This is a genomic window from Ramlibacter aquaticus (assembly GCF_015159745.1).
In the GTDB taxonomy this organism is placed as follows: Bacteria; Pseudomonadota; Gammaproteobacteria; order Burkholderiales; family Burkholderiaceae_C; genus Ramlibacter; species Ramlibacter aquaticus.
The window spans coordinates 1-54,686 of record NZ_JADDOJ010000002.1 but is presented as its reverse complement, the minus strand read 5'-3'; the positions used below and the strand labels follow the sequence as shown (position 1 = coordinate 54,686).

Annotated in this window: 55 protein-coding genes (1 of these 55 running past the window's edge); 33 read left to right on the top strand and 22 right to left on the bottom strand. The window is 69.7% G+C overall.

Annotation, left to right across the window (positions count from 1 at the left end; all coding sequences use genetic code 11):
- Positions 1-5,103: the 3' portion of a hemagglutinin repeat-containing protein gene (locus IM725_RS00880; protein ID WP_193778671.1), read on the top strand. It extends 2,925 nt beyond the left edge of the window; 5,103 of the gene's 8,028 nt are visible here — the last part of the coding sequence; its start codon lies off the left edge, out of view; its stop codon occupies positions 5,101-5,103.
- A gap of 607 nt (positions 5,104-5,710) precedes the next feature.
- Here IM725_RS00880 and IM725_RS00875 read toward each other — a convergent pair.
- Positions 5,711-6,079 carry a dihydroneopterin aldolase gene (locus IM725_RS00875; RefSeq protein WP_193778670.1) on the bottom strand — a complete coding sequence of 123 codons (369 nt, stop codon included), beginning with the start codon at positions 6,077-6,079 and terminating at the stop codon, positions 5,711-5,713.
- Positions 6,076-6,852 carry an SDR family oxidoreductase gene (locus tag IM725_RS00870; RefSeq protein ID WP_193778669.1) on the bottom strand — a complete coding sequence of 259 codons (777 nt, stop codon included), beginning with the start codon at positions 6,850-6,852 and terminating at the stop codon, positions 6,076-6,078. The genes IM725_RS00875 and IM725_RS00870 overlap by 4 nt, the downstream gene beginning before the upstream one ends.
- Before the next feature lie 112 nt (positions 6,853-6,964).
- On the opposite strand from IM725_RS00870, the gene IM725_RS00865 reads away from it, so the two are divergent.
- The 3 genes from IM725_RS00865 to IM725_RS00855 are packed head-to-tail and all read left to right on the top strand — an operon-like array spanning position 6,965 to position 9,134.
- The gene (locus IM725_RS00865; RefSeq protein ID WP_193778726.1) at positions 6,965-7,963 is read left to right on the top strand and encodes a class I SAM-dependent methyltransferase; all 999 of its coding nucleotides are present in this window, start codon (positions 6,965-6,967) and stop codon (positions 7,961-7,963) included.
- 50 nt (positions 7,964-8,013) lie between these two features.
- Complete coding sequence (locus IM725_RS00860; protein ID WP_193778668.1) at positions 8,014-8,208, top strand: DUF2905 domain-containing protein; 195 nt, start codon at positions 8,014-8,016, stop codon at positions 8,206-8,208.
- 2 nt (positions 8,209-8,210) lie between these two features.
- Complete coding sequence (locus IM725_RS00855; RefSeq protein WP_193778667.1) at positions 8,211-9,134, top strand: ROK family protein; 924 nt, start codon at positions 8,211-8,213, stop codon at positions 9,132-9,134.
- A 22-nt stretch (positions 9,135-9,156) separates the two neighbouring features.
- On the opposite strand, the gene IM725_RS00850 is transcribed toward IM725_RS00855, so the two are convergent.
- From IM725_RS00850 to IM725_RS00840, 3 genes are all read right to left on the bottom strand, one after another.
- Entirely contained in the window at positions 9,157-10,407 is a 1,251-nt protein-coding gene (locus tag IM725_RS00850; RefSeq protein WP_193778666.1) for a multifunctional CCA addition/repair protein, read from the bottom strand.
- 28 nt (positions 10,408-10,435) lie between these two features.
- The gene (locus IM725_RS00845) at positions 10,436-11,119 is read right to left on the bottom strand and encodes a glutathione S-transferase family protein (protein ID WP_193778665.1); all 684 of its coding nucleotides are present in this window, start codon (positions 11,117-11,119) and stop codon (positions 10,436-10,438) included.
- Between the two features lie 103 nt (positions 11,120-11,222).
- Positions 11,223-13,217 (bottom strand): lytic transglycosylase domain-containing protein, encoded by a 1,995-nt coding sequence (locus IM725_RS00840; RefSeq protein WP_193778664.1) that lies wholly within the window; start codon positions 13,215-13,217, stop codon positions 11,223-11,225.
- Between the two features lie 21 nt (positions 13,218-13,238).
- On the opposite strand from IM725_RS00840, the gene IM725_RS00835 reads away from it, so the two are divergent.
- On the top strand, positions 13,239-13,814 hold the full coding sequence (locus IM725_RS00835; protein ID WP_193778725.1) for a 5-formyltetrahydrofolate cyclo-ligase: 576 nt from the start codon (positions 13,239-13,241) through the stop codon (positions 13,812-13,814).
- Positions 13,815-13,832: 18 nt separating this feature from the next.
- Here IM725_RS00835 and IM725_RS00830 read toward each other — a convergent pair whose 3' ends face one another.
- Entirely contained in the window at positions 13,833-14,816 is a 984-nt protein-coding gene (locus IM725_RS00830) for a LysR substrate-binding domain-containing protein (protein ID WP_193778663.1), read from the bottom strand.
- Positions 14,817-14,933: 117 nt separating this feature from the next.
- On the opposite strand from IM725_RS00830, the gene IM725_RS00825 reads away from it, so the two are divergent.
- The 5 genes from IM725_RS00825 (at position 14,934) to glmU (ending at position 19,061) form a co-directional block, all read left to right on the top strand.
- Complete coding sequence (locus IM725_RS00825) at positions 14,934-15,404, top strand: DUF2917 domain-containing protein (protein WP_193778662.1); 471 nt, start codon at positions 14,934-14,936, stop codon at positions 15,402-15,404.
- A gap of 31 nt (positions 15,405-15,435) precedes the next feature.
- A complete protein-coding gene (locus tag IM725_RS00820) occupies positions 15,436-16,035 on the top strand; it encodes a TetR/AcrR family transcriptional regulator (RefSeq protein WP_193778661.1) in 600 nt (199 codons plus the stop codon).
- Positions 16,036-16,125: 90 nt separating this feature from the next.
- Positions 16,126-17,115, top strand: a complete 990-nt coding sequence (locus IM725_RS00815) for an MBL fold metallo-hydrolase (RefSeq protein WP_193778660.1) — start codon at positions 16,126-16,128, stop codon at positions 17,113-17,115.
- A gap of 103 nt (positions 17,116-17,218) precedes the next feature.
- Positions 17,219-17,632, top strand: coding sequence for a hypothetical protein (locus IM725_RS00810; protein WP_193778659.1), 414 nt, complete (start codon positions 17,219-17,221; stop codon positions 17,630-17,632).
- 28 nt (positions 17,633-17,660) lie between these two features.
- Complete coding sequence (glmU, locus tag IM725_RS00805; RefSeq protein ID WP_193778658.1) at positions 17,661-19,061, top strand: bifunctional UDP-N-acetylglucosamine diphosphorylase/glucosamine-1-phosphate N-acetyltransferase GlmU; 1,401 nt, start codon at positions 17,661-17,663, stop codon at positions 19,059-19,061.
- Between the two features lie 93 nt (positions 19,062-19,154).
- Here the strand turns inward: glmU and IM725_RS00800 are convergent, their stop codons facing one another.
- Entirely contained in the window at positions 19,155-19,646 is a 492-nt protein-coding gene (locus IM725_RS00800; protein WP_193778657.1) for an Lrp/AsnC family transcriptional regulator, read from the bottom strand.
- A 140-nt stretch (positions 19,647-19,786) separates the two neighbouring features.
- Between IM725_RS00800 and glmS the strand changes: the two genes are divergently transcribed.
- Positions 19,787-21,637 (top strand): glutamine--fructose-6-phosphate transaminase (isomerizing), encoded by a 1,851-nt coding sequence (glmS, locus tag IM725_RS00795; protein WP_193778656.1) that lies wholly within the window; start codon positions 19,787-19,789, stop codon positions 21,635-21,637.
- 452 nt (positions 21,638-22,089) lie between these two features.
- Here glmS and IM725_RS00790 read toward each other — a convergent pair whose 3' ends face one another.
- Positions 22,090-22,947, bottom strand: coding sequence for a GIY-YIG nuclease family protein (locus IM725_RS00790; RefSeq protein ID WP_193778655.1), 858 nt, complete (start codon positions 22,945-22,947; stop codon positions 22,090-22,092).
- 76 nt (positions 22,948-23,023) lie between these two features.
- Here IM725_RS00790 and IM725_RS00785 point away from each other — a divergent pair, with 76 nt between their 5' ends.
- Complete coding sequence (locus IM725_RS00785) at positions 23,024-23,317, top strand: hypothetical protein (RefSeq protein WP_193778654.1); 294 nt, start codon at positions 23,024-23,026, stop codon at positions 23,315-23,317.
- Here IM725_RS00785 and IM725_RS20235 read toward each other — a convergent pair.
- Together IM725_RS20235 and IM725_RS00775 are read right to left on the bottom strand one after the other, a co-directional pair.
- Positions 23,306-23,698, bottom strand: coding sequence for a zinc ribbon domain-containing protein (locus tag IM725_RS20235; RefSeq protein ID WP_227753474.1), 393 nt, complete (start codon positions 23,696-23,698; stop codon positions 23,306-23,308). The genes IM725_RS00785 and IM725_RS20235 overlap by 12 nt on opposite strands.
- A 149-nt stretch (positions 23,699-23,847) precedes the next feature.
- A complete protein-coding gene (locus IM725_RS00775) occupies positions 23,848-25,245 on the bottom strand; it encodes an aminotransferase-like domain-containing protein (protein WP_193778653.1) in 1,398 nt (465 codons plus the stop codon).
- 394 nt (positions 25,246-25,639) lie between these two features.
- On the opposite strand from IM725_RS00775, the gene IM725_RS00770 reads away from it, so the two are divergent.
- From IM725_RS00770 to IM725_RS00720, 11 genes are all read left to right on the top strand, one after another.
- Positions 25,640-26,122, top strand: coding sequence for an MSMEG_0572/Sll0783 family nitrogen starvation response protein (locus IM725_RS00770; RefSeq protein ID WP_193778652.1), 483 nt, complete (start codon positions 25,640-25,642; stop codon positions 26,120-26,122).
- 18 nt (positions 26,123-26,140) lie between these two features.
- On the top strand, positions 26,141-27,190 hold the full coding sequence (locus IM725_RS00765; protein WP_193778651.1) for a Nit6803 family nitrilase: 1,050 nt from the start codon (positions 26,141-26,143) through the stop codon (positions 27,188-27,190).
- The gene (locus IM725_RS00760; RefSeq protein ID WP_193778724.1) at positions 27,153-28,232 is read left to right on the top strand and encodes an MSMEG_0568 family radical SAM protein; all 1,080 of its coding nucleotides are present in this window, start codon (positions 27,153-27,155) and stop codon (positions 28,230-28,232) included. Before IM725_RS00765 ends, IM725_RS00760 begins: the two co-directional genes overlap by 38 nt.
- Before the next feature lie 3 nt (positions 28,233-28,235).
- The gene (locus IM725_RS00755; protein ID WP_193778650.1) at positions 28,236-28,808 is read left to right on the top strand and encodes an MSMEG_0567/Sll0786 family nitrogen starvation N-acetyltransferase; all 573 of its coding nucleotides are present in this window, start codon (positions 28,236-28,238) and stop codon (positions 28,806-28,808) included.
- A complete protein-coding gene (locus IM725_RS00750) occupies positions 28,805-29,824 on the top strand; it encodes a sll0787 family AIR synthase-like protein (RefSeq protein WP_193778649.1) in 1,020 nt (339 codons plus the stop codon). Before IM725_RS00755 ends, IM725_RS00750 begins: the two co-directional genes overlap by 4 nt.
- Positions 29,814-31,022 (top strand): MSMEG_0565 family glycosyltransferase, encoded by a 1,209-nt coding sequence (locus IM725_RS00745; protein ID WP_193778648.1) that lies wholly within the window; start codon positions 29,814-29,816, stop codon positions 31,020-31,022. Before IM725_RS00750 ends, IM725_RS00745 begins: the two co-directional genes overlap by 11 nt.
- A 24-nt stretch (positions 31,023-31,046) precedes the next feature.
- The gene (locus IM725_RS00740; RefSeq protein WP_193778647.1) at positions 31,047-31,328 is read left to right on the top strand and encodes an MSMEG_0570 family nitrogen starvation response protein; all 282 of its coding nucleotides are present in this window, start codon (positions 31,047-31,049) and stop codon (positions 31,326-31,328) included.
- 46 nt (positions 31,329-31,374) lie between these two features.
- Positions 31,375-32,661: an MSMEG_0569 family flavin-dependent oxidoreductase gene (locus tag IM725_RS00735; RefSeq protein ID WP_193778646.1), complete on the top strand. Its 1,287-nt coding sequence runs from the start codon at positions 31,375-31,377 to the stop codon at positions 32,659-32,661.
- A 48-nt stretch (positions 32,662-32,709) separates the two neighbouring features.
- A complete protein-coding gene (locus IM725_RS00730) occupies positions 32,710-33,177 on the top strand; it encodes a nuclear transport factor 2 family protein (RefSeq protein WP_193778645.1) in 468 nt (155 codons plus the stop codon).
- A gap of 118 nt (positions 33,178-33,295) precedes the next feature.
- Positions 33,296-34,093: a PIG-L deacetylase family protein gene (locus IM725_RS00725; protein WP_193778644.1), complete on the top strand. Its 798-nt coding sequence runs from the start codon at positions 33,296-33,298 to the stop codon at positions 34,091-34,093.
- Between the two features lie 206 nt (positions 34,094-34,299).
- Positions 34,300-34,662 carry a hypothetical protein gene (locus IM725_RS00720; protein ID WP_193778643.1) on the top strand — a complete coding sequence of 121 codons (363 nt, stop codon included), beginning with the start codon at positions 34,300-34,302 and terminating at the stop codon, positions 34,660-34,662.
- A gap of 39 nt (positions 34,663-34,701) precedes the next feature.
- Here the strand turns inward: IM725_RS00720 and IM725_RS00715 are convergent, their stop codons facing one another.
- From IM725_RS00715 to IM725_RS00695, 5 genes are read right to left on the bottom strand one after another with little or no spacing between them, the layout of a single operon-like run.
- Positions 34,702-35,877 (bottom strand): MFS transporter, encoded by a 1,176-nt coding sequence (locus IM725_RS00715; RefSeq protein ID WP_193778642.1) that lies wholly within the window; start codon positions 35,875-35,877, stop codon positions 34,702-34,704.
- Positions 35,874-36,686, bottom strand: a complete 813-nt coding sequence (locus tag IM725_RS00710; RefSeq protein WP_193778641.1) for a GNAT family N-acetyltransferase — start codon at positions 36,684-36,686, stop codon at positions 35,874-35,876. Before IM725_RS00710 ends, IM725_RS00715 begins: the two co-directional genes overlap by 4 nt.
- 5 nt (positions 36,687-36,691) lie before the next feature.
- On the bottom strand, positions 36,692-37,792 hold the full coding sequence (locus tag IM725_RS00705) for an ATP-grasp domain-containing protein (protein ID WP_193778640.1): 1,101 nt from the start codon (positions 37,790-37,792) through the stop codon (positions 36,692-36,694).
- Positions 37,792-38,757 (bottom strand): methyltransferase, encoded by a 966-nt coding sequence (locus IM725_RS00700; RefSeq protein ID WP_193778639.1) that lies wholly within the window; start codon positions 38,755-38,757, stop codon positions 37,792-37,794. The genes IM725_RS00705 and IM725_RS00700 overlap by 1 nt, the downstream gene beginning before the upstream one ends.
- Entirely contained in the window at positions 38,757-39,665 is a 909-nt protein-coding gene (locus IM725_RS00695) for an iron-containing redox enzyme family protein (protein WP_193778638.1), read from the bottom strand. Before IM725_RS00695 ends, IM725_RS00700 begins: the two co-directional genes overlap by 1 nt.
- Before the next feature lie 239 nt (positions 39,666-39,904).
- On the opposite strand from IM725_RS00695, the gene IM725_RS00690 reads away from it, so the two are divergent.
- Positions 39,905-41,137, top strand: a complete 1,233-nt coding sequence (locus tag IM725_RS00690; RefSeq protein WP_193778637.1) for an ABC transporter substrate-binding protein — start codon at positions 39,905-39,907, stop codon at positions 41,135-41,137.
- Between the two features lie 51 nt (positions 41,138-41,188).
- On the opposite strand, the gene IM725_RS00685 is transcribed toward IM725_RS00690, so the two are convergent.
- Genes IM725_RS00685 through IM725_RS00675 form a run of 3 tightly spaced genes read right to left on the bottom strand, consistent with a single transcriptional unit; the run spans position 41,189 to position 44,263 of the window.
- Positions 41,189-42,001: an alpha/beta fold hydrolase gene (locus tag IM725_RS00685; RefSeq protein WP_193778636.1), complete on the bottom strand. Its 813-nt coding sequence runs from the start codon at positions 41,999-42,001 to the stop codon at positions 41,189-41,191.
- A gap of 35 nt (positions 42,002-42,036) precedes the next feature.
- Positions 42,037-43,557 carry an aldehyde dehydrogenase gene (locus IM725_RS00680; RefSeq protein ID WP_193778635.1) on the bottom strand — a complete coding sequence of 507 codons (1,521 nt, stop codon included), beginning with the start codon at positions 43,555-43,557 and terminating at the stop codon, positions 42,037-42,039.
- A 25-nt stretch (positions 43,558-43,582) separates the two neighbouring features.
- Complete coding sequence (locus tag IM725_RS00675; protein WP_193778634.1) at positions 43,583-44,263, bottom strand: GntR family transcriptional regulator; 681 nt, start codon at positions 44,261-44,263, stop codon at positions 43,583-43,585.
- Between the two features lie 185 nt (positions 44,264-44,448).
- Here IM725_RS00675 and IM725_RS00670 point away from each other — a divergent pair, with 185 nt between their 5' ends.
- The 7 genes from IM725_RS00670 to IM725_RS00640 all read left to right on the top strand — a co-directional run bounded on the left by IM725_RS00670 (position 44,449) and on the right by IM725_RS00640 (position 50,523).
- Complete coding sequence (locus IM725_RS00670; RefSeq protein WP_193778633.1) at positions 44,449-45,690, top strand: ABC transporter substrate-binding protein; 1,242 nt, start codon at positions 44,449-44,451, stop codon at positions 45,688-45,690.
- Positions 45,691-45,706: 16 nt separating this feature from the next.
- On the top strand, positions 45,707-46,567 hold the full coding sequence (locus IM725_RS00665; protein WP_193778632.1) for a branched-chain amino acid ABC transporter permease: 861 nt from the start codon (positions 45,707-45,709) through the stop codon (positions 46,565-46,567).
- The gene (locus IM725_RS00660; protein WP_193778631.1) at positions 46,564-47,502 is read left to right on the top strand and encodes a branched-chain amino acid ABC transporter permease; all 939 of its coding nucleotides are present in this window, start codon (positions 46,564-46,566) and stop codon (positions 47,500-47,502) included. Before IM725_RS00665 ends, IM725_RS00660 begins: the two co-directional genes overlap by 4 nt.
- Positions 47,499-48,248 (top strand): ABC transporter ATP-binding protein, encoded by a 750-nt coding sequence (locus IM725_RS00655; RefSeq protein WP_193778630.1) that lies wholly within the window; start codon positions 47,499-47,501, stop codon positions 48,246-48,248. Before IM725_RS00660 ends, IM725_RS00655 begins: the two co-directional genes overlap by 4 nt.
- Positions 48,238-48,954, top strand: coding sequence for an ABC transporter ATP-binding protein (locus tag IM725_RS00650; protein WP_407692490.1), 717 nt, complete (start codon positions 48,238-48,240; stop codon positions 48,952-48,954). Before IM725_RS00655 ends, IM725_RS00650 begins: the two co-directional genes overlap by 11 nt.
- A 6-nt stretch (positions 48,955-48,960) precedes the next feature.
- Positions 48,961-49,770 carry an alpha/beta fold hydrolase gene (locus tag IM725_RS00645; protein ID WP_193778629.1) on the top strand — a complete coding sequence of 270 codons (810 nt, stop codon included), beginning with the start codon at positions 48,961-48,963 and terminating at the stop codon, positions 49,768-49,770.
- 171 nt (positions 49,771-49,941) lie between these two features.
- Positions 49,942-50,523, top strand: a complete 582-nt coding sequence (locus IM725_RS00640; protein ID WP_193778628.1) for a hypothetical protein — start codon at positions 49,942-49,944, stop codon at positions 50,521-50,523.
- Between the two features lie 16 nt (positions 50,524-50,539).
- Here IM725_RS00640 and IM725_RS00635 read toward each other — a convergent pair whose 3' ends face one another.
- The 3 genes from IM725_RS00635 to IM725_RS00625 are packed head-to-tail and all read right to left on the bottom strand — an operon-like array spanning position 50,540 to position 52,804.
- Positions 50,540-51,679 carry an NAD(P)/FAD-dependent oxidoreductase gene (locus IM725_RS00635; protein WP_193778627.1) on the bottom strand — a complete coding sequence of 380 codons (1,140 nt, stop codon included), beginning with the start codon at positions 51,677-51,679 and terminating at the stop codon, positions 50,540-50,542.
- Complete coding sequence (locus tag IM725_RS00630) at positions 51,676-52,353, bottom strand: cupin domain-containing protein (RefSeq protein WP_193778626.1); 678 nt, start codon at positions 52,351-52,353, stop codon at positions 51,676-51,678. Before IM725_RS00630 ends, IM725_RS00635 begins: the two co-directional genes overlap by 4 nt.
- Before the next feature lie 40 nt (positions 52,354-52,393).
- The gene (locus tag IM725_RS00625; RefSeq protein ID WP_193778625.1) at positions 52,394-52,804 is read right to left on the bottom strand and encodes a nuclear transport factor 2 family protein; all 411 of its coding nucleotides are present in this window, start codon (positions 52,802-52,804) and stop codon (positions 52,394-52,396) included.
- A 233-nt stretch (positions 52,805-53,037) separates the two neighbouring features.
- On the opposite strand from IM725_RS00625, the gene IM725_RS00620 reads away from it, so the two are divergent.
- Positions 53,038-53,394: a hypothetical protein gene (locus tag IM725_RS00620; protein ID WP_193778624.1), complete on the top strand. Its 357-nt coding sequence runs from the start codon at positions 53,038-53,040 to the stop codon at positions 53,392-53,394.
- 30 nt (positions 53,395-53,424) lie between these two features.
- On the opposite strand, the gene IM725_RS00615 is transcribed toward IM725_RS00620, so the two are convergent.
- Positions 53,425-54,144: a LytR/AlgR family response regulator transcription factor gene (locus IM725_RS00615; protein ID WP_193778623.1), complete on the bottom strand. Its 720-nt coding sequence runs from the start codon at positions 54,142-54,144 to the stop codon at positions 53,425-53,427.
- 118 nt (positions 54,145-54,262) lie between these two features.
- Here IM725_RS00615 and IM725_RS00610 point away from each other — a divergent pair, with 118 nt between their 5' ends.
- Positions 54,263-54,667: a hypothetical protein gene (locus IM725_RS00610; protein WP_193778622.1), complete on the top strand. Its 405-nt coding sequence runs from the start codon at positions 54,263-54,265 to the stop codon at positions 54,665-54,667.
- Positions 54,668-54,686: the final 19 nt, after the last annotated feature.

Here is a 54,686-nt window from a genome sequence, read left to right as displayed (position 1 = left end):
AGCCAGGTACTGGGCGATTTGAACATCAGTCTGTCGGGAACCACGGGGCAGACCAACACTCCCGACGCGACGGGCATCGGCGGGGTGTATATCGACCCGCCCCACGGTGGCCTGTACAACAGCGATTACCTCTACACGACCTATACCGGATCTGCGTTGCAGAACACGGTGCAGACCATCAGCCCCATGGCCCGCATTGCTGCAGGCGGGAACCTGGCGGTGATGGCCGGAACGCTGCAGAACTATTGGAGTCAGGTCGCCAGCGGTGGGAGCGTGGACCTGAGCGGCGTCAACGTGGACCAGGAGAGTTGGCGCGGCGCTCCGTCGCCGCGGATACAGGTCAGCTACAGCGGCGACTACGTCTACCGGACGTACCGGGGTTGGATCTGGACCCAGACCTTCTGCAACTCGGGCTGCGACGCGCCGGGCGACAACCGAAGTTACAACCGGAACCTGTACGAATCCAGCTTGACCGCGAATAGCGCTGTGCTGGGAACCGGTGCCACGATCCACAACGGCGCTGCTTCGACGGGCATCAGCGCGCCGTCGGCGCCCACCGTCAACGTGGTGCCGCCTGTGCTGCCAGACAACGGGCTCTACAAGCCAACCCAGGACGCCCGCGCGCACTACCTGATACAGACCAACCCCCGCTTCGCGGGTGGTCAGCCCTCTTTGAGTTCGGACTACTTGGTCGCGGCCTTGGGCCTCGACGCCGACGCTTTGCAGAAACGCATTGGGGATGGCTCCTACGAACAGCGACTGGTCAATGAACAGATCCACCAACTCACCGGGCGCCAGTTCGTGGGCGACTATTCCTCGGTCGACGAGGAGTACCTGGCCCTGATGCACAGCGCTGTGACGGTCGCCAGGGAATTGGACCTGCGCCCAGGTGTGGCCCTGACTGCCGAACAGGTCCGCTCGTTGACCAGCGACATCGTCTGGCTGGTCGCCCAGACTGTGACCCTTCCCGACGGGACGACGACCACCGCCTTGGTCCCTCAGGTCTACCTGAGCCGCCTGAGTCAAGCGAGCCTGAGGCGTGATGGGGCACTGATTGCGGCCAACACCATCCATCTGAACGATCTCCAGGGTCTCAGCAACGGCGGCAGCATCGAGGCTAGGACGGACCTGACACTGACATCGCAGGCCGACCTGAGTACGACCGGCGGATCCTTGACAGCCGGCCGCCAGATGATTTTGTACGCAGGCCGTGACATCAATCTCGAAAGTGCATCTGTCAGGGCACGGTCACTGTTCATGGAGGCTGGTAACAACCTCAACCTGCTCACGATGACCCGCACTGGCGCTTCATCTTCGGGGACAAAGACCACGATGGACCGGCAGGCGGGCATCGAGGTCACGGACGCCGCGTCCATCAAGACAGGCGCAGACCTGAACCAGCAAGGGGCCAAGCTTTCGGTAGGGGGCGACCTGGCGATAGAGGCGGGGGGCAACTGGAACCTCGGTACCGTGCAGACGCGGGAAGCCAAATCTTCCAATCGCTACGGCGGCTCCGGCACCAGCGACTTCACGCAGAACACCGGCAGCACAGTCAGTGTCGGTGGCAATGCCGCCGTGATCGTGGCAGGTGACCTCAACGTCGCCGGAAGCAGTGTCCAGTTGGGCAACCAGGACAACAATCGCGCCCTCGTGGCTGTGGGTGGAAGCGTCAACCTTGCCGCGGCCAAGGATGTCGCGCTGATGAACAGCAGCTGGGACACGGCGGGTACTGTGGCGAGTCAGGGTAAAACGTCCCGCCATGAGGAGACGCTCAGAGGCGCCAGTCTCAGTGCCGGGGGCGCTCTGGGCGTCTTCGCCGACAAGGATGTCCGCCTGACAGCATCCGAAATCAGCGCAAGCGGTTCCACCACAGTCGCTGCGGGCGGAAGCATCCTCGTCGGCGCAGGGCACGAGCACAGCCTGAGCAGCTATGACGAACAGTTTTCGCGCAGCGGCATCGTGAGCTCTCGCAGCGGCGTGGAACGCCGTGCGTCCGAGCATCTTGACGCGGTCGGCTCGACCATCGGCGGATCGACGGTGAACTTGCATGCCAACAAGGACGTCACCCTGCAAGGCTCGAATGTGGTGAGCGATCGGGGGACGACCATTTCCGCGGGGGGTGACGTCAGCATCCTGGCTGTCAACAGCCAGACGAGCGAATCCGGTTACAGGCAGGTCCACGAGTCAGGCCTGATGAGCAACGGCGGCCTCAGTGTCACAGTCGGCACCCGCGATCAGTCGCAGGCCCAGCAGTCGCAGAGCACGACCTCGACAGCCAGCACGGTGGGTGCGATCCAGGGCAATGTCAGCATCACGGCCGGCCAGCAGTATCTCCAGGTTGGCAGCGACATCCTGAGCGCCAGGGGCAATGTCGACATCCAGGCCAGACAGGTGCAGATCCTGGAAGCCAGGGAGCGTCAGAGCCAGACCAGCGAGACGCATTTCAGCCAGAGCGGGGTCACGGTGGGCTTGACTGCGCCGGCCATCACGGCCTTGCAGAGCGCCAGCAACGTGGCGAAGGCCGTGGGCCAGACCCATGACGGGCGAATGAAGGCCTTGGGCTCGGCAGTGGCCGCGTCGCATCTGAGTTCGGCGGTGATCGACACGCAAAAGGCCAGGGACGCTGGTGACAAGACGGGCGGTATAGGCATCAGCATCAGCGTGGGCTCGTCGCACAGCAGCAGCCAAAGCAGCAGCCAGAGTGACACCGCACGCGCATCGACCGTGGCGGCCGGCGGCGACGTTCGCATCGAAGCGACGGGTGGGGGGCGGGACAGCAATCTGCTGGTCCAGGGCAGTGAGATCACCGCTGGCGCTGATGTGAGCCTGAAGGCGGACAACCAAATCCAACTGCAGGCTTCAAGGAACACCAGCGCCAATTCGAACCAGAGCTCATCGAGTGGGGCCAGCCTCGGGCTCGGGTTCAACCTGGGTGGGCCATCCACAGCCTTCAGCGTGACTGCCAGCGCGAACCGCTCCAGTGAAAACGGCGCCGGCTCCGACATGAGCTACGGAAACGCCCATGTGCAAGCGGGACGTGCAGTCAGTCTGCAAAGCGGAGGCGACGCCACCCTGAAGGGAGCGTCCATCTCCGCCAACCAGGTCATCGCGAATGTCGGCGGCAAGCTGGAGATCGAGAGCTTGCAGGACAGGTCTGCCTATCGGGACAGCGGGCGAAGCAGCGGATTCGCGGTCACTGTCCCGATCGGTCCAGGCACCGCTGGCGCCAGCGTGAGTGCGGGCAAGGTCAACATCGACAGCCACTATGAGTCCGTCGTCGAACAGAGCGGCATCCGTGCGGGAGATGGCGGATTCCAAATTAAGGCGCAGGGTGGGACGGGATTGGTGGGCGGCGCCATCACATCCACTCAGTCGGCGATAGACCATGGGCTCAATCGCCTCGAGACGCCGGGAATTGTCACCCGCGACCTCCAGAACACGGCTGAATACAAGGCAGACAGCACACAGGCGACCCTGGGCGTGGGCAGCAGCTTGGGCAGCAGCTCTGCGGGGATCGGGCACGCGAGCGGCCAAGCGTCGAGCGTGACTCTGGCGGCAATCACCGGTATCGCCGGCAACAAGAGCGCCCGATCGGGCGACGCAGAGACCGGCATCAAGCCCATCTTCGACCCGTCTACGGTGCGCCGGGACGTGGAGGCGCAGGCCAACATCACGGCTGCGTTCGGCCAGCAGGCCGCCAAAGCGATTGGCGATTACGCCCAGGCGAAGCTCAATGACGCGGCGGCGGCCGAAGCCGCGGGGCGCATGTACCGGTTGCGGGCGGGTCAGGCACTCGCGCAGGGGCGAACGCAAGAGGCGGCGGCTTTGCAGGCCCAGGCTGACACGTTGCAACAGCAGGCGCAAGACCTGCGGGACGCCTGGGGTGATACGGGCAGTGTCCGCATCGCCTTGCACGGGATCGCCGGCGCGCTCACCGCGGGGGCCGCAGGTGCGGCCGGTGCAGCCACCAGCACAGTGCTGGCGCCGCAAGTTGCCGAACTCGCCGACCAGGCCGGGCTACCGAAGGAGTTGAAGCAGGCGTTGGTGCAGGGAGCTTCAGCCCTGGCTGGGGCTGGTCTTGCGGGTGCTGGCGGCGCTGCGGCAGCAGTCAATGAAGCTGACAACAATTATCTGTACCACTTTAGAGGAAGGATCATTGCGCGCGACCGGGTCGATAACGACAAGATCATCAACCTGAGCGGCAGGGACCTGAGCACCCTGGCTGACCTCAATCCGGGGGTTCGCCCCGACTGGGATCCCGTGACCCAGCGGAGTGTGCCAGCCGTGGTCGAGGACCGTAGCGCCTTGAGCATGACAAGCAGCACCATCCAAGACCTTAGGAATCCGAATGACAGAGAGGTCATCCGCAAGGAGAGTGACATGGGCTATGTGAATATCGACGGGCAGGCGAGGGTGTTCATCCAGACGGGCATGGACAACTCCCCTAAGGATGCTGGTGTGAGCGCGCAGCTGCTGTCAAAGACGTTGGGGGTCAATGCGGGCTACATCAACAACGGTACGGAAGGTATCGGGGGCGACGTGGGCGAGTACCTGCCCAACTTCCTCACCAAGAAGGACGTCCTCAATGAATACACCTACAGGACGCTGGATGCCCAGGGGCCGACGCTGATCATCACGCACAGTGCTGGCAATGAAGATGCGCGAAAGGCCTTGCAGGTCGGGGCGCTGTACGGACACAGCTACGAGAACCTGAGCTTTTTTTCTGTAGGTTCGCCAGTGTCCAGCAGCGTGCTGGAGAAAAGCGTGACGCGGGCGGGTGCGAGCTACCTGGGGCAGGTCAATGATTGGCGGGATCCGGTGACGTATAGCAGGACGGCGGGATCTGTTGTTGTCGGGACTATCGTGGCAGGTTCGAGTTATGGCGCAGTGCAAGGTTGCGCTGCTGGCTCATTTGCTGGACCTCTGGGATGCCTTTTTATGGGAGCTGCAGGTGGCTTTGTCGGGGCGGCTCCCGGAGTTGGCGCTGGCCTGTTGGGTTTCTTCGGACTACAGAATTATCACCCTTTCAAGCAGTACGTGGAAAAGGCGCAGTCGAAGTCAGTCATGTTCGACTGGGTCAAGAACCACCCTGCCGGCAAGTGAGTCCTGAACCTGAACTGCAACATGGGCATGCCGGGTGAAAGTAGTCATCGATACGGCATCTTCTTCGCCGGTTCACCATGACTCAACGATCAGCCCAGAAGCGCTCACTACTGTTTTTGGTGTGAACGGATCATCCAGAGTGGCGATTTTCCGCTGAGCGAGGGGTTATCCGGCAAAGAGAGTGACATGGGCGACTTGAACATCGAAGGGCAGGCGAGGGTGTTCGTTCAAACGAGCATGGAAACGCTCCCAAGGACACTGGTGCGAGTGCACAGTTTTTGTCCAAGGCACTGGGGGTCAATGCTGGCTACATCAACAACCGGACGGAAGGCCTCGGGGGTGACGTGGGGCCAGTGCGTTCAAGCAGTGGGAGGCTTTGTCAGGGCGTCGATGGGCTCAAGGAAAAATCAGATTCCATGTGCGGGTGCTTTTGCCAAGAGATCGAGCTTTGCGATTGAAGTTTGTGACACGCCAGGATCTCGATGCAGATGAGCAAGGACAAGCTTCTCGGGGAGCAGAGAGCCTTGCCAAGATGTGCTCAGGCTTTTGGGCGCCTACGTAGGCGTTCCAAGAACGATTCAGAAGCCGTAGCCCCCGCAACCGGCGATCACCAATGCCCCGCCTCTATCCGTATCGCCACTTCGCAATCCTCGAAGATCTCCAGCTTGGCGATCTTCACGCGCGCGCCCACCACGCCGGGCAGTTGCATCAGCCGGTTGGCGAGCTTGCCGATCAGCGTCTCCAGCAGGTTGACGTGCTCGGCCGTGCATTCCTCGATGATGATGCGCCGCACCTTGCGGTAGTCCAGCACGTTGCGGATGTCGTCGTCGTTGGGCATCAGCGGCTGGGTGCCGAGGTTCAGCTCGGCGTCGACCTGGATCGGCTGGGGCGCCTTGCGCTCTTCCTCCAGGATGCCCAGGCTGGCGTTGAAGCGCAGCCCGCTGAGGGTGAGGATCTGGGTGCCGGCTGGGGTCATGGCTTGTCCATCATCGAAAAGTCACGCTCGAACTTCATCAGGTGCTGGCCGCCGTCGACCAGCAGCGTGGTGCCGGTCAGCGAGCCGTTGTCCAGGGCGAAGCGCACGGCCGCGACCACGTCGCCCGCCGTGGAGGAGCGCCCCAGCGGCGACAGCCGGTGCAGCGCCTCGAACTGCTCGGGCGTGAGGTACTCGCTGGTGAGCGTGAGGCCGGGCGCCACGCCCACCACGCGCAGCCGCGGGGCCAGCGCCTGCGCCAGCACGGTGTTGGCCGCCTCCAGCGCGGCCTTGGACAGCGTGTAGCTGAGGAAGTCGGGGTTCAGGTTCCAGAGCTTCTGGTCCAGCAGGTTGACCACCGCGCCACGGGCTTCGCGCTGCGCCAGGTGGGCATGCAGCGCGCGCGCCAGCAGGATGGGCGCGCCCGTGTTGATGCGCAGGTGCTCGGCCATGGCCGCGTAGCCGAAGCTGGACGCATCGTCGTGCACGAAGCGTGAGGCGCTGTTGACCACCGCATCCAGCTGGCCGTAGCGGCGCAGCACCGCGGGCACCAGCGCGCTGGCTTCGGCCTCGTCGCCCAGCTCCGCCGGAAAGGTCTCGCAGGCCACGCCCGCCAGCGCGCTGCACTCGGCGGCGGTCTGCGCGGCCTCGGCGGCCGAGCCACGGTAGTGCAGGGCGACCCGCCAGCCGGCGCCGGCCAGGCCGAGCGCGATCTCGCGGCCCAGGCGCCGGGCGGCGCCGGTGACCAGCACGCAGCGGGGGGACGGGGCTTGCATCGCGGACAATCCGGGGGTGAACAGGGAAGACGCCAGTGTAACGAGGGGGCTCACGGCCCTCATCCAGGCCCAGGTGCAACGCGCGGGGGGCTGGTTGCCCTTCGACCGCTTCATGGCCCTCGCGCTCTATGCGCCCGGGCTGGGCTACTACGCCCACGGCTCGCGCAAGTTCGGCAGCCTGCCGGCCTCGGGCAGCGATTTCGTCACCGCGCCCGAGCTCAGTCCCTTGTTCGGCCGCGCCCTGGCCGCGCAGCTGGGCGAGGCGCTGGCGCAGACCGGCACGCAGGAACTCTGGGAATTCGGCGCCGGCTCCGGCGCCCTGGCCCAGCAGCTGATCGAGGCGCTGGGCGACCGGGTGGCCCGCTACACCATCGTCGACCTCTCGGGCACGCTGCGCGAGCGGCAGCAGGCGCGGCTGGCCGCCTTCGGCGCGCGCGTGCAGTGGGTGCAGGAACTGCCCGAGGCCATGGAGGGCGTGGTGGTGGGCAACGAAGTCCTGGACGCCATGCCGGTGAAGCTGCTGCAGCGCCGGGGCGGTGCCTGGTTCGAGCGGGGCGTGGTGGTGGCGGGCGAGGGCTTCGCCTGGCGCGACAGGCCGACCGACCTGCGCCCGCCGATCGAGGTCGAGGACAGCCACGATTACCTCACCGAGATCCACCCCCAGGCCCAGGCCTTCATCCGCACGCTGGCCGACCGGCTCTCGCGCGGCGCGGCCTTCTTCATCGACTATGGCTTCCCCGAGCGGGAGTACTGGCACCCGCAGCGCCACATGGGCACGTTGATGTGCCACCGCGGCCACATGGCCGATCCCGACCCGCTCCAGCAGGTGGGCGAGAAGGACATCACGGCCCACGTCGATTTCACCGGCATCGCGCTGGCCGGCCAGGAGGCCGGGCTCACGCTGCTGGGCTACACCTCGCAGGCACGCTTCCTGATGAACTGCGGCCTGGTGCCCCTGCTGGGCGAGGCCGGCCTGCAGGATCGCGTGGCCGGGCAGCGCCTGGTCAACGAGCACGAGATGGGTGAGCTCTTCAAGGTCATCGCCTTCACCCGTGGCGGCTTCTGGGAAGCCATGGGTTTCGCCGAGGGCGACCGGACGCACCGGCTGTAGCCCGTCCGCCGGGCCCACCCGCGGGCCCTGGGCAGCCCTACACTGTCCCCATGATTCGCTGGCTCCTCGTCGTCTTCCTGGCGCTGCTGGTCGTCGATGCGCTCTCGCCCTGGCTGCGGCGCTTCGGCCTGGGCAGGCTGCCCGGTGACCTGCGCTTCCGCGTCTTCGGCCGCGAATGGTCCGTCCCGCTCGCTTCCACCGTGCTGCTCAGCGTGATCGCCGGGCTGGTGGCCCGGATGCTGTGACCATGCGGGCCTGCATCGACATCGGCGGCACCAAGGTGGCGGCCAGCCTCAACGACGGCCAGGGGCTGGACCTGCGGGCCCGCCAGGCCGAACCCACCGCCAAGGAAGGTGACCCGGGCGCGCTGGCCCGCCAGGCGATCCGTCTGGTGGAGGCGGCGTGCGACCAGGCGGGCGTGGCCCCCGACGCGATCACCCAGGTCGGCGTCTCCTCCTGCGGCCCCTTCGTGCTGCGCGAGGGCGCGGTGGAGCTGGCCGCGCCCAACATCTGCGGCGGCATCGCCGGCCCCGCGCGCGGCCTGCCGAACGACTGGACCAGCGCCCCCCTGGAGGCGCCGCTGCGGGCCCGATTCGCCCGCGTGCAGGTCGCCAACGACGGCATCGCCGCGCTGCAGGCCGAGCGCCGCTGGGGCGCGCTGCAGGGCCTGTCGCACTGCGCCTACGTCACCTGGAGCACCGGCATCGGCATGGGCCTGTGCGTGGACGGCCAGGTGCTGCGCGGCAAGAACGGCAACGCGGGCCATGGCGGCCACATGTTCGTCTCCGACAACCAGGACGCCCTGTGCGGATGCGGCAACGTCGGCGACGTGGAGGGCCTGGTCGCCGGCAATGCGATCGCGCGCCGCTTCGGCCTGGACGCCGCGACGCTGCTGCGCCGCGCGGCCGAGGGCGATGGCCCCGCGCGGGCCGAGGCCGAGGGCCTGGCGCGCGTGCTGGGCCGCGCGCTCTACAACCTCGCGGTGACGCTGGACCTGGAGCGCATCGCCGTGGGCGGCAGCGTGTTCTGGCACCACCGCGGCCTCCTGCTGCCACTTCTGCAGGCCCAGCTGGACGGCCGCCTGCCGGCGCTCACGCAGGGCTGCGCGATCGTCCCCGCCGGCCTGGGCGAGCGCGTGGGCGACTACGCCGCCCTGGCGCTGCTGGACTGAGCCCTCGAACGGGGCCGCGCGCTCAGGGCGCGCTGTTCGACCCGCCAGACAGCCCGGGCAGCGCGGCGACCGCGGCCACCCGCGCCTCGTGCACCCGCTGGCCCACCGCCGGGCCCTTGAGGCCCTGGGCCTGCGCGGCCTGTGCGATCGCCGGCGTGGCGACGCCCTGCGCGGCCGCCAGGGCGGCCCGCAGGCGGGGCCGCTGGGGGTAGGCGCTGTCCTGGAGCCCGAGCCGGCCGCGCGCGTCGCATTCGCAGGCCAGCAGGATTTCCTCGAAGCGCTGCGGCTTGCGCAGCGCGTCGCAGCGCTCCAGCAGGCGTACCAGGGCGGCCGCGCCGAACTCGCCGCTGCGGTGGATGTTGCCGTGCTCGCGCGCCACCACGTCGCCGATCTCGCGGCAGTCGCCCGGCACGCGCAGGCGCTCGCACAGCGCGCGGGCCAGGCGTGCGCTGCGTTCCTCGTGGCCCAGGTGGCGCGGCAGCAGCTCGGGGGCGGTGGTGCCCTTGCCCAGGTCATGCACCAGGCAGGCGAAGCGCACCGTGAGTGGCGCCGCGAGCCGCGCGGCCATGTCCAGCACCATCATGAGGTGGACGCCGGTGTCCACCTCGGGGTGGTATTCGGCGCGCTGCGGCACGCCCCAGAGCCGGTCCACCTCGGGCAGCAGCCGGGCGAGCGCACCGCAGCCGCGCAGCACCTCGAACATGCGCGAGGGCCGCGGCTCCATGAGCCCGCGCGCCAGCTCCTGCCAGACGCGCTCGGCCACCAGCGCGTCCACCTCGCCCTCGGCCACCATCTCGCGCATCAGCGCCAGCGTGCCGGGCGCGATCGAGAAATCGTGGAAGCGGGCCGCGAAGCGCGCGAGCCGCAGGATGCGAACGGGGTCCTCGCGGAAGGCGTCCGTCACATGACGCAGCACCCGCGCGGACAGATCGCCCTGGCCACCGAAAGGGTCGACCAGGACGCCGTCCTCGCCGCGCGCCATCGCGTTGATCGTCAGGTCGCGGCGCGCCAGGTCCTCTTCCAGCGTGACGCCGGGCTCGGCGTGGACGCTGAAGCCGTGGTAGCCGCGCGCCGTCTTGCGCTCGGTGCGCGCGAGGGCGTACTCCTCGCGGGTCTCGGGGTGCAGGAAGACGGGGAAATCGCGGCCCACCGGCAGGTAGCCGGCGTCCAGCATCTGCTGCGGGTCGGCGCCCACCACGACCCAGTCCCGGTCGTTCAGGGGCAGGCCCAGCAGGGCGTCGCGCACGGCGCCGCCGACCATGTAGATGCGCATGCGCGAAAGTGTAAGCGCGGGGGCGGCTTCAGCGCTGGGCGCGCCAGGGCTCGTCCTGGGGGATGAAATCCTGCTCGGCCAGGGCGTCGGCGATCCAGGCGGCCACGCCCGGCAGCGCGCACACGCGGTCGATGTAGGCCGCCACCTCGGGCGGCACCGGCAGCGCGTAGGTGCGGATGCGGGTGCACACCGGCGCGTAGTAGGCGTCGGCGATGCTGAACTCGCCGAACAGCATGGGGCCGCCGTGCTCGGCCAGCAGGCCGCTCCACATGGCGACGATGCGCGCCATGTCGGCGCGCACGCCCGGCTGGTCGCGCCAGATGATGCGGCCGGCCTCGGGAAGGCGGGCCTCGATGTTCATGGGGCAGTGGGTGCGCACGGCGGTGAAGCCGGAGTGCATCTCGGCGCAGACGCTGCGGGCGCGGGCCCGGCCGCGCGCGTCCCGCGGCCACAGCCCGCGCTCCGGGAAGCGTTCGTCCAGGTACTCGGCGATCGCCAGGCTGTCCCACACGGCGAAGCCCTGGTCCACCAGCACCGGCACCTTGCCCACCGGCGTGACGCCGGCGACCCGGGCGCTGAAATCGCCGCCGCCGCTGTACTCGTCGAAGCGCACGAAGCGCTCCTCGAACGGGATACCGGCCTGGCGCATCAGCACCCAGGGCCGCATGGACCAGGACGAGTAGTTCTTGTTGGCGATGAACAGCTGCAGCATCTCGCGCTCCTTGCGCCGGGGGACGGGACCGCCATGCTAGCCGCGTTCCGCCCGGCGGCGGTCGCCCGCCCTGCCGCGCAGGCCGGTGCGGCCGGCCCGCGGCTCAGGGAAGGTCGCGGTTCGGCTCGGGCGTCGCGGCCTCGCGCGGGCCAACCTGCCCCAGCCGCGTGCGCAGCGACTGAGGCTGGCCGGCGTTGAGCACGGCGGCGTACACCGTGGTGTTGGCCAGCACCTTCTTCACGTAGTCGCGCGTCTCGGTGAAGGGCACGTTCTCGGCCCAGATCGCGGCGTCCAGCACCGGCCCGTTGCGCCAGGCGCGCGGGCGGTTCGGGCCGGCGTTGTAGGCCGCCGCGGCCAGCGCCATGGAGCCGTTGAAGTCGTCCAGCACCAGCTTGAGGTAGCCCGTGCCGATCGCGATGTTGGTGTCCTGCTCGCCCAGCTGGTCGGGCGTGAAGCCGGCCATGCCCAGCTTCTTGGCCGTCCAGCGTGCGGTCGCCGGCATGACCTGCATCAGCCCGTGCGCGCCCACGCCCGAACGCGCGTCGGTGACGAAGCGGCTCTCCTGCCGGATCAGCCCGTACACGTAGGCCGGGTCCAGGCCGATCTCGCGGCTGCGCTGCACCACCTGCTCACGGAAGGGCGTGGGGTAGCGCTGGGCGATGTCGAACTCGGTGCGGGTGCGCTCGCTGGTGTTGATGCAGCGGTCCCAGACCTCGCGCTCGCAGGCCAGCTGCGCGGCGGCGAGCAGCTCGCGCTCGGCCATGCCGCCCGGCTGGTGCAGATTGGTCGTGTAGTTCCACTCGCGCACGCCCTCGGGCCGGATGCCCAGCGCGATCGCGTACAGGGCGCGCTGCAGGCCCGGGTTGGCCCGGGCCGCCGCCTTCTCGGCGTCGGTCAGCGGTGCGGGCGCGGGCGGCAGCACCACCTTCTGCCCCAGGTCCTCCAGCGCCAGCTGCTCGTAGAAGCCGCGGAAGGAGGCGATGGACTGCAGCAGCTGCTGGGCCTGCGCGCGCCGCTCGTCACCGCCGCGCGCCTGCAGTGCCCGCGCCTTCCAGTAGACCCAGGCCGGCTCGTTGCGCATGGGCTCGTCCATGGCGGCGATCGCCTTCAGCACGGTGGGCCAGTCGGGCCCGGGCGAGGCGCGCAGCGCGGCGCGCGCCTTCCAGGCCAGCATCTCGTCCGTCAGGTCCTCGTCACGCGTGACGCGGGCGAAGTAGCCGGGCGCGTCGGGCGAGAGCTTCAACGCCGCCTGCCGCGCGATCACGCCCCAGGTCCAGTTGCGCTCCTCGGCCGTGAGCTGCACGCCCCACTTTTCGTCCAGCAGGCGCGCCGCGTTGTCGATGTCGCCGCTGGCCAGGCGCACCAGGGCCAGCACCACCAGCTCCTTGCGCAGCGGGCCCCGGGCCGTGGCGCGTCCGGTGAGGAACTTGACCGGGCTGGCGATCAGCTCGCGCAGGCCGGGCAGGGCCTCGGGGGCCGCCAGCTGCACCGCCGCCTGGGCGGCACGCGGGCGGTTGTATTCGGTGGCCAGCCGGGCCTTGCGCCAGGCGTCCAGCGTGGTGAGGCCGCCGCGGCCCTTGCCGTCGCCGATGAAGCGGGAGGCGGCGAAGCTGCAGGCGTCCTCGCCATCGCCGCGCTGGGCGAACCACAGCCGCCGCAGCTCGTCGGCCAGCCCGGGCGGCTCGGCGCCGCCCTGCTCGACGTGCTGCACGGCCAGCGCATAGCAGCGCACCTCGCGGTCGTCGTTCATGCGGTAGCGCGGCAGCTCGGCCGTGAAGGTGGTCCAGTCGCGGCGCTGGCCCAGCAGCAACAGCCAGTCGTTGCGCATGCGGTCCTCGACGTAGGTGCCGGCCCAGCGCGTGAGGAAGTCCTGCACCTCCTGCGGGCTGGCCGTGTCCAGGCGCGCGCGCAGCTCCCAGTAGGCCACCCAGGGCTCCAGCGGATGGCCCTGGGCCTGCGGCAGCAGCTGGGCCAGGCGCGCCTTGTTGCCCTGTTTCCAGGCCTGGTAGGCGTCCAGGATGGTGTCGTCGCGCGGCTGGGCCTGGGCCTGCAGTGCCAGCGCCAGGGCGATCAGTGTCAGAATTCTCGGCAATTTCATAGCGAAACCATGGACAGGTCACTGGAAAAGAAAACGCTGCGCGAGCGCCTGGTGAAGGAACGCCTGGCCATGCCCGACAGGCCGGTGCGCAGCGACCTGCTGCAGCGCGTGCTTCGCATCTGGCTGGTGGACCGCCCCGACACCGTGATCGGCGCCTACTGGCCGATCAAGGGCGAGTTCGATCCCCTGCCGGCGCTGCACCGCTGGAAGGAGGACGGCGAACTGCTGGACGAGCCGCAGCGGCGCCGCATCGGCTTGCCCGTGGTCGACAAGCTTCACGGGACCCTGAAGTTCCACGCCTGGTTCCCCGGCTGCCCCATGGAAGAGGACGCCTTCGGCATCCCCAAGCCCAAGGACACCGAGGTCATCGTACCGACCCTGCTGTTCGTGCCCTGCGTGGGCTACGGCCCGGGCGGCTACCGGCTGGGCTATGGCGGCGGCTTCTACGACCGCACCCTGCCCCGGCTGGAGCCCAAGCCCTACACCTGCGGCCTGGGCTTCACGCAGGGCTTCCTGGATGATTTCGAGCCCGAGGCGCACGACGTCCCGCTGGACGCCATCCTCAATGACAACGGCGTGGTCTGGCCGATCGGCTGAAGGCAGGGCGCGCATCGGCTAGTCGATCCGGTCCACGGTGTCCGGATCGGGCACCTCGCCGATGGCCTCGCGCGTGAGCCCGGCCTGGCCCAGCAGCCATTCGCGGAAATCCCGCACCTCGGGCCGCTGCGCACTGCGCGGACCCACCAGCAGCCAGTAGGCCATGGGCGAATCCATGCGCTGCCTGGGCAGCGGCTCCACCAGGTCACCGTTGGCCAGGGCCTCGGCGATCATCGGAAGCCGGGCGAGCACCACGCCCTGGCCGGTCAGCGCGGCCTGCACCATCTGATAGGCGTAGTTGAAATAGAGCCAGCGCTTGGGCTGCAGGCGCGCCAGGCCCTGCTCGTCGAACCAGCGGCGCCAGGTCAGCCACTCCAGGTGGGTGCGGTGGGCGTCGCCGGCCTCGATCAGGGTGAAGGGCTCCAGGTCGGCCGGCCGCAGAAGCGGCGGCGCCGTCTTGAGCAGCCAGGGGCTGGCCACCGGCGTGAGCTGCTCGCCGAACAGGCGCACCGCCTGCGGCGGCATGGCCGAGCGCGGGCCGTAGCGCAGCGCCAGGTCCACGTCGGCCACGTCCAGGTCCAGCGTCGCGTCCGAGGCATCGATGCGGATGTCGATGTCCGGGTGGTCGCGCTGGAACTGCTCCAGCCGCGGGATCAGCCACATGGAGGCGAAGGAGGCGAAGGTGGTGAGCGACACCGCGCGCCGCCCGGCGGTCTGGCGGATCTGCCGCACTGCGCCGTCGATGCGCGGCAGCGCCTGGGTCACCGCGGTCAGCAGCTGGGCGCCCGCGCTGGTCAGCTCCACCGCCCGGGTGTGGCGCAGGAAGAGGCTCACGCCCACCTCTTCCTCGAGCGCCTGGATCTGCCGGCTGACCGCGGACTGGGTGAGCGCCATCTCTTCGGACGCAGCGCGGAAGTTGAGGTGACGGGCCACGGCCTCGAAGGCACGCAGGTGCCCGGCGGCAATGGGCCGGGTGCGCAGGTGGGTCTGCGAGTGCTGCATGGGCTGGACCCCGATTGATGCGAAACGCGAATGAATAGCTTATCGGGATTTCATTGGACCGTCGAGCGGGGGCGGAACACCATGCAATGCCGAATGCGAAAAATTTGGAGATTCGCCATGACTCTGCATCCGCCCCGCAACACCCCGTCCGCCGCTGCCGGGAACTGGCAGCTTCCCGCCGGCCGTGCCCTGGCCCTGGAGCCCCGCCGGCCCGGCCGGCTGCATGTCGCGCGCGGCGCGGTCTGGGCCACCCTGCACGGTCCGCTGTCCGGCCAGCCCGACCGTTCGCAGGACCTCATGCTGCAGGCCGGCGACAGCCTCGCGCTGCGTCGCGGCGACCGGCTCGTGATGGAGCCGCTCCAGCGCGGCGAGCCGGCCTGGTTCCGCTGGGACCCCGCGCCCGTGCCGGTTCGCGTGCCGGCGGCGCAGGCCCTGGGCGAGCCCTGGGCCCAGCTGCGTGCGGCCGGCGGGCTCGCCGGCCACGCCCTGGTGGCGCTCGCGGCCGGGCTGGTGCGGGTCGCGCTCACCGCGGCGCGCCCGGCGGCGGCGTCCCCACCGGTGGCTGGCTGCGGCAGCGTCCACGGCTGAGGCGGGTGCGGCGGCGCACATAATCGCCGCCATGGCCCGACCCAAGTCGTCCCAGCACGAACTCAAGCGCGACGAGATCCTGGACGTGGCGGCCCGCTGCTTCGCGCAGCAGGGCTACCTGGCCGCCAGCATGAACGACGTGGCCGCGGCCTGCGGCACCTCCAAGGCCCGGCTGTACCACTACTACGACAGCAAGGCCGCCATCCTGTTCGACCTGCTGGACCGCTACACCCAGCGCCTGCTGGCGGTGATCGGCCAGGTCGAGGCCACCGCCCAGCGGCGCAGCCTGGACGAGCGCGCCGCCCTGCACGAGCTGGTGCGCGCCTTTCTCCAGGAATACGAGACCTCGGCCACGCGCCACGCCGCGCTGCTGCACGACACGCAGTTCCTGGGCGAGGCGCAGCGCGAGCTGGTGCTGGACCGCCAGCGCGACGTGGTGGCCGCCGTCACGCGCTTCCTGCGGCGGGCCTACCCGCAGCGCGTCACCGCGGCCAACCAGACGCCGGTCGCGATGATGCTGTTCGGCATGATCAACTGGACCTTCACCTGGCTGCGCCCTGGCGGGCGCCTGAGCTACGCCCAGTTCGCCGAAGAGGTGGTGGCCATGCTGGAGCACGGGCTGGGCGGCTGACGCGCGGCAGCCGCCGTGCTGCAGGGGTCGGCGGGCTGGAATTCAACTATCCGTAATCGATTACGATTAGCGGAATCTCGAAAGACACGCATGTCCAAAGCCTTCGCCAGCCAGGCCGACCTCGCCGACAAGAAGATCACCTTCGAGCAGCTCAGCGCGCACTGCTGGGCCTACACCGCCGAGGGCGACCCGAACTCCGGCGTCATCATCGGCGAGAAGTTCATCATGGTGAGCGATGCCACGGCCACGCCGGCCATGGCGCGTGACTTGATCGCCCGCATCCGCGAGGTGAGCGACAAGCCGATCAAGTACGTGCTGCTGACGCACTACCACGCGGTGCGCGTGCTGGGCGCCAGCGCCTACGCGGCCGAGGGGGCGACCGAGATCATTGCCAGCCAGGGCACGCTGGACCTGATCGTCGAGCGCGGCAAGGAGGACATGCAGTCCGAGATGGAGCGCTTCCCGCGCCTGTTCCGCAATGCCGAGAGCGTGCCGGGCCTCACCTGGCCGACCCTGGTGATCGGCGGCGGCAACCCGGCGCGGGGCGAGGTGCCGGGCAGGCTCACGCTGGACCTGGGCGGCGTGACGGTGCAGGTGTGGCACCCGGGCCCCGGCCACACGCGCGGCGACACCATCGCCTGGGTCGAGGCCGAGAAGGTGCTGTTCTCGGGCGACCTGGTCGAGTACGAGGCGGGCGTCTACACCGGCGACGCCCAGCTCGAGGAGTGGCCCGCCACGCTGGAGGCCCTGCGCGCGCTGCGCGCCGAGGCCCTGGTGCCCGGCCGCGGCGAAGCCATGAAGGGCAACGCCGAGGTCAACAAGGCGCTGGACTACACCCGGCGCTGGGTCGAGACGCTCTTCGGCGCCGCCAAGGAGGCGGCTGCCGCCAACATGGACCTGAAGGCGGCCATGGCCCACACCCGCAAGGCCATGGACCCGGTCTTCGGCCATGTGTTCATCTACGAGCACTGCCTGCCCTTCGACGTGAGCCGGGCCTACGACGAGGCGCGCGGCATCAAGAACCCGCGCATCTGGACGGCCGAGCGCGACAAGGACATGTGGGCCTCGCTGCAGGCCTGAGCGGCGCGTAGGACGGGCCGCACGCGCGGGGTGTGCACCGTCCTGCCGCACGGCTGGGGTGCGGCCCCTACGCTGGGCGTCCCTGTCCAGTCCCGCCCGCACCATGTCCACCCAGACGCCCCGCATCCTCCAGCAGCAGCCCGAGCGCCGCAGTGCGCCCGAGCAGCAGAATCCGGCCCGCCCTTCGTCCGACGCCCCGCCCCAGGGCGGCGACGCCCCCATGGGCGAAGGCAGCTACGAAGGCAGCCGCGACTACGAGCGCCGCACCGCGGACTACCTGAAGACGCACGACGTGGCGCGCGACGCCGAGGCGGCCCGCCCGCGTTCGGCCGAGGAGGCGCGCGAGATGGAGCGGCCGAAGAGGAAGGCCGCTCGCATTCCAAGGGCGAGCGCTGAGCCCGGCCTGAGCGCCGCAGCCGCGCCCGTGCGTCGCCGCCCCGGGTGCGCGGCCTCCCGACCGCCGCGCTTGGCCCCTTCGGGCCGCGGCCTGCCTTGCCTGCCGCCCCGGGCGGGATAATCCCGTGCTGGACTCTGCAAGGACACGAATGACTGCGATCGACGCCGTGATCATGGCCGCGGGCAAGGGCACGCGCATGAAAAGCCGCCTGCCCAAGGTGCTGCACCGCCTGGCGGGCCGGCCGCTGCTGCAGCACGTGCTGGACACGGCGGCGCGGCTGCAGCTGCGCCACTGCGTGGTGGTGACGGGCAACGGGGCCGAGGCGGTCGAGGCCGCCGTCCAGGCCTGGCCGCGCGACACCGGCTCGGCCACGCCGGCCTTCGTGCGGCAGGAGCCGCAGCTGGGCACCGGCCACGCCGTGCAGCAGGCCCTGCCGCAGCTGCCGGGCGAGGGCACCACCCTGATCCTCAATGGCGACGTGCCCCTGGTCGATGCGGACACGCTGGCCCGGCTCGCGCAGCGCTGCCAGGGCGAGCGCCTGGTGCTGCTCACCGTGACGCTGCCCAACCCGGCCGGGTACGGGCGCATCGTGCGCCAGGGCGACCATGTGCGCGCGATCGTGGAGCACAAGGACGCGAGCGAGGGCGAGCGCGCCATCCGGGAGGTCTACACCGGATTCATGGCGGTGCCCAATGCGAAGCTGCGCGACTGGCTGGCCCGCATCGACAACCGCAACGCCCAGGGCGAGTACTACCTCACCGACATCGTGAAGCTGGCGGTCGCCGACGGCGCCGAGGTGGTGGCGCTCGAGGCGCCGGAGCCCATGCAGGTCGAGGGCGTGAACAGCCCGGTGCAACTGGCTGCGCTGGAGCGCGCCTACCAGCTGCGCGAGGCCGGCCGATTGCTGGAGGCGGGCGTGCGCCTGGCGGACCCGGCACGCATCGACGTGCGCGGCACGCTGGAATGCGGGCAGGACGTGGAGATCGACGCCAACTGCATCTTCGAGGGCTGCGTGACGCTGGGGGACGGGGTGCGCATCGGCGCGAACTGCGTGATCGCCAACGCGGCCATCGCGGCGGGTGCCGTGATCCATCCCTTCACCCACATCGACGGCGAGAAGGCCGGCGTGCGGGTGGGCGAGGGCGCCTTGGTCGGGCCTTTCGCGCGGCTGCGGCCCGGCGCGCAGCTGGGGCCCGAGGTGCACATCGGCAACTTCGTCGAGGTGAAGAACTCCAGCCTGGCGCGCGGCGCCAAGGCCAACCACCTGGCCTACCTGGGCGACGCCACCGTCGGGGAGCGGGTGAACTACGGTGCGGGCTCCATCACCGCCAACTACGACGGCGCCAACAAGCACCGCACGGTGATCGAGGACGAGGTGCACGTGGGCAGCAACTGCGTGCTGGTGGCGCCCGTCACCCTGGGCCGGGGCGCCACCGTGGGCGGCGGCTCCACCATCACCCGCGACACGCCGGCCGGGGCGCTGGCGGTGGCGCGCGGCAAGCAGGTGGTGATCCCGGACTGGAAGCGGCCGGAAAAGAAGAAGGGCTGAGGCCTGCGCCGGGGCCAGGCCCCGAGCCCCGGGCCCCGGCCGCGCCCTGCCGGCTCGCGCAGACCGGGCTCGCCCTGGCTGGCCGGTGCGGGCTCAGCCCCGCGCCAGCGCGATGCGGGGCGCGAACTTCGCCCGCTTCACCGCGAAGAAGGCCTTCACGTTGCGCACGTGCAGGTCCGCGGTGAACAGGCGCTGCGCCAGCGCCAGGTAGCCGGGCATGTCGCTGGCCTGCACCACCAGAACGAAATCCGGCCCGGGCGAGACGCGCCAGCACTGCTGGACGGCATCGTCCTGCACCACGCGCGCCTCGAAGCCGTCCAGGGCCTCGGCGTCCTGCCGGTCCAGGCTCACTTCCACGATGGCCTGCAGCCCGTGCCCCTGCACCTGCGCCAGCCGCTGCGGATCCACCAGCCCCACGATGGCCTGCAGCAGCCCGCTCTCGCGCAGGCGCTTGACGCGCCGCAGGCAGGTGGGCGGCGAGACGTGCACCCGCGCCGCCAGGTCCTGGTTGCTGAGCGAGGCGTCCCGCTGCAACTGGTCCAACAGAGCCAGGTCGATGGCGTCCAGTGTGAAAGAAGATTCCATTTCGGACTCGGTGATGGACAAAAGAGAATGTTATGAAGTACGAAGAAATAATAGTTCATAAGAATGGAATTTGAGATCGCATATTTCTTGACCTCGCCACTACAGTCTCCGCTCTCCAGCTTGATTTCCAGGGGCATCCCATGTGTGGCATCGTCGGCGCCGTCTCCACCCGCAACATCGTTCCCATCCTGGTCCAGGGCCTGCAGCGCCTGGAGTACCGGGGCTATGACTCCTGTGGCGTGGCCGTCTGGGACCAGGGCCTGAAGCGGGCCCGCAGCACCGACCGGGTCGCCAAGCTGCTGCGCCAGATCGAGGACGACCGGCTCACCGGAACCACCGGCATCGCCCACACGCGCTGGGCCACCCACGGCGCGCCCGCGGTGCACAACGCCCACCCGCACTTCAGCCACGGGCCGGGCGAAGCCGCCGCGGACCGGCCCGGCCGCATCGCCCTGGTGCACAACGGGATCATCGAGAACCATGACGAACTGCGCGCCAGCCTGCAGGCGCGCGGCTACCGCTTCGCCAGCCAGACCGACACCGAGGTCATCGCCCACCTGGTGGACAGCCTCTACGACGGCGACCTGTTCGAGGCCGTGCAGGCGGCGGTGAAGCAATTGCATGGCGCCTACGCCATCGCCGTCTTCTGCAAGGACGAGCCGCACCGCGTGGTGGGCGCGCGTGCGGGCTCGCCGCTGATCCTGGGCGTGGGCCTGGAGGGCGGTGAGAACTTCCTGGCCAGCGACGCGATGGCGCTGGCCGGTGTCACGGACCAGATCGTCTACCTGGAGGAGGGCGACGTGGTGGACGTGCAACTGGGCCGCCACTGGATCTCGGACCGCAACGGCCGCAGCGTGGAGCGCCCGGTGCGCACCGTGCAAGCCCACAGCGGCGCGGCCGAGCTGGGCCCCTACCGCCACTACATGCAGAAGGAGATCTTCGAGCAGCCGCGCGCGGTGGCCGACACGCTGGAGGGCATCGCCGGCATCGTGCCCGAGCTGTTCGGCGACGGCGCGCACCGCGTGTTCCGCGAGATCGACTCCGTGCTGATCCTGGCCTGCGGCACCAGCTACTACAGCGGCTGCACCGCCAAGTACTGGCTGGAGGGCATCGCCAAGATCCCGACCCAGGTGGAAATCGCCAGCGAATACCGCTACCGCGAGTCGGTGCCCAACCCCAACACCCTGGTCGTCACCATCAGCCAGTCGGGCGAAACCGCCGACACCCTGGCCGCGCTGCGCCACGCGCAGGGCCTGGGCATGGACAAGACCCTGACCATCTGCAACGTCGCCACCTCGGCCATGGTGCGCGAATGCCGGCTCGCGTACATCACGCGCGCAGGCGTGGAGATCGGCGTCGCCTCGACCAAGGCCTTCACCACGCAGCTGGCGGGCCTGTTCCTGCTCACGCTGGTGCTGGCGCAGGCCAAGGGCCGGCTCAGCGACGCGGAGGAGGCGGCGCACCTGAAGGCCATGCGCCACCTGCCGGCGGCGCTGGCCGCGGTGCTCGCGCTGGAGCCGCAGGTGATCAGCTGGGCCGAGGATTTCGCGGGCAAGGAGCACGCGCTGTTCCTGGGCCGCGGGCTGCACTACCCGATTGCGCTGGAGGGTGCCCTGAAGCTCAAAGAGATCACCTACATCCACGCCGAGGCCTATGCCGCGGGCGAGCTGAAGCACGGCCCGCTGGCACTGGTGACCAGCGAGATGCCGGTGGTCACGGTGGCGCCCAACGACGCGCTGCTGGAGAAGCTCAAGAGCAACATGCAGGAAGTGCGCGCGCGTGGTGGCGTGCTGTATGTGCTGGCCGATGCCGACACCCGCATCGAGAGCGGCGACGGCCTGCACGTGATCCGCATGCCCGAGCACTACGGCCCGCTGAGCCCGCTGCTGCACGTGGTGCCGCTGCAGCTGCTGGCCTACCACACGGCCTGCGCGCGGGGCACGGACGTGGACAAGCCGCGCAACCTGGCGAAGAGCGTGACGGTGGAGTGAGTGCGGCCCCGGGCGCAAGGCACTGCGCAGACCAAACGGAAGTTGGTGAAACCTGATAGTCAGGGCCGGTGGAAGCTGATACTCGCCTCTGAAACGGAGTCGTAAACGCCGGAGCTTCCGGCAGGCGGAACAGCCTTTGTACGAGGTGGCCGGCACTCGCCAAGACTTCGGAGGACTGAGCGCGTCTGGCCCCGTCGCCTACGTTTTGCCTTCCAACCGAAAACGGAGGCTTACGATGGCATCAAAGACCAGCAATTCGGGGGCGCAGCCCAAGTCCGGCGGACAACCGCAAGGCCAAGCCGGCGGTCGCGGAGCTCAGCGACCGCAGTACCTCGACAACAAGCCGAGCACTACGGGCGGCGTGTCGGGCGGCGGCCGCAGCAACAGGTCGCCTGGGCAGCCGAAGTAGCGCGTTAGAGCCGCGGTGGTGTCGCCCCGCCTGACCGACGGCATCAAGCCTGGGGGCCTTGGCGGACCGCGGCGTCCAAGGTCTTTCCGTCCTTGTTCTTCCAAGAAATCCAGCCGTTCATGTTGTTGCCCACGACGATGGCTGCCGCCCCACTGGGCGACTTGAAGACGTAGTCCTCAGTGAAAATGAGCTGGTCGCCGGCTGGTTCCAGCACCCCCGCTGCCTCCAGCTGCTTTCGAAGAGCGTGGAACCCCTTGTCCTTGAAGCTGTCGGTAACCTGGCCGCGGGCCTTGGAGCCTTTGAGCACGGCCATCCCCTCGGCCGTGTACTGCGCCCTTGCATCGGCGCCAGCCGCAGTGCAAAAGTACAGGTTCGCTGCGTCGCCGACCGGCGCCGGCTTCTCAAACAAAGGGAAGCCAAGTGTCGCCATAAGCGACTCACCGGTCTCAAACAGCTCTTCGCACTCCGCCTCCATCGGCTTCGTTGTGTTCAGTTTGCTCCCGTTCGTGTCGTTCTCGACTGTGTAGCGCCCGGCCGCCTTGGCGCGCTGAATGCAGAGGCGCTCGAGGTACAGCGAGTGAGTCGTAGTGAGGCTATCGGCGCGCGACAGCATGACCACGGCACGGTGCCAGAAGTCCTTCTCCTTCTGGTGCTTCACCAAGCGCTTTTTCAAGTCTCCGGTCTGCCCGATGTACACCTGCGGCTTGGCGGACTCTTCCCCTTCACCGAACAGGAAGTACACGGCGCCTCCGGCGGATTCCGGCATAGCCAGGAAATCCTTCAGCAGCTTGCGCGGGACCTCGATGAGCCGCACGATGCGCGTGGTGATTTCGGCCTGGCGGATGCCTTGCGGGTCGCCAGAGGGAAGAAAAATCTGGATGGTCTTGGCGCGGATTGACATATTGCTGAGGTTCGCCTCAGAGCATCGTATAGCGGTTGGGGACTTTGCCGTGACCGCAGGAGCGAACGGAGAACCCATGCACATCGTCATCGCCACCCTTGAGACCTCCAACTTTCGCTTTGAAGCCGCTGGCGCGACTGAAGCCGAGGCCATGGAGTTGCTCGCAGGGGCGCGGAGCCGCCATTTCGACGAGATGGGGCAGCCGGCAAACATGGTGTCGTCCGATGCCGTCTTGGAGGCCACCGAAAGACCGGACACGAGGTACTTCGTGAACTCCCGCGCACCGCCGATCAGCACGCTTTCCCCTACGAGGACTCGGGTGGCTGTACCACCCCAACTTCGCCCGAATCGCCGGGGCTCAGTTCTCTGACGAAGTTGCGTGCACGTAGCCCAGCGCTCCCCAGGAAGCAAGCTTGCCGTTGACGGTGGTGTAGGAGTAGATAACGCGGCTCTGGTACCGCACGCTCATTGACGTGAGCTGACCTGCAATGGCACCGATCAAGGGACCGTCAGCAGCGAATGCGCGCTTTATGGCCTCCTTGTGACGCTCCTCGGAAGGGTTCAGGGCTGCTGCCAGCAAAACGGCAAGGGCAAAGCCAATCAGCGCACGAACCGCGTACCTGGCAGAGCGCGGAGAGCCGTCACTGCCTCTGGCCGCACGTTGCGCATGTTTCGGAGCGCCGCAGTGTGGGCACGCACTCGCCTGGTTCGAAATCTCTTTGCCGCACTCACTGCACGCGATCAGCGCCATTCCGAGCTCCTGCTGAGTTCGCCCGATGCTACTGCACCGGTCCAGTTCTTCACCCGATCGTCGCAGCGCCCTGCTGCCTGGGCGGGAAAGATGGCAGGGGCAGCGGCCAGACCCGGGCAGCACCCGACGCGAAGCAAGGGCTGACCGGGTCACAGGATGGTGGCGTGTGGATGCCGTGGATGCTCGAGCGTGTCTGCGATGAGCCTCAGCGCGTCATCGCAGCCGTTGCGGGACAAGGACCCGCCCAGGCACACGCGCACGGCATCCGGTGGGTCCCCATCGGTCGAGAACGCCGCACTGGCGACGACCCCGACCCCCTGGGTACGCAGGAACGAGGCGAATTCCACCACGCTCCAGGACGAGGTCAGGGGCAACCACAGGTGGAAGCCCTCCGGGTGTGCGACGACGCCGTAGCGCGCCAGCCACTTGGCGGCGAGGGCCTGCCGCGCCACGGATTCGGCACGGATCGCGATGAGCACCGCTTCCGCCGTGCCGTCCATCAGCCATCGGGTGGCCAGGGCGTTGGTGTATGGCGAGGCCATCACCGTGGTGGCGCGCAGGGCGCCAGCGAGCCGCTTCGCCGCCGTCTCCGTGGGGGCGCAGACGAACGCCGTCCGCAGGCCGGCACCGAGGCACTTGCTCAAGCCTGAGACGTAGTACGTCAGCTCGGGCGCCATCGACGCCAAGGGAGGTGGCGCCTCCAGCGGCAGCATCGCGTACGCGTCGTCCTCGATGATGGGCACGTTGAAGCGCAGCGCGATGTCGGCCAGTGCTTCGCGGCGGCTGCGCGAGGTGGTGGTGGTGGTCGGGTTCAGCAAGGTCGGGTTGATGTACAGCGCCTTCGGTTTGAGCCTCTTGCAGGCCAGCTCGAATTCCGCGGCGCTCGGGCCCTCGTCGTCCAGCGTCAGTGCATGCAGTTGCACCCCCAGCTGCGTGCTGATCGCCTTGATGCCCGGGTAGGTGAGCGACTCGACGCAGATCACCTCGCCGGGACGCGCGAGCTGCGATATCAGTGCCGCCAGCACGCTATGGATGCCCGGGCAGACCAGGACCCGTGCCATGTCGCACCCGGGCAGCCGCGTACGCAGCCACGCCGTGGCGGCCTCACGGTCCGCCAGGCTTCCGCCGAAGTCCTGGTAGCGCAGCAGCAGGTACGGATCGGTCCGTGCCATCAACTCGGCGGCGCCCGCCTGCATGCGCGCCATCAGCGCGGGCTCCTGCGGCTCGGGCGGCATGTTCATCGTCATTTCGGCGCCGCTGCCGCCGCGCAGCGGCAACGACGGGGCATGGCCCCTCACGAAGGTCCCCACGCCAGGCCGGGAATCGACCAGGCCGCGCTTTCTCGCCTCTGCGTAGGCGCGGGCGACTGTGGTGTAGTTGAGGCCCAGTTCCTGCGAGAGCTCGCGCAGGTTCGGCAGACGCTCGCGCGCGCCCAGGCGGCCGGTGCGCACATCCTCCGCGATCAGGTCCGGGATCAGCAGGTACGCCGGCCGGGGATCGGACTCGAGGCGGCGGGCCCAGTGGGCCGAGAGCTTGTTGAGGGGCATGGCAGCCTTTCCGGGTGAGGGGCCTGATTGCATCCATTGATTGCGCATGCCTGGCAATCAACCAGCGTGCTGATCGCAGATTGCGTGCCAGAGCTGGACGGATTTGCCGCACTGCGATGGTGCCGCCCGGACCGCTGATCGGAGGCATTGATCGGGCCCGCAGGCCCCACGCCGGGGCGTGCTTGCCAATGCGGATGAGCAGGTTTCCGTCGCCGCCGAACGCGCCGTGGTGCCCGTGATCTTTCGCTGTGGCCCGCTGGATCGCATCGCGCCGTTTTGATCGCACGCTGATCGCACGCAGACCGCCCTGCACGGCGCGCGGCGTGGCATGCGGCATGCAAGGCGTGGTGGCGCCCGGGCCCTCGGGCGTCCCTTCAAACCACGGAGTTTCACCATGCCCAAAGTCACCAAAGCCCCGAACCACACCGGCGACTTCCTCGTCGACTACGAAGAGAAGGTCTTCGAGGACGTGAAGGCCGAGCCTGGCGAAAAAGCGCTCGTCACCTTCCACACCGTGGCCTTCGAAGGCTCGATCGGCTTCGTCAACCTCCTGCAGGCCACGCGGCTGCAGCGCAAGGGCTTCGAAACGTCGATCCTGCTGTATGGCCCCGGCGTGACGCTGGGCGTGCAGCGCGGCTTCCCGACGCTGGGCGCAGAGGCCTTCCCCGGCCACCAGAACTTCAACAACCAGATCACGAAGTTCATCGCCGAGGGCGGCAAGGTCTATGCCTGCCGCTTCGCGCTGCAGGCGCTGTACGGCCACGGTGAAGGTGCGCTGATCGAGGGCATCCGCCCCATCAGCCCGCTGGACGTGCTGGACATCGTCCTGATGCACCGCAAGGCCAACGCGTTCATCCTGGACACCTGGACCCTGTAAGCGGGGCGCGAGACCGTCATGCCGCAACCCCGTGTTGTCCGTGCTGCCGCCGTCCAGATCGCGCCGGATTTCGACGCGATCGACGGCACGCTCAACAAGGTCTGCGACGCGATCGATCGCGCTGCAGGGCAGGGCGTGCAGCTGATCGTGTTTCCCGAAACGTTCCTGCCGTATTACCCCTACTTCTCGTTCGTGAAGCCACCCGTGCAGATGGGGGCCGACCACATGCGGCTCTATGAACGTGCCGTGGTGGTTCCGGGGCCGGTGACGCAGGCCGTGGCGCAGCAGGCCCGCGCCCGCGGCATGGTGGTCGTCCTCGGCGTCAACGAGCGCGACTTCGGCTCGCTCTACAACACGCAGCTGATCTTCGACGCTGACGGCACGCTGATGCTCAAGCGACGCAAGCTCACGCCCACCTTCCATGAGCGCATGGTGTGGGGCCAGGGGGACGCTGCCGGCCTGAAGGTGGTGGACACCCGGGTCGGCAAGGTCGGCGCGCTCGCCTGCTGGGAGCACTACAACCCGCTGGCCCGCTACGCACTCATGACGCAGCACGAGGAGATCCACTGCGCGCAGTTTCCTGGCTCGCTGGTGGGTCCCATCTTCGGTGACCAGATGGAGGCGACGATCCGCCACCATGCGCTGGAGGCCGGCTGCTTCGTCGTCAACGCCACCGGCTGGCTGACCGACGCGCAGATCGCCGCGATCACCCCGGACGCCAGCCTGCAGAAGGCGCTGCGCGGCGGCTGCAACACCGCCATCGTCTCGCCGGAGGGGGTGCACCTCGCGCCGCCGCTGCGCGAAGGTGAAGGCATGGTGGTGGCCGACCTTGACATGTCGCTGATCACCAAGCGCAAGCGAATGATGGATTCGGTGGGCCACTACGCGCGTCCCGAGCTCCTGAGCCTCGCCATCAACGACCGCCCCGCCCTCACGGCATCGGCAATGCCCGAGCCTTTCTCCCGGAGCCCTGTCCATGAACACGACGACCGACCCCACGCAAGCGCTGTCCCAGCAAACCCGGCAGCTGATGACGGAACTGCAGTCCTTCGGGTTGCGGCTGGCTGAACCCGGCTCGCCCCATGGCGGCGTGGCAAGCCGCCGCGGCGGCGCGGGGCCGTCGGACCACAAGGCGGTCACCGTGGACGGGCACACGATCATGGTCCCGGTGCACACCTCCAGCGCGTGGAACTCGCCGTTCGTCGCGCAGGCGCCCGATGCACAGGGGCGCAGCGCACTCACGCGCAACGCCATTCCCATCGCCAGCATCAGCTTCCCGAAGGCCCCCCGTTTTTACGAGCTGCAGACCCAGGACGGCGTGCCGTACTCGCACATCGCGACGCTGCACGGTTCGGACGTGCTGGCCACCACCGTCCTGCAGACCTGCATCCGCTACCAGAGCCGCACCAAGACCTGCCAGTTCTGCGCGATCGGCCAGAGCCTGGCCGCCGGCCGCACCATCGCCCACAAGACACCCCAGCAGCTGGCCGAGGTGGCGCTGGCGGCGGTGCGGCTGGACGGCGTGAAGCACATGGTCATGACCACCGGGACGCCGCCGACGCCCGACCGCGGCGCCGAGGTGCTGGTGGAGAGCGCCCGTGCCATCCGGGCGGCGGTGGACATCCCCATCCAGGCCCAGTGCGAGCCTCCCGACACGGACGCATGGTTCGACCGCATGCGCGAAGCGGGCATAGACACCCTGGGCATGCACCTGGAAGCGGTGTCCCCCGCAGTGCGCGAGCGCATCATGCCCGGCAAGGCGAGCGTGCCCATCGCGCGTTACCTGGAGAGCTTCGGGGCCGCGGTCCGGGTCTTCGGCCGTGGCCAGGTCAGCACCTACATCCTGGCCGGCCTGGGAGACAGCCGCGAAGACATCCTCGCCATGTGCGAGACCCTCCTGGCGCTGGGCGTGTACCCCTTCGTCGTTCCGTTCGTCCCGATCAGCGGCACACCGCTGGAAGACCATCCCGCGCCGTCGCCCGGGTTCATGCGCTCGGTGCTGGAGCCGTTGGGTGCGATGGTGAGTGCGGCCGACCTGCGCTCGTCCGACATCAAGGCCGGTTGCGGAAAGTGCGGTGCGTGCTCGTCCCTGTCCGTCTACGAGCGCTGAGCCATGGACGCCCTTTCGACCTGGTGCGAGCTGCCGACGACCTTCGTCCCGTGTGAATTCCGGGTCAAGTGGGCGGACGGGGGCTGGGAGATCAACGAAGCCCGGAAGCTGCGGCGCGCGGTGTTCTGCGAGGAGCAGCGTGTGTTCGTGGACGACGATCTGGATGCGATCGACGCCCACGCGCAGCCACTGGTGGCGCTCTCCTGCGTGGGCGGCATGAGCGAGCGGGTGGTGGGCACGGTACGCATCCACCGCGGCGCCGACGGTGACCGGGACGGCGTCTGGTGGGGCTCGCGGCTGGCCGTGCATGCCGACTACCGCAGGCACGGCCGGCTCGGCGAGGCCTTGATCCGGCTCGCGGTCGCGAGTGCGCATGCGCGGGGATGCCGGATCTTCCTGGCGCACGTGCAGCAGCAGAACCAGGCGCTGTTCGAGAAGCTGCACTGGACCTCGCTGCGCGAGGAGACACTGCACGGGCGGCCCCATGTACTGATGCAGGCCGACCTGGCGCACTATCCGCCCTGCCACGATCCGCTCACCGGCTTCGTGAATGCCGCGACGCGGGGTGGCGCATGACGGACGGCGAGCTCGCCGCGCTCGCCGCCACGCTGCGCGCCGGACGCGGGTTCGCGCACAAGCGCGACATCGGCGAGGTGATGGCGACGCTGGCGCAGTCCCTGCCTGGCGGCGCCGCCGACCTGGCGCAGGCGGTGGCCATCGGCGACGACTGCGCCGCCATCCCGGACCCCTCCGGCCACGGCTGGCTGCTGTTCGCCATCGAGGGCTTCCTGGACGACTTCGTGCAGGCCATGCCGCGCTTTGCCGGCTGGTGCGGCGTGATGGTCAACCTCAGCGACATCTGTGCCATGGGCGGCCGGCCGATCGCGGTCGTCGACGCCTTGTGGAGCCGGGGCGGTCCCGACGGCCAGGAAGTGCTGCGCGGGATGGCCGATGCGTCCGCGTGCTACGGCGTTCCCATCGTCGGGGGGCACAGCAACAGCCGCTCGGACCGGGCCGCTCTGGCCGTGGCGATCCTGGGCCGTGCCAACCGCCTGTTGACGAGCTTCAACGCCCGCCCCGGCGATACGCTGGTGATGGCCATCGACCTGCGCGGGGCGTACGAGGAGCCGCATCCATTCTGGAATGCGTCCACCTCGGCGCCGGCGCAGCGGCTGCGCGATGACATCGAGCTCCTGCCCAGGCTGGCCGAGTCCGGCCTGTGCGACGCCGCCAAGGACATCAGCAACGCCGGCGCGGTGGGAACCGCCCTGATGCTGCTCGAATGCTCGAAGGTCGGTGCGCAGATCGAGGTCTCGGCCATCCCGCGCCCCCCGGGCGTCGCGCTGCAGCGCTGGCTGCAAACCTTCCCCAGTTTTGGTTTCGTCTTCAGTGTGCGGCCCGCGCAGGTGGAGGCGGTCCAGGCCCATTTCCAGGCGCACGGCATCGACTGCGCCAGTGTGGGCACGGTCACCGCAGACACGCGTGTGTGGCTGCGCGACGGCGACTGCCAGGCCTTGCTGTGGGACGTGGCCACCGAGCCGTTCATCACGGCCGGCGCCAGCGCGCGGCCGGAGGGCTTCCATGCCGGATGAAGCTCGCACCCCGCTGGCGATCGGCCTCTTGACCCACTCCGTGAACCCACGGGGCGGCGTCGTCCACACGCTGGAACTGGCCGATGCGCTCCACGAGCGCGGCCATCGCGTGACCGTGTTCGCGCCGGCGTTCGCCGGCCAGGCGCTGTTCAGGCCGACACGCTGCGCCGTCGAATTGGTGGCGCTCACCGAGCGCACGAACTCGGTGGTGGACATGGTCGCCACACGTCGCGCCGCCTTTGTGCAACACCTGGAGCGCACGCTCGCCACACGCCACTTCGACGTCCTCCATGCGCAGGATGGCATCGGGGGCAATGCGCTCGCCGACCTGGTCGAGGCGGGCCGGATCGAGGGGTTCACCCGAACGGTCCACCACCTCGACCACTTCGACGATGCCCGGCTGATGACCTGGCAGGCGCGCGCCTTCACCGCGGCGAGCCAGGTGCTGTGTGTCAGCCGCACCTGGTGCGACCGGCTGGCGGCGGACTTTGGCGTTGCGGCACGCCTTGTGCACAACGGGGTCGACCTGCGCCGCTATACGAACCGGCCCACGGCGCAGGATGCCGCCGTGGTGGCGCGCCATGGGCTGCGGCCCGGGGGGCCGGTGTTCCTGGCCGTCGGCGGGGTGGAGGAGCGCAAGAACACCTTGCGCATGCTCCAGGCCTTCCTGGCGTTTCGCGTGCACCGGCCAGCGGCGCAACTGGTCATCGCCGGCGGCGCCAGCCTCCTGGACCACGACGCGTACGGGCGACAATTTGCAGCCTTGCTGGCCGCCAGCGGCGCGGGCAACGACGTCGTGATGACGGGCACGGTTCCCGATGAGGACATGCCGGCCCTGTTCCGCGCCGCGGACGCCCTGTTGATGGCATCGCTGCGCGAAGGCTTCGGCCTGGTCGTTCTCGAGGCCCTGGCCAGTGGAACGCCGGCCGTGGTGTCGCGCATCGCACCATTCACCGAGTACCTCCCCGAGGACGAGCGCATGGGCCACTGCTGCTGGGCCGACCCGCATTCGGTCGACGCGATCACGGCCGCCATGGCGCGGGCCTGCGACCCCGCCCATGCCCGGGCCCTGGCCACGGCCACGCCCGCCGTGTGCGAACGCTTCAGCTGGCAGGCCAGCGCCGCAGCCCACGAGGCCCTCTACCGCGCCCGGTGCGCGGGTTCTCGTGCCCAGGCCGCGCTGCGTCTGCAGGCCTGACCCATCGCTGCCCCAGGAACGCCCATGCCCGCCATCCATTTCAAGCTCCGCTGGCCCGACGGCCGGGAGATGCGTTGCTATTCACCGTCGCTGGTCGTCAAGGACCACCTGACCGCCGGCGTGCGCTACCCGATGCCGCAGTTCATGCGCGTGGTGCGGGTATCGCTGCACACGGCGTCCGAACGCGTGCGCCAGAAGTACGGCTTCGCCTGTTCGATGGCACTGGACCAGCTTGCCGCGATCGAGGAGGTCGCACAAGCCTATGACGACCTCGCCGAGGTCGAGGTGCTCGGCTTCGAGGACTGAGTTGCGGCACCTCAACCCTTCGTCCCTGTCTTTACGGAATCCACGCATGAACCCCACTCCCACCCACCACAGCGTCGTGATCGTCGGCGGCGGCCAGGCCGGCCTCTCGCTCAGCTACTACCTGAAACAGCGCGGCATCGACCATCTCGTCGTCGAGAAGCACGACCCGGTGCACGCCTGGCGCGACCAGCGCTGGGACAGCTTTTGCCTGGTCACGCCGAACTGGCAGTGCAAGCTGCCGGACTGGGAATACCGCGGACCCGATCCGCATGGCTTCATGAAGAAGGACGAGATCATCGACTACCTCGAAGGCTTCGTGAAGCACGTGGATGCACCCCTGCTGGACCACTGCGCGGTGCGCCGCGTCGTGCCGACGGCCGATGGCTTCTCGATTTCCACCTCGCGCGGGGAATTCACGGCCGACCAGGTCGCCGTCTGCTCGGGCGGCTACCATGTGCCGGTGATCCCACGACTGGCCGAACGACTGCCACGCGACATCGTCCAATTGCACTCCGAGCAGTACCGCAATCCCCAGGCGCTGCCGGAAGGCGCCGTGCTCGTGGTGGGCAACGGCCAGTCAGGCTCCCAGATCGCCGAGGACCTTCATCTTGCCGGCCGCCGGGTGGTGCTGGCGACGGGGGACGCGCCGCGCTGCGCCCGCTTCTACCGGGGCAAGGACGTGGTCGACTGGCTCGCCGAGATGAAGTACTACGACATGCCGGTGGACGCCCATCCGCTGCGCGAGGGTGTGCGCGACAACACCAACCACTATGTCACCGGCCGTGACGGCGGCCGTGACATCGACCTGCGCCGTTTCGCTGCCGAGGGCATGGAGCTCTACGGCCTGCTGGTGGGGCTCGACGGCGACGTGCTGCGCTTCGCCCCGGACCTCGCCGCCAACCTTGCCCATGCGGACGCTGTCTACAACGGCATCAACGCGTCCATCGACAAGTACATCGCCCAGAACGGCATCGATGCCCCCCCGCCTTCGGTCTACACGCCCGTGTGGGACGTGGCGCAGGAGCGGGAGCGGCTCGGCCTGCGCGAGGCGGGCATCACATCGGTGATCTGGTGCATCGGCTTCCAGCCGGACTTCTCGTGGCTGGAGGTGCCCGTGTTCAATGGCCGTGGCCATCCCGGGCACCGGCGCGGCATCACGGCGCAACCGGGGCTCTACTTCCTCGGCCTGCCCTGGCTTCACACCTGGGGCTCCGGGCGTTTCTCGGGCGTCGCGCGCGATGCCGCCCACATCGCCGAAGCCATCGAGCAGCGCCAGGGCGCTGTCGAAGCGGCGAGGGCGCGCCCGGCACCGGCGGAAGCCCTGGCCGCCTGATGCCGCAGGCTGCGACGCGCCACCCACGACCTCGAAAGGACCTGCGCCATGGAGACCAAGCCGCCGCTGCCCCCCTTCACCGACGAGACGGCCGCACGGAAGGTGCGCATCGCCGAGGATGCCTGGAACACCCGCGACCCGGACCGGGTCGTGCAGGTCTACACCGAAGACACGCGGTGGCGCAACCGCAGCGAGTTTCCGGTGGGCCGTGCCGAGGTGCATGCCTTCCTGGTGCGCAAGTGGACGCGCGAACTCGACTACCGGCTGATCAAGGAGCTCTGGGCCTGTGCCGGCCACCGGATCGCGGTGCGCTTCGCCTATGAATGGCACGACGACACCGGGCAGTGGTATCGCAGCTATGGCAACGAGAACTGGGCGTTCAACACGTCAGGCTTCATGGAGCAGCGCTACGCGAGCATCAACGACCTGCCCATCGAGCCCGGGCAGCGCCTGTTCCACTGGCCGCTGGGCCGGCGGCCCGACGGTCACCCCGGCCTGAGCGAGCTGGGCCTCTAGCAGGTCGATGCTGCCGGTTGGCCCCGTCGAGGTGAGTGTGCGCACTTGAGTTCGGCTCGTGCAAGACCGATGGCTCGCCAGACCCCCGGGCGCTCGCGTTTCCGCAATAATTTGGGCAGTGCTGACCGATCTTCCTGCGTCCCCGTCCCTCTTTGTCCAGCCGCACTACGACGACGCCGCGCTGTCGTGCGGTGCGACCGCCGCGCAGATGGCGGCCCGGGGTGCGCCATGCACCGTGGTCACGGTCTTTGCAGGGGATGTGGACGACGAGGACCTGGACGAGTTCGCGGCGCGCAAACACAAGCGCTGGAACCTGGGCGGCGCCGCGTCTGTGCTGTACACCAGGCGCGAGGAAGACGTGGCCGCAGCCTGCCAGCTCGGTTGCGAACTGCTGTGGCTGGACCACCCTGACGCCATTTACCGGGACGGGCTGTACGGAAGCGACAGCCGGCTTTTCGGCCTCGTCCACGAGCAAGAGGTCTCGTTCCCGGAGGAACTGGCGGCGCAACTGATCGCGCTTGACGGGGTGACCCGTGATTTCGCCCTCTATGTGCCGCTGGGCATCGGCAACCATGTGGACCACCAGCTGGTCTTCGACGCCGGGTGCCTGCTGGCTGCCCAGGGCTGGCAGGTCTTTGCCTACGAAGACCTGCCGTACACCCTGCACTCGCCGCACAAGCTGCAGGAGCGCCTTGACGCCGTGGCGCCTTGGCTGGGCGACGAGATCAGGCACCCCGTGGAAGCCGGCTTCGAGCGAAAGCTCCAGGCGATCTCGGCATACCGGTCGCAGCTTTCCACGATCTTCCGCTTCACACCCGACTGGCGGGCCTCCATGCGCGACCATGCACTGTCCCGCGGGGGCGCCCAGGTGGTCGAGCGCTTCTGGCGCATCACCCCCTTCGACGCCGGCGGCTAAAGCCTATCCCGACCCAGCGCCGCCGACGGTGCGAGGGACACACCGCCTCCGGGCGCGCCCGGATTCACCCCCACAAGCTGCAGCGCTCCGAACACCTGCGCCGTGACACGGACGCATCGTCTTCCTGGCCTGGCGATGCCTGGCCGGTGCGAAGGGACGCGCACGCATGCACAATGTCAGCCACAGAGCTGATCGGGGGGAGACACATGATGTTCACATTGAGCGTCGAGCGAGGTCGGGATCGCATCCTCGTCGTGCTGTCAGGGCACGCCGCCCTGGCTGAACTTCTCAGCGGAATCGACTTTCTCGCGCAGCTTTGCCGGCGCGGTGGCATCGACAAGGCCATGCTCGACCTGATGGCGATCGACCACGACTTGTCCCAGCAGGAACTCGAGGACATCGGGCGGTACATGGCCCAGACGCTGGCCGGGCTGGCCAAGGTCGGCGTCGCCGTCGCAACCGACCAGCACCGGGGGATCGCAGCCGCGCAAGCGCGGGACATGGGCCTGAACCTGCGGCCTTTCCACACCATCGCGGAAGCCGAGGCCTGGCTGATGAGTGCCGACTGAGTCCACGCACTTGGATCGCTTTCGCGTGCCGCAGAGAAGTCAGCACAGCGAAGCCAGCGCCGACAGGGCGACACCACATCCCATGGCGAGGATCACAGGCGACGACGAGAGGCCGCACAGGATGGCGAGGCCGTAGACCGCCAGCAGTGCCAGCGACATCGCGTTCTCGATGAAGTGCTGCACGGCGAGCCACTCGCCCGGACCGCCCGCGCGCTTTCCGCCTGCCTGCACCCGTGCATTGGACGCCACGAGGGCCCATCCTGCAAAGACCCCCACGGCCCCGAGCAAGGGCAGTGCCGTGGCAAGGCCCGTCGCGAACGCCAGCAGCGACAGCGTGGCGCCCCCGCCCAAGGCCGCCAACGCCGCCGTTCGCTCGCGGGCGAGGGTGGTCCATCTCCCCGCGGCTGCGGCCCCGCAGACCATGCCGGCGGCGACGGCGAGCTGCAGCCATGCGGCGGACGACAGCGGAAGCTGCAGCCGCTGCGTCGTCCACCGCAGCACCTCCAGCTGCAGCACGGCGGCGACACCCCAGAGGGTGCTGGTGAGGGTGAGTGCGCCGCGGGTCTGCGCACACGACCAGAGGCTCATGGCCGCGCGCCGGAAGCGCAGGGCTGCCCCAGGGACGCGCCGCCATCCGCCGGGACGCACGGCCGGGGCGCGCAGCAACAACGACGAACACACGGCCGCGCCCACGAAGGCCGCATCCAGCCACCAGGCGGGGCGCTGCGCCATGCCGGCCAGGGCAGGGTGGCGCTCACCGGACGCCACCAGCGCGCCGCCGGCGCCGATGCCGAGGATGCTCGCGCAGAGCGTCGAAGCCTCCAGCCAGGCATTTGCAGCGACAAGGCGTGACGGGGCCACGAATTCGCCGAGGATGCCGTAACGCGCCGGCATGTGGGGCACCGCCCCGAGCCCCACGAGGGTGTAGGCCGCCAGCGGGCTGCCACCCGCCGCGAGCACCGAGCAGCCCAGCACCTTGACCAGGCTGGTCACCACCAGCACATCACGCTTGGCAAACGCATCGGCGACGGCACCGGCCACAACCGCGAGCAGCACGTAAGCCCCGTAGAACAGGATGCGCAGCAGGGGCGCTTCCCATGCGGGAGCGCGGGCCCTGGCCAGCGCCTGGACGGCGACGATCAACAGGGCGCTGTCGCCCAGGGTTCCGAGGAACTGGCCGGCGACGAGCAGCGGCAGGCTTGCCGCCCGCCTCAACGCGCCTCCAGCAGGTGGCGGCGGTAGCGTGGCGACAGCGTCGCCAGGTGAAGCAGCAGCGGCATGTCGGCCGTGCCGAAGGCCTCGTCGAGCGCCGGCGCGCCGAGGATGCGCGCACCGCATCGCAGGTACCCCTTGACCAGCGGGGGCGCCACGGGTGGCGCCGCCCCATCCGTGCTGAACCGGTGCAGGGGCAGGGGCCGGCGCGGCGTGACGTGCCACTGCGGCGCGGCCATGTGCGTGCCCCGCAAGGCATGCCACAGCGCGGCGGCGTTGCGGCCGCCATCGCGGATGCCGATGCTCGCGCAGCCGATCATCGTCTCCAGGGCATGCCGCTGCATGTACGCGGCCAGCGCGCTCCACATGGCCAGGATGACCGCCCCGCTTCGCCACTGGGGGTGGACGCATGAGCGGCCCAGCTCCAGCGCGCGCGGACGAAGCGCCTGGAGCGCGCTCAGGTCGAACTCGGTGTCGGTGTAGAACCCGCCGGCCCTGCGGGCCGCGTCCGGCGGAAGCACACGGTAGGTGCCCACCACCACGGCGGCCTCGCGCGGGCCCGCACGCACCAGCAGGTGGTCACAGAAGGCGTCGAACCGGTCCACGTCGAGCCCGCTGCCGGCGTCCTCGAGCTGGGCCCCCATTTCCTGGGCGAAGACCTGGTGGCGCAGCCGCTGGGCATCCTGGACCTCCGCCGCGTCCCGCGCCCAGACCAGCTCGAGCCGCGTGGCGGGGGGCGTCTGCGGGCCGGTCTGGGACCGGGCCTGCGCGGGCAGCGGCTCGCCCATGGCGGGGCTTGCGATGACAGGCATGGGCGTCAGTTCGATGGCGGGTAACTGGCGATCAGGCGCTGCTGTCGAAGGTGCAGCGCCGCCAGTGCGAGGAGGGACAGGGGCTGGGTCCCCGCCTGGCGCCTGGCATGCGCGATCTCGAACAGAAGGCGCTGCTTCGCGAAGATGAGGGCGAACCCCCGCCACAGCGGCGTGTCCGGGTCCCAAGCCTCGATCGCCTCCGACCCCGCGCCGTTCACCTCCATGATGCGCAGGCCGCGCCCGCAGGCGAGGTCCGCGAGGCTGTCGAAGCGGACGTCGAAGCGCCCGAAGTAAAACTCCGGCATGTCGCGTGCGATGGCGTCCACGGCGTCCACCAGCGCCGGGGTGATGCAGGTGCCTGCGTCGCGGTACAGGCCGCCGACGCGGGTCGACCCGATCGTGGACAGTCTCACCAGCTCGCCAGCGGCCGGCACCTGCGAGAGGTCGCGGGTGAGGTCATGCAGCGGCGAGGCGAGCAGCCGCCGTGCCCGGGGATCGGCCGCGGCCAGCGCCGCGATGCTGCGCACCCCATCGCCGACGACACGCGGGAAGTCACGCAAGGCCAGGCCGATGATGCGACCGCGACCGGTGGCGGGGTCGCGGGCATAGAAGATTCCCGCCTCGCCGGGCTGGGCCAGGTATTCCTGCAACACCACCACTTCCCCTTGCGGAAAGCGTCCGAGGTAGTCCATCAGCGCCTCGATGCCATCCACACGGCGCACGCCGTGGCCGCAGAGCCCCAGGTCGGGCTTGGCCACGACGGGAAAGCCAAGCCCCCCCGCGGCCATGCGCGCTTGGACATCCGCGGCTGACATGCCGTCCTCCACGCGCAAGCCGATGTGCCGCGCGGTCGCCGCGCGCGCAACAGGCCCCATGCCGGCGAAGTATTCGAGCTTCCCTTCGCCGACCATGCCCCCTGCGGTGATGCGCGGGTTCGCGGCCGTGGGCAGCGAGAGGCTGCGATAGCGTATCCCCAGCACGATCCACTGCAGGACCAGGGGAATGCAGATCACCCACTTCGGCAGTCGCTCCAGCGCACCCAGCGCAGCAGGCCTGCGGGTGGCCGCGGCAGCGGGCGAAAAGACCTCACGCAGCGGCAGGGGCATCAGCGGGCTCCCCCGGTCCGGGTGGCGACGAGTCCCACGGCCGCGATCCTGTCGACGTCCTGGTAGGCCTCGGATTCGAGCTCTTCGCCGAACACATCCGGGTCGATCTCCTCGTAGCGCCAGGCGTAGGGGCCGGATTCCAGGTCCTGCAGGAGTTCCGCGATGAACGGATCGACGCCGTCCACCATGGCGACGCCCGTGTAGAGGGCGAGGCGGCCGCCCGGCGCCAGGCGTGGCAAGGCCTCGCGGGCAAGGCGGACACTCAGCGCACGGCCGTGGCCCTCGCCACCATCGCGGTACTGGCGGTGCTGCGCGTCGGCCATGTAGGGCGGGTTGGCCACGATGAGGTCGAAATCGCCTGCCACCGCCTGCAGCCCGTCACCGAGGGCGAGATTCGCGGGGACGGACGCCGCATCGAGGTTGCAGGCGGCGAACCGAAGCGCCCGCGGATTGATGTCGCTCAGCACCCATTGCGGGCTGAGGCGGCGCCCTCGAAGGGCCCGCGCAGCAGCGACCGCCCCGGCCCCCGTGCCGCACCCCACGTCGAGGATGCGCACGGGCGGTGCCGCCATCTCCTCGATGGCTTCCCGGATGAAGCGGCAAAAGCGATAGGTGTCCGGGCCGAAGAACACGGCGTCCGCTTCGGACGTCGGGTAGGCCGAATGCAGGAACAGGTCGTCATCCACAGAGGACACCCGCACCCGGCTGCGCAGCCGGTCACCGTCCCGGTCGAGCATCGCGGCGGCTTCCAGGCAGGCGAGCAGCCGGTGCGGCAGGTCGCCCGCCGTGAACGGCCGGCTCCACCCGAAGGCGTCCTTGAGCGCGTCAGGCCGCCCGCGAGGCCGCGCGAGCACGCGCGAGTGCGTGAGCGGCGTGGGGGTGATGAACCGGTAGCCTTCGGCACGCAGCAGGCGCAGCAGCCCCGCCATCGCTGCATGCCACGCGCTGCTGAGGTCTTCGGCCATCAGGACGCTGCAAGGCCCGAGGATGCCGCATCGGCCTGGCGGATGCCCAGCTCGCGGGCGTACCGGTCGAAGCAGCGCGCGCCGCAGGTGAGGCGGATCAAGGCGCCTTCGGCCATCGCGCGGGCGCAGGCGGCATCGCGCTCCGCGAGGGGCCGGATCACCTCGCGCAACCAGGCGCGTGCGTGGGACACGTCGAGCGCGGCGTGCAGTTCGAAATAGGCGCGATGGCGCGCCTCGAATCCGGTGCGGCGCATGCCGTCCGCGACCCGGCGCACACGGCCCGGCGCCGTGAGCTCGATCACCCCCAGCGCGCCGATGGCATGGAACGCATACCGGCGGCTCGTCGCCATCGCCACCATGGCATTCGACAAGGCCAGCGATTCGCTCACCGTCTCGCCGATGTCCGGCTTCAGGCCGAGCTCGTTCACCATCCGCTCGAGCAGGTGGCCGTGCATGGCCGCGCCCTTGCCGTGGCCCATCTCGTCCCAGAAATTGCGGGCGCACTCCAGCTTGGGCTGCTGGGGAAGACGCACCTGCGTGTAGGCGAGAAGATCCTCGAAGCCCGCCTCCCCGGCGGCCTCCTGCCGCAGGAACCAGCGGATGTCCTGCGCGTCCGCGTCCTCGGCCAGCCAGCGGAACAGCGGATGGTGCTGCCCCGGCCCGGTCTCCGCCAGGGCTTCGAACCAGCGCATGAAAGCGTCCGGGGACAGGCCGTGTGCTGGCATCTGCGGCGCCACCTGCGTACGCAGCGCCTCGATGAACTCGCCCTCGCGGCAGCGCATCGCGAGCTCCTGTTCAAGGTCCTCGCGCCAGCCGTCGTCTGGCAGGCGCGGGAGCAGGCGCTGCGCATTGAAGCCCGCCAGCGCGCGGTGGAAGGACGTCGGGTTCGGGTGATGCGAGGGTTCCATGGGCGACCGTTGAAGCGGTCGCTTTGCCCCGGGTTGAGGCTGACGGCCACTTGTTCCCCTAAGCTAACACTCGGCCTCAGCGGTGAAGTCAGCTGGCAGGCTGCCGCGCTGTAAGACCTCCTTGATGGAGTGGTGCCCTGGGGCCCCTCCCGCACGCCCATGCGACTCGTGGTTTTCCCCGCCTGCAGCGCGGGCTGATTGGCCTAACCTCTCGGCCAGTTCAACAGAGGCACCGCCCCATGCAACGTTCATCCTTCCTGTTCGCGATGGCCGCACTCTCCGCGGCCCTGCTTCCGCTCACCGCCGCCGCACAAGGCGAGCCGCTGCGCATCGGCTTCCTCACCGTGCGTTCCGGGCCGCTCGCCGCGGGCGGCCGGCAGATGGAGGAGGGCATCCAGCTGTTCCTGAAGGAGCACAACCAGATGCTGGCCGGCCGCAAGGTCGAACTGGTGATCGCCGACACGGGCGGCAACCCGGCGGGCGCCAAGGCCAAGACGCAGGAGCTGGTCGAGAAGGACAAGGTGCAGGTGATCATCGGCCCGCTCGCCACCTTCGAGGCGCTGGCGATCGACGACTACATCCAGCGCGCGCAGGTGCCGCTGATCACGCCGACCTCGGCCGCCCAGAACGACCTGGCGCAGCAGAAGAAGAACGACTACGTCATCCACGCCGTGGGCACGGCGGCGCAGCCCACGCACGTGCTGGGCGAATACGCGGCGAAGAAGCTGGGCCTCAAGCGCGTCGCCATCGTGGCGGACGACTTCGCCTACGGCCACGAGGGCGCGGCCGGCTTCCTCAAGACCTTCGAGGACGGCGGCGGCAAGATCGTGCAGCGCCTGTGGTCGCCGCTGAACGTCGCCGACTACGGCACCTTCATCGCCCAGATCAAGCCCACGGTGGACGGCGTGTACGCCGGCTTTGCGGGCACCAACGGCGTGAAGTTCCTCAAGCAGGGCAAGGAATACCAGCTCAAGCAGACCGTGCTGGGCAACCCGACCACGGTGGACGAGGGCGTGCTGCGCGCCATGGGCGACGAGGCGATCGGCACCTATTCCGCCAGCTGGTACTCGGCCACCATCCCGACGCCGGACAACCAGCGCTTCGTGAAGGCGATCCAGGCCGACTACAAGGTCACGCCCGGCTTCTACACCGCGGGCACTTACACGGCCGGCCTGTTCCTGGAGGCGGCGCTGAACGCCGTCAAGGGCCGCGCCGAGGACAAGCCCGCCTTCGTCAAGGCGCTGCACGAGGTCAAGCTGACCAGTGGCCCCATGGGCCCCATCCACCTCGACGAGTACGCCAAGCCGGTGCTGAACATCTATATCCGCAAGGTGGAGCGCAAGGACGGGCAGCTGGTGAACACCATCCTGCAGACGGTGCCCAACGTCAGCCAGTTCTGGACCTACGACCCCAAGGCCTTCCTGGCCATGCCGCCCTACTCGCGCGAGACGCCGGCCAAGAACCTGGAATGAGCTTCAGCGCCGGCTGAGGACCGGCGACGTCGACCGTCGCCGGTCGCCGGCTCAGCCGGCGATGAAGCCGCTGATGGCGTCCATGAACTGGCCGGGCGCCTGCAGCTGCGGCACGTGGGCGCAACCGGTGAGGATCTCCAGGCGTGCGTCGGGCAGGCCCGCCGCGAGTTCCTTCGACATGGGCGGGGGCGTGGCCTCGTCCTGTTCGCCCACCAGCACCAGGGCCGGCGTCTTCACGCCGGCCAGCTTGTCGCGCACGTCCAGCGTGGCCAGCGCCTCGCAGGCGCCGTGGAAGGTGGCCGGGTCCACGGCCAGAAAGCGCTCCTTGCGGGCCGCGACCAGGTCGGGGTTCTGCTGCTGGAACTCGGGCGCGAACAGGCGCCGCATGGCGACGTCGGCGATCGCGCCCAGGCCCTTCTCGCGCGCATTCGCGGACATGCCGCGGAAGGCCGCGCGACCCGGCTCGGAGAAGCAGGCGCCGCAGTCGGCCAGCACCAGACGGGCGGCGAGCTGCGGGTGGCGGATGGCCGTCATCAGCGCGATGAAGCCGCCGTAGCCGTTGCCCAGCAGCAGGGGCTTGGGCAGGCCCATCGCCGCGATGCCGCCGGCGATGTGGTCGGCGATGTCTTCCAGCTTGCCGCCCACGGCCTCGGACTGGCCGAAGCCGGGCAGTTCCAGCACCACCACCTGGTGGGTGGCGGCCAGCGCGGGCAGGATGCGGTCGAAGCTGCTGCTATCGGCCAGCAGCGAATGGAACAGCACGATGGGCGTGCCGCTGCCACCCACGCGGGCGGCCAGGCGCTTGCCGCCGACGGTGACCGTGCGGCTCTGGAACTCGGGGTGGGAGGCGTTGGAAGCGTTCATACGGGTCCGGGTCTCGTTGTTGTCGTCGTGGGCGCTCAGTTCAGGCGCGACTGCTTGGCGGTGTCCTTGTACCAGTCGAAGGGCGCGTCATCCAGGCGCACCATCACGCTCTTGGTCTCGAAGTGCTGGTCGAAGGATTCGGTACCGCATTCGCGGCCGATGCCGGAGTCCTTCACGCCCCCCCAGGGCGAGGCCGGATCCAGCCGGTGGTGGTCGTTGATCCAGACGATGCCGCAGCGCAGGCGCGCGGCCACGCGGTGGGCGCGCGTCACGTCCTTGGTGCGGATCGCGCCGGCCAGGCCGAAGGGCGAATCGTTGGCCATGGCGATGGCCTCGGCCTCGGTGCTGAACTTGCTCACCGACACGAAGGGGCCGAACACCTCCTCCTGGAAGATGCGCATGCGCGGCGTGACGTCGGCGAACACCGTGGGCTCGACGAAGAAGCCGTTCTTCAGGGCCGGGTCGGCCGGCACCTTGCCGCCCGCCACCAGGCGCGCCTTGTCCTCCTCCAGCCCGATGCGCACGTAGTTGAGCACCCGCTGCTGCTGGCGTGCCGAGACCACCGGGCCCAGCTGCACCGAGGGGTCCGAGGGGTTGCCGATGCGGATGGTGCGGGCCTTGTCGGCCAGGCGCTCCACGAACTCGTCGTAGACGCGCTCGTGCACGATCTGGCGGCTGCCGCAGATGCAGGTCTGGCCGGCGCCGATGAAGGCGCCGAAGGCCGCGTAGTTCACCGCCTGCTCGACGTCGAAATCGTCGAACACCAGCACCGGGGTCTTGCCACCCAGCTCCAGCGTCTGGTGGGCGAAGTTGTTGCCGGCCAGCGCGCCGGTGATGCGGCCGGCCTCGGTGCCGCCGGTCAGCACCCACTTGGCCAGCATGGGGTGCTGGGCCAGCGCCTTGCCGGTGGTGGGCCCCAGGCCGGTGACCACGTTGAAGCAGCCGGGCGGCAGGCCCGCCTCGACGAAGAGCTGCGCCAGGCGCAGCGTGGTCAGCGGCGTGTACTCGGAGGGCTTGACCACCGTGGTGCAGCCCGAGGCCAGCACCGGCGCCAGGCTCTTGACCATGATCATCAGCGGGTGGTTGAACGGGGTCGAGTTGCCGACCACGCCGATGGGCGTGCGCAGCGTGTAGTTCAGGTAGTTGCCGTCGACCGGGATGACCGAGTCGCGGCGGGCGATCGCCAGGCCCGCGTTGTAGCGGAAGAAGTCGGGCAGGCGCGAGATCTGGGCGCGGGTCTCGTTCAGCGAGCGGCCGTTGTTGGCGGTCTCCAGCTGGTACATCTCGTCCAGGTGGGCCTCGAACACGTCGGCCAGCTTGTTGATCAGCTTGGCGCGCGTGCGGTTGGACATGCCGGCCCACTCCGCGCTCTCGAAGGCGGCATGCGAGCTGCGCACCGCGCGGTCCACGTCCGCGTCGCTGGCCTGGCTGATCTGCGCCAGCAGCTCGCCGGTGGCGGGGTTGATCACGTCCAGCAGCTCGGGGGTCTCGGCCGGCACTTCGCGGCCGTCGATGAAGAGGCCGTGCACGGTCGGCGCGTGCTTCGCATTGCTCATGGTGAATCCTTCAGGTGGAAATGGGTCAGCCTGCGATGAGGCTGCGGGAAATGGAATCGCTGACGCGGCGGCCGGCGGCGGTGATGTGCTGCTCGGCCAGGCGCTGGGCTTTCTTCAGCGCGCGCGCCTGCAGCGCGTCGATGACCTCGGCGTGCTCGTTCACCAGGACCTGCGGGTCGCCGGCACGCACGTTGGCCACGCTCACCTGCACGGCACGCTCCATCTGGTCGATCAGGTCGTTGAGCTGGTCGCGCATGCGGGCATTGCCGCCCAGCTCGGCGAGACGGCGGTGGAAGGCGCGGTTGAAGGCGACGAAGCCGCCCGGCCAGGCCGCGGCGTCGTAGCGGCGGAATTCGTCCAGGCGCTGCAGCTGCTCGTCGGTGGCGTGGCGGACGATGCGCTCCACGCAGGCCCGCTCCAGCGCGGCGCGCAGGTGGAACATGTCCAGCACGTCGGTCAGCGACACGGGTGCGACGCGGTAGCCCTGGCGCGGCACGGTGATCACCAGGCCTTCGGATTCGAGTCGCATCAGCGCGTCGCGCACCGGCGACTTGCTGACCTCGAAGCGGGCGGCGAGCTCGCCCTCGCGGATCTCGGTGCCCGGCGCCAGCCGGCAGCTGATGACGTCGGCCCGCAGCTGCTCGTACACCGTCTCGCGCAGCAGGCGCGTGCCGGTAGACACCAGCTGGGAATCGGGGACGCTCATGGACTCCAAAGATATCACAGGGTTCAAAAAATGCACCTGCTGATTGATCACGAAATGCGGCTTCTCCGTGTTTTCCCTCGGAGAGCGCCTCGGCAGGCCTCTATTCCGTTGACCTTTTCTTCTTTCGTGAAATATCATGAACCACAAAGTCGGCGAGCCGCCGGCACACCAGGAGACACCCCGCCATGCCGTTCCAGCCCACCCGCCGCGCTCTTGCCGTCTTCACCGTCCTGGCCGGCTTCGGCTTCGCCGCCCATGCCGCCGACCCGATCCGCATCGGCTTCCTCACCGTGCGCTCCGGCGCGCTGGCCGCCGGCGGCAAGCAGATGGAGAACGCGCTGCGCCTGTTCCTCAAGGAACGCAACGACACGCTGGCCGGGCGCAAGGTCGAGCTGATCGTGGCCGACACGGCCGGCCAGCCGGCGGTCACCAAGAGCAAGGCGCAGGAGCTGGTGGAGAAGGACAAGGTCAACGTCATCATCGGCCCGCTCGCGGCCTTCGAGGCGCTGGCCATCGACGACTACATCCGCAAGAGCGAGATGCCCACCATCTCGCCCTCGGCCGCCGCCGAGGACCTGACCCAGCGCAAGCCCAACCCCTGGTTCGTGCGCGCGGTGGGCACCTCCGCCCAGTCCAGCCACGCGATGGGCGAGTACGCCGCCAAGACCCTGAAGTACAAGCGCGTGGCCGTCATCGGCGACGACTTCGCCTTCGGCCACGAGACGGTCGCCGGCTTCCAGCGCACCTTCGAGGAGAACGGCGGCAAGGTGGTGCAGAAGCTCTGGTCGCCGCTGAACGTGGCCGACTACGGCTCCTACATCGGCCAGATCAAGCCCAACGTGGACGCGGTCTACGCCGCCTTTGCCGGCGGCAACGGCATCAAGTTCCTGAAGCAGTACAAGGAGTACGGCCTGCAGGGCAAGATCCCGGTGATCGCTTCCATGACCACGGTGGACGAGGGCATCCTCAAGCAGATGGGCGACGAGGCCGTGGGCGTGATCTCCTCCGGCTGGTACACCGCCACCACCACCGCGCCGGCGAACAAGAAGTTCGTCGCCGCCATGAACACGGCCTACGGCGAGGACCCCGGCTACTACTCCATGGGTGCCTACGGCGCAGGCCTGATGCTGGAGCAGGCGCTCAAGGACGTGAAGGGCAAGATCGAGGACAAGCAGGCCTTCATGGCGGCGCTGCGCAAGGTGCACCTGGCCGACGACCCGCGCGGCGACCTGAGTCTGGATGCGCTGGGCAACCCGATCATGGACATCACGATCCGCAAGGTCGAGCGCGAGAACGGCAAGCTGGTCAACAAGGTGATCAAGACCTACCCGGCGGTGACCCAGTTCTGGACGTACCCGACCAAGGACTTCCTGGCCGCGCCGGTCTACTCGCGCGACTACCCGCCGGCCAACAACCTCGAGAAGTGAGCGGCCCCGCCACGCCATGAATTTCTGGTTGATCCAGGCCCTGAACAGCCTCGCCCTGGGTGGCGTCCTGTTCACGCTGGCCGCCGGCTTCTCGCTGATCTTTGGCCTCATGCGGGTGGCCAACCTCTCGCACGGGGCCTACTTCATGCTTGGGGCCTACGTGGGCTACACGGTGCTGGACCGGGGCGGCAACTTCGCCACCGCGGTGCTGGCCGCGGCCGTGGCCGTGGGCCTGCTGGGCGCGGTGGTCGAGCGCGTGATCCTGCGCCGCCTGGGCAACAACGCGTTGTCGCAGGTGCTGGCCACGCTGGGCGTGGCCTTCGTCATCGGCGACGGCTGCCTCTGGATCTGGGGCGGGGATCCGCGCTCGGTGTCCTCGCCCGACATGCTGTCCGGCGCGGCCCACCTGTTCGGCCTGACCTTTCCGCTCTACCGCGTCGCGGTGCTGGGCATCAGCGTCCTCATCGCGATCGCGCTCTGGCTGCTGCTGGACAAGACCCGGCTGGGCGTGATGATCCGCGCCAGCGTGGACGACCGCCAGATGGCGCAGGGCATCGGCGTGCCGGCCACGCGCATCTTCACCACCGTGTTCTGCCTGGGCACGGCGCTCGCGGGCCTGGGCGGCGTCATCGCCGCGCCCATCCTCTCGGTCTACCCCGGCCTGGACGCCGACATGCTGCCGCTCGCGTTGGTCGTCGTGATCCTGGGCGGCCTGGGCAGCCTGGCGGGCGCCTTCGTCGGCAGCTTCGTGGTCGGCTTCATCTACAGCTTCGGGCAGGTGCTCTTCCCCGACCTGGCCTACATGATCCTGTTCCTGCCCATGGTGGTGATCCTGGCGGTGCGCCCGCGCGGCCTCTTCGGACGGATCACCGCATGAAGCGCGTCCTCCTCGGCATCACCCTGGTGGCCCTGGCGGCGTTGCCCGTGCTCGCGGGCAACGTCTACTACGTCAACCTCGCCAGCCAGGTGCTCATCGCCGCCATGATGGCCCTGAGCCTCAACCTGCTGGTGGGCTACGCGGGGCTGACCTCGCTGGGGCATGCGGGCTTCCTGGGCGTGGCCGCCTACGGCACGGCCTGGACCATGACGCACCTGGGCTGGGGGCATTTCCCGGCGGCCCTGGTGGCGTTGACGGTCTCGCTGGCGGTGGCCTGCGTCTTCGGCCTGATCGCCCTGCGCGCCAGCGGCATCAGCTTCCTGATGATCACGCTGGCGCTGGGCCAGATCCTGTGGGGCCTGGCCTACCGCTGGACCAGCGTCACCGGCGGCGACAACGGCATCTCGGGCCTGACCCGGCCCAGCCCCTTCGGCATCTCGCTGGCCGACCCCGTGCCCTTCTACTACTTCGCGCTCATCGTGTTCCTGGCGGTCTGGGGCGGCGTCGCGGTGTGGATGGGCTCGCCCTTCGGCGCCAGCATCCGCGGCTCGCGCGACCAGGCGCGGCGCATGGCGGCCCTGGGCTACAACGTGTGGCTGATCCGCTGGATCACCTTCGTGGTCGCCGGCGTGCTGGGCGGCCTGGGCGGCCTCATGTACGTCTACTACAACCAGTTCATCAGCCCGCACAGCCTGTCGCTGGCCAACAGCGCGGAGATGCTGCTGATGGTCATCGCCGGCGGCGCCGGCACGCTCAGTGGCCCGGTGCTGGGCGCCGTGCTCGTCATGCTGCTCAAGAACGTGGCCAGCGCCTACATCGACCGCTGGACCATGCTGCTGGGCGTGGTCTTCATCCTCATCGTCATGTACATGCCGGGCGGGCTCTCGGTCGGCATCGCGCGCCTGCACCGCTGGGTGCGCGGGAGGGCCGCATGAGCGCCACCGCCCCGGCCCTGCGCATCGCGGGCCTGTCCAAGACCTTCGGCGGCCTGCAGGTCACGCGTTCGGTGCAGCTCGAGGTGGCCGAGGGCGAGCGCCACCTGCTGATCGGCCCCAACGGCGCGGGCAAGACCACGCTGTTCAACCTGATCGCCGGCGACCTGCGGCCCACGGCCGGCAGCATCCACCTGCAGGGCCGCGACGTCACCGCGCTGGCGCCGCACCTGCGTGCCCAGCTCGGGCTGGCGCGCACCTACCAGATCGTCACCCTGTTCGGCCGCGACACGCTGCTGCACAACGTCAAGCTCGCGCTGCTGGGCCGCTCGCCCCAGCGCTGGCGCCAGTGGGGCAGCTTCGACGCCGACCCGGCCCTGTCCGAGCGTGCGCGCGCGGTGCTGGATTCGGTGGGCCTGGGCGCCAAGGCGCAGTTGCCGCTGGAGCAGACCTCGTACGGCGAGAAGCGCCGGCTGGAGATCGCCATGGCGCTGGCGCAGTCGCCGCGCGTGCTGCTGCTGGACGAGCCGCTCGCCGGCCTGTCGGCGCAGGAGCGCGAGACCGTGACCGAACTTCTGCGCGGCATCGGGCGCGACATCACCATCCTCATGATCGAGCACGACATGGAAGCCGCGCTCGCCTTCGCCGACCGCGTCACGCTGCTGCACTACGGCGAAGTGATCCTGGGCGGTACGCGCCAGGAGGTCGTCTCCGATCCGCGCACGCGGGAGATCTACCTTGGCCACTAGCCTGCTGCGGCTGGACCGCATCAACGCCTTCTACGGCGACAGCCACGTGCTGCACGACGTGAGCCTGGAGGTGCAGGAGGGCCGCCTGCTCGCGCTGCTGGGGCGCAACGGCGCCGGCAAGACCACCTGCATCAGCAGCATCGTCGGCTTCCTGCCGCCGCGCAGCGGCGAGGTCTCGCTGGCTGGCGCGCCCATCGCCCGCCTCTCGCCCGAGCGCATCTGCCGCGCCGGCATCGGGCTGGTGCCGCAGGGCCGGCGCATCTTCCCCACGCTCACAGTGCGCGAGAACCTGGACGTGGCGGCGCGCCCGGCCCGCGCGGATGCCCAGCGCCGCTGGGACCGCGATGCCGTCTGCACCATGTTCCCGCGCCTGCGCGAACGCCAGGGGCAGCTGGCCGGCACGCTCTCGGGCGGCGAACAGCAGATGCTGGCCATAGGCCGTGCCCTCATGACCAACCCGCGCGTGCTGCTGCTGGACGAGCCCTCCGAAGGTCTGGCGCCGCGCGTCGTGCACGAGGTGGCGGAGGCGCTCGCGGAACTCAAGCGCCAGCTGTGCATCGTGCTCGTCGAGCAGAACCTGGGCGTCGCGCTCGGTCTGGCGGACGACGTGGTGCTGCTCAACACCGGGCGCGTGGTCTTCGCGGGCGATGCCGCCGAATTCAAGGCCCGCCAGGGCGAGCTGAGCGCCCACCTGGGCGTGGAGTAGAACCCCATGACCGACACCCTGCACTTTGCGCCGGCCGGGCGCTACCAGCTGCGCTACCTGGACACCGGGGGCCCGGGCACGCCGGTGGTGCTGATCCACGGCCTGGCAGGCGACTACACGGCCTGGCTGGCCCAGGTCGCGGCGCTGCGCGACACCTACCGCGTGATCGCCTTCGACAACCGCGGCGCGGGGGCCAGCACGCAGGTGGACGAGCCCGTGAGCACGCAGGACCTGGCGCAGGACACGCTGGCGCTGATGGACCACTGCGGCATCGCGCAGGCGCACGTCGTCGGCCGCTCCATGGGCGGCGCCGTCGCCCAGCACATGGCGCTGCAGGCGCCGGCGCGCGTGCGCTCGCTGGTGCTGTGCGCCTCCTTCGCCCGGCTGGATCCGCTGGGCCGCCGGGTCCTGCTCAACATGCGCGAGGCGCTGGAATGGCGCGGCAGCTGGGCCGACCATGCCCGGCACTCGGTGCAGAACTTCGTGTCCGCCGGCTTCTTCAACGCGAACCCGGAGCGCGTGGCCGCGATCGAGGCGCTGATCGGCGGTGAGACCCGGCTGCCGGCCTGCTACAGCCGCCAGAACGAGGCCTGCCAGCAGCACGACACGGTGGCCGAGCTGCACCGTATCTCGCAGCCCACGCTGGTCATGGCCGGCGACGCCGACCCGATCTGCTCCATGAGCGCGACGCGCTGGCTGGCCGAGGGCATCCCGGGCGCGCGCCTGGAGGTCTTCGAGGACGCGAGCCACTTCTTCCTCATGGAGCAGCCCGGGCGCTTCATGCAGCTGCTGGGCGACTGGCTCGCCAGCCACTGAGCCCGCGCGGCCACGGCCGCGAGGGCGCAAGCCCCTCGAGGCGCTGCGCCGTGGGGCGCCACGGATGAGCTGCAGTCCGCGGGATCGCCACCCCGGGCAATCCCGCACGCCCGGGACTCCACGGCCGGCGGGCCTTGCGCTACATTGGCCCTTCGGTTCCGGGAGAGGGGCATGGACGAACTGGCTTTGTATTGCGCCTTGGCATTCGTCTGCGGATTCGCGATGTCGCAGGGCCTGTCGCGCGCCCTCGCGAGCGGGCTGCGCCACAAGCTGCACGAACGCGAACGCAGCCTGAAGGCCCGGCTGGCCCAGCTGCGGTGCCTGCGCGCCGCCCAGCGCATCAGCGAGGGCGCGTGGTCCCACGTGGCGACCGAGCTGCCGTGCTGCATCGAGCGTCGTGCGCTGCTGCAGCGCCTGTCGGCCCTGCTGCCCGAGTTGTCGGTGCCCCAGGATGCGCGAGCCAGCCTGCTGGGCAACGCCCGCCAGGCCGCGCTGGCCGCGGCCGCCGACGAGATCGGCGGCCTGGTGAAGGCGCTGGGCGAGCCGCGGCTCCTGCAGCTGTGGGCGCAGTGCAGCTACGAATCGCTGCACGCCATGCTGGCCGAACTCGTCAAGCTGCCGCCTGCGGCCAATGCGTCGGCGTTCGGGCCGGTCGACTTCCTCCAGGACCTGGACGCCATGGACAGCATCCGCTCCGACTTCGGCGACATGGAGATCATCGAGTCCTACCCCCGGGCCGGCGCGCGCACCTGAGCGGCCCGCGCCCCGTTCAGGGGGTGGTGGCCGCGGGGCTGCCCAGGAGCGCGGCCACGCCCCGCGCGGCCGCGTCCAAAGCCCCGGCCAGGTAGCCCGGGAAGGCCGTGGACCACTCGCTCGCGACGCCGGCCAGCGTGCCCGCCCAGGGGCCGGCCGCGGCCGTGGCCGGCGGCGGCGGAGCGTGGTGGTGGGCGTCGCCCTGCAGGTCGGCGGGCGTGCAGGTCCAGGGGTCCTGGGACCAGTCCTTCAGCCACTCCGCCACCGGGTGTGCGGCACGCGGGCCGAACAGCCGCTCCAGCTGCAGGCGGCAATGCGCGCGCAGCACGTCCTTGCCCACCTGCAGTCGCGTGGCCGCGGGAACGCCGAGAAAGCCAAACAGGGCGGCCTGGCCGCCCGGGAACGAGGCGTCGTGGATCTCGCCCATCGGCCCCACGCTGCTGCGCGCTTCGCCGGAGAGGCCCTGGGCCCGCCAGAACGGCTCGTCGTACACCGCGAGGTATTTCGCGTGCGGCGCCATCCAGGTGGGCGTGGCCGCCCACTGCCGCTGCAGCGCGGGTGGCAGGGCCGGACTGAAGGCGATGCCCGCTGCGAGCCGCGGCGGCAGGGCCAGCAGCACGCCGCGCGCGGTCCACGTGGCCGCGGTGCCCGCCGCATCCACCGTGTCCACCGCCACGCAGTCGCCGAGGTGGCGCAGCTGCGTCACGCGCTGGCCGCACACCAGCTGGCCGGCCGGCAGGCGGGCCGCCAGGGCCTCCACCATCGCCACCATCCCGCCGTGCACCCGGTGGCCCGCCGGCTGGGACACATAGCCCGCCGTGCGGGCCGGGGGGGCCGTGCGGGAGCGGTCCAGCAGCAGGTCACCGTCTTCCTGCTGGGGAAAGCTGGCCAGCCCGAGCGCCTGCAGCAGCGCGGCCAGGCCCGGTTGCAGGGCCGGCCAGAACCAGGTGGGCCCGAGGTCGAAGCGGTCGCCCCGCCAGGGGGCGGAAGTGCCGTCGGCCGAAGGGAGGCCCGCGGCGGACTGGATGCGGCCGCCCGGCGTCGCCCGGGCTTCCAGCACGGTGCAGTCCGTGATGCTGCGCCGGGCCAGCAGGTGCGCGGCGTACAGCCCGCCGAGGCCGCCGCCCACCACCAGGATGCCGGTGTCGCGCGTCATGCCGCGCCCGGGGCCGCGGACGCGCTGCGCAGGTGGCCCGTCTTCACGTACACGCAGGCGCCCGCGGGGCCCGCCCGCCGGTCCAGCGCCTGCCCCGGGGGCAGGCGCAACCAGGTGCCGCTGCCCAGGGGCCCCTGGGCGTCCTGCAGTTCGCCCGAGACGACCAGGATCTCGATCCCGCCCGCCGCGTCCTCGGCCAGGGCCTGGCCCGGGGCCACGCGTTCCAGGCGCACGGATTCGCCGCCGCCTTCGAACAGCGGGCACAGCGCGCGGCCCGCCTGCGTCCGCCAGTGGGCGGGGTCGCGCGTGTCGATGCGCACGAAAGCGCGCTCGCCGGCCGCGGCCTGGCGCAGCTTCACGAACAGCAGGGCGCCTTCGTCGCTGGAGGGCTGGTGCGAGGACCCGGGCGGATTGCGCAGGTACCAGCCGGCCGGGTAGTGCCGTTCGCCCTCGGAAAAGCCGCCCGACAGGATCAGGATCTCTTCGCCTTCGGGGTGCGAGTGGGCCGGGAAGGAGGAGCCGCGGGCATAGCGCACGATGCTGGTGGCGCGTGCCACCTCGCCGCCGATGCGGTCCAGCATCACCCGCTCCACGCCGGGCTGGGGGGAGGGCACCCAGCGGTACTGGCCGGGCGTGAGCATGGCGGGCTGCGAGAAATCGTCGTGGATCAGCATGGGTGTGGCGTCAGGGCTGGGGCAGGGCTGCGCCGGCGGTTCAGAACATGGAGTTGCCATTGGCGGATTCGGCGGGCACGACCTGCAGCACGTCCCAGTGCTCGACCACCCGGCCCTGGTCGTCGAGCCGGAAGATGTCCATGCCGGCCCAGTCCCTGTCCGGGAAGCCCGGCCACTCCTGGTGGCAGTGCAGCACCACGTACGGGCCCTCGGCGATGACGCGCTTGAAATGCACGCGCTTGCCGGGGTACTCCCGCGCCATGCGCTCGAAGTAGTCGATGAAGGCCTGCTTGCCGTCGCCCACCGCGGGGTTGTGCTGGGTGTAGTGGGCGCCGGCGTAGCGTTCGATGGCTTCGCGGGGCTGGCAGGCGTTGAACATCAGGTCGTAGAACGCCAGGACGTTGCGCTTGTTGCTGGCAAGGCTGTCGTGCTCGGAATTCGCAGCGTCCATGTCGTCATCCCCCGGGAAAACGCAGGAGCCTACCGCATTCCCCGGCTTCCGGCAGGCGAGCCGCACGGCCGGGCCCGCGCACACGCTTCGGCTCCATGACGTGGCGCGACAGCCTGTTCCCCATGACGCCGTTTCGTTCCAGGAACCTGACCTTTCGGGGGGTGTGCCGCCCTGCCGGTGGGGCCGCGCTTACTTTTGACGCCAGCGCATGCCCACCAGGGAGGAACACATCGATGGAGCTCACGAGTCCGAACCCGGCCACCGCCCCCGCCCCGTCGTGCCAGGCGCCCCGCCAATGGCTGCGCCGGCAGGATGAACAGGTGCAGATGCTCACGGGGCCCGTGGGCAGCTACTGGGTCATCTCCGTCGGCGTGCTCGAGGATTCACCCGGCCGGCGCCATTACGAGGGCCGGGTGAAGATCTGCCTGAACCGGCCCGAGGATTACTTCACCGCCACGCCCGTGTGGCGGCTCGCCGGCACCGGCGAATCGGATTCGCTGATGGCCGCCGTCGAGCGGGCCGAGCGCCTCGGCCTGCTGCGCGTGCGCGCCATGCTGGCCTCGCCCGTCCCGCTTCCGCGACGCCGCTGAGGCGGCCCTGCCTGGGGGGCCGGGGCGCCCTCAGAAGAAGCCGTCGGTGAAGCGCGATTCGTTGGGCCGTGACACCACCAGGCGCTCGGCGCGGTCGCGCAGGCGCACCACCAGGCGGCCCAGGTCGTCCCGGCGGGCGCTGTCCATGTGCCGCATGTTGACGATGATGCCGCGGTGGATGCGCCAGAAGCGCTGCGGGTCCAGCGAGCTCTCCACCGCGCCTATGCCCATGCGCAGCAGGCCCTCGAAGCCGGGCATCACGACGCGGGTGTACTTGCGGTCGGCGGTGAAGTACACCACCTCGTCGAGCGGCGCCCAGACCAGTTCCTGGCCGCGGAACAGGCACAGCGCGCTGGTGCGCTCGCGCCCCGCGGGCACGCTGGGCATGGCCGTCGAGGCCTCGGCCTTGGCCAGCGCCTGCTCCAGCCGCGCGGCCCGCACCGGCTTGAGGACGAAGTCGACCGCATCCGAATTGAAGGCGTCGACGGCGAAGATGGGGTCGCCGGTGACGAAGATGGTGGGCACCCGGCGCGACTGCTGGCGCACGATCTCCAGTGCCGTGACGGCCCCCAGGCGCACGTCCAGGATGGCCAGCGTGGGCCTGTCCTGGTCCAGGCTGTGCTGCACCTCGTCGGCCGAGCGGGCGCAGGCGACGATGGACCAGTGCGGACGCAGGCGCGCGAGCAGGTCGGCCAGCAGGCCCAGCTGGCCGGCGTCGTCGTCGCCCAGCAGCACCTTGACGCTGCTCACCGGGGCGGCGCCTGCGGGGACTTCGGTTGGAATTGCCTCGAACATGACTTTGTTGCCTTGAGTTCGTGTCCCTGGGACGATTAAATCACCGCTAACCCCATCCGAGTCCACGCCCACCATGTCCTTGCCCGCGCCGGCACCGCAGCCGCTCCCCGTTGCCGACGTGCACCTGGTCATGAACGCCTTCAACCGCCTCGCCGCCCGCGCCATGGCGCAGGGCGGCGAGGAGGACCCCTTGCTCTTCGCCCTGGCGGACTACCTGCGCGCCACGCTGTCCGGCAGCATGGACGCGCAAGTGTCGCTGGGCCAGGAGGTGCAGGCCCTGGCGACCCTGGTCGTTCTGGAGGAGGAGACCGCCGGCGCCCACATCGAGTTCAGGCTCGCCTGCGAACTGGGGGCCTTCCTGGCGCCGCGTGGCCTGCTGCTGGCCGCGCTGCCGGTGCTGCAGCAACTGGGCGCCGAACTGGCCCAGGACTTCGCGGCGGCCGCGCATGTGGGCGACTGCGCCCTGGCGATGGCATGAGCCGGGGCGGGGCGGCGGT

What these genes read in the sequence shown, in the direction of transcription:
- IM725_RS00740 (WP_193778647.1), top strand. Translation starts at nt 31,047, where the DNA reads ATGCCCGCCATCCATTTCAAGCTCCGCTGGCCCGACGGCCGGGAGATG.
- IM725_RS00695 (WP_193778638.1), bottom strand. Translation starts at nt 39,665, where the DNA reads ATGGAACCCTCGCATCACCCGAACCCGACGTCCTTCCACCGCGCGCTG.
- IM725_RS00810 (WP_193778659.1), top strand. Translation starts at nt 17,219, where the DNA reads ATGTCCACCCAGACGCCCCGCATCCTCCAGCAGCAGCCCGAGCGCCGC.
- IM725_RS00675 (WP_193778634.1), bottom strand. Translation starts at nt 44,263, where the DNA reads ATGAGCGTCCCCGATTCCCAGCTGGTGTCTACCGGCACGCGCCTGCTG.
- IM725_RS00830 (WP_193778663.1), bottom strand. Translation starts at nt 14,816, where the DNA reads ATGCAGCACTCGCAGACCCACCTGCGCACCCGGCCCATTGCCGCCGGG.
- IM725_RS00625 (WP_193778625.1), bottom strand. Translation starts at nt 52,804, where the DNA reads ATGGACGCTGCGAATTCCGAGCACGACAGCCTTGCCAGCAACAAGCGC.
- IM725_RS00840 (WP_193778664.1), bottom strand. Translation starts at nt 13,217, where the DNA reads ATGAAATTGCCGAGAATTCTGACACTGATCGCCCTGGCGCTGGCACTG.
- IM725_RS00745 (WP_193778648.1), top strand. Translation starts at nt 29,814, where the DNA reads ATGCCGGATGAAGCTCGCACCCCGCTGGCGATCGGCCTCTTGACCCAC.
- IM725_RS00670 (WP_193778633.1), top strand. Translation starts at nt 44,449, where the DNA reads ATGCCGTTCCAGCCCACCCGCCGCGCTCTTGCCGTCTTCACCGTCCTG.
- IM725_RS00765 (WP_193778651.1), top strand. Translation starts at nt 26,141, where the DNA reads ATGCCGCAACCCCGTGTTGTCCGTGCTGCCGCCGTCCAGATCGCGCCG.
- IM725_RS00720 (WP_193778643.1), top strand. Translation starts at nt 34,300, where the DNA reads ATGATGTTCACATTGAGCGTCGAGCGAGGTCGGGATCGCATCCTCGTC.
- IM725_RS00700 (WP_193778639.1), bottom strand. Translation starts at nt 38,757, where the DNA reads ATGGCCGAAGACCTCAGCAGCGCGTGGCATGCAGCGATGGCGGGGCTG.
- IM725_RS00855 (WP_193778667.1), top strand. Translation starts at nt 8,211, where the DNA reads ATGCGGGCCTGCATCGACATCGGCGGCACCAAGGTGGCGGCCAGCCTC.
- glmS (WP_193778656.1), top strand. Translation starts at nt 19,787, where the DNA reads ATGTGTGGCATCGTCGGCGCCGTCTCCACCCGCAACATCGTTCCCATC.
- IM725_RS00785 (WP_193778654.1), top strand. Translation starts at nt 23,024, where the DNA reads ATGCACATCGTCATCGCCACCCTTGAGACCTCCAACTTTCGCTTTGAA.
- IM725_RS00800 (WP_193778657.1), bottom strand. Translation starts at nt 19,646, where the DNA reads ATGGAATCTTCTTTCACACTGGACGCCATCGACCTGGCTCTGTTGGAC.
- IM725_RS00815 (WP_193778660.1), top strand. Translation starts at nt 16,126, where the DNA reads ATGTCCAAAGCCTTCGCCAGCCAGGCCGACCTCGCCGACAAGAAGATC.
- IM725_RS00750 (WP_193778649.1), top strand. Translation starts at nt 28,805, where the DNA reads ATGACGGACGGCGAGCTCGCCGCGCTCGCCGCCACGCTGCGCGCCGGA.
- IM725_RS00655 (WP_193778630.1), top strand. Translation starts at nt 47,499, where the DNA reads ATGAGCGCCACCGCCCCGGCCCTGCGCATCGCGGGCCTGTCCAAGACC.
- IM725_RS00710 (WP_193778641.1), bottom strand. Translation starts at nt 36,686, where the DNA reads ATGCCTGTCATCGCAAGCCCCGCCATGGGCGAGCCGCTGCCCGCGCAG.
- IM725_RS20235 (WP_227753474.1), bottom strand. Translation starts at nt 23,698, where the DNA reads ATGGCGCTGATCGCGTGCAGTGAGTGCGGCAAAGAGATTTCGAACCAG.
- IM725_RS00630 (WP_193778626.1), bottom strand. Translation starts at nt 52,353, where the DNA reads ATGCTGATCCACGACGATTTCTCGCAGCCCGCCATGCTCACGCCCGGC.
- IM725_RS00860 (WP_193778668.1), top strand. Translation starts at nt 8,014, where the DNA reads ATGATTCGCTGGCTCCTCGTCGTCTTCCTGGCGCTGCTGGTCGTCGAT.
- IM725_RS00690 (WP_193778637.1), top strand. Translation starts at nt 39,905, where the DNA reads ATGCAACGTTCATCCTTCCTGTTCGCGATGGCCGCACTCTCCGCGGCC.
- IM725_RS00735 (WP_193778646.1), top strand. Translation starts at nt 31,375, where the DNA reads ATGAACCCCACTCCCACCCACCACAGCGTCGTGATCGTCGGCGGCGGC.
- glmU (WP_193778658.1), top strand. Translation starts at nt 17,661, where the DNA reads ATGACTGCGATCGACGCCGTGATCATGGCCGCGGGCAAGGGCACGCGC.
- IM725_RS00620 (WP_193778624.1), top strand. Translation starts at nt 53,038, where the DNA reads ATGGAGCTCACGAGTCCGAACCCGGCCACCGCCCCCGCCCCGTCGTGC.
- IM725_RS00845 (WP_193778665.1), bottom strand. Translation starts at nt 11,119, where the DNA reads ATGCTGCAGCTGTTCATCGCCAACAAGAACTACTCGTCCTGGTCCATG.
- IM725_RS00775 (WP_193778653.1), bottom strand. Translation starts at nt 25,245, where the DNA reads ATGCCCCTCAACAAGCTCTCGGCCCACTGGGCCCGCCGCCTCGAGTCC.
- IM725_RS00635 (WP_193778627.1), bottom strand. Translation starts at nt 51,679, where the DNA reads ATGACGCGCGACACCGGCATCCTGGTGGTGGGCGGCGGCCTCGGCGGG.
- IM725_RS00665 (WP_193778632.1), top strand. Translation starts at nt 45,707, where the DNA reads ATGAATTTCTGGTTGATCCAGGCCCTGAACAGCCTCGCCCTGGGTGGC.
- IM725_RS00825 (WP_193778662.1), top strand. Translation starts at nt 14,934, where the DNA reads ATGACTCTGCATCCGCCCCGCAACACCCCGTCCGCCGCTGCCGGGAAC.
- IM725_RS00640 (WP_193778628.1), top strand. Translation starts at nt 49,942, where the DNA reads ATGGACGAACTGGCTTTGTATTGCGCCTTGGCATTCGTCTGCGGATTC.
- IM725_RS00770 (WP_193778652.1), top strand. Translation starts at nt 25,640, where the DNA reads ATGCCCAAAGTCACCAAAGCCCCGAACCACACCGGCGACTTCCTCGTC.
- IM725_RS00645 (WP_193778629.1), top strand. Translation starts at nt 48,961, where the DNA reads ATGACCGACACCCTGCACTTTGCGCCGGCCGGGCGCTACCAGCTGCGC.
- IM725_RS00685 (WP_193778636.1), bottom strand. Translation starts at nt 42,001, where the DNA reads ATGAACGCTTCCAACGCCTCCCACCCCGAGTTCCAGAGCCGCACGGTC.
- IM725_RS00730 (WP_193778645.1), top strand. Translation starts at nt 32,710, where the DNA reads ATGGAGACCAAGCCGCCGCTGCCCCCCTTCACCGACGAGACGGCCGCA.
- IM725_RS00755 (WP_193778650.1), top strand. Translation starts at nt 28,236, where the DNA reads ATGGACGCCCTTTCGACCTGGTGCGAGCTGCCGACGACCTTCGTCCCG.
- IM725_RS00850 (WP_193778666.1), bottom strand. Translation starts at nt 10,407, where the DNA reads ATGCGCATCTACATGGTCGGCGGCGCCGTGCGCGACGCCCTGCTGGGC.
- IM725_RS00610 (WP_193778622.1), top strand. Translation starts at nt 54,263, where the DNA reads ATGTCCTTGCCCGCGCCGGCACCGCAGCCGCTCCCCGTTGCCGACGTG.
- IM725_RS00875 (WP_193778670.1), bottom strand. Translation starts at nt 6,079, where the DNA reads ATGACCCCAGCCGGCACCCAGATCCTCACCCTCAGCGGGCTGCGCTTC.
- IM725_RS00705 (WP_193778640.1), bottom strand. Translation starts at nt 37,792, where the DNA reads ATGCCCCTGCCGCTGCGTGAGGTCTTTTCGCCCGCTGCCGCGGCCACC.
- IM725_RS00820 (WP_193778661.1), top strand. Translation starts at nt 15,436, where the DNA reads ATGGCCCGACCCAAGTCGTCCCAGCACGAACTCAAGCGCGACGAGATC.
- IM725_RS00790 (WP_193778655.1), bottom strand. Translation starts at nt 22,947, where the DNA reads ATGTCAATCCGCGCCAAGACCATCCAGATTTTTCTTCCCTCTGGCGAC.
- IM725_RS00760 (WP_193778724.1), top strand. Translation starts at nt 27,153, where the DNA reads ATGACGGAACTGCAGTCCTTCGGGTTGCGGCTGGCTGAACCCGGCTCG.
- IM725_RS00865 (WP_193778726.1), top strand. Translation starts at nt 6,965, where the DNA reads ATGGCCCTCGCGCTCTATGCGCCCGGGCTGGGCTACTACGCCCACGGC.
- IM725_RS00660 (WP_193778631.1), top strand. Translation starts at nt 46,564, where the DNA reads ATGAAGCGCGTCCTCCTCGGCATCACCCTGGTGGCCCTGGCGGCGTTG.
- IM725_RS00680 (WP_193778635.1), bottom strand. Translation starts at nt 43,557, where the DNA reads ATGAGCAATGCGAAGCACGCGCCGACCGTGCACGGCCTCTTCATCGAC.
- IM725_RS00870 (WP_193778669.1), bottom strand. Translation starts at nt 6,852, where the DNA reads ATGCAAGCCCCGTCCCCCCGCTGCGTGCTGGTCACCGGCGCCGCCCGG.